The sequence below is a fragment of the Micromonospora sp. H33 genome (genome assembly GCF_052068455.1).
Classification (GTDB): Bacteria; Actinomycetota; Actinomycetes; order Mycobacteriales; family Micromonosporaceae; genus Micromonospora.
The window spans coordinates 1,016,416-1,074,086 of sequence record NZ_JBQHDE010000001.1 but is presented as its reverse complement, the minus strand read 5'-3'; the positions used below and the strand labels follow the sequence as shown (position 1 = coordinate 1,074,086).

Genomic DNA, 57,671 nt, shown 5'->3' with positions numbered 1-57,671 from the left:
CCGAGTCTCCCTGACCGACAAGTGCAACCTGCGCTGCACGTACTGCATGCCGGCCGAGGGGCTGCCCTGGCTCGCCGGGCCGCAGCTGCTCGACGACGACGAGGTGATCCGGCTGATCCGGGTCGCGGTGACCCGGCTCGGGGTGACCGAGGTGCGGTTCACCGGCGGCGAGCCGCTGATCCGGCCCGGGTTGGTCGGCATCGTCACGGCGGTGGCGGCGATGAGCCCCCGCCCGCGGATCTCGCTCACCACCAACGGCATCGGACTGGACCGGCTGGCGCCCACCCTGCGCGCCGCCGGCCTCGACCGGGTGAACGTCTCGCTGGACACGCTGGACCGGGAGCGGTTCACCCGGCTGACCCGACGGGACCGGCTCGACGCCGTGCTCGCCGGGATGGCCGGCGCGGCGGCGGCCGGGCTCACGCCGGTCAAGGTCAACGCGGTGCTGATGCGGGGCGTCAACGACGACGAGGCTCCGGCGCTGCTCCGGTTCGCCCTCGACCACGGCTACGAGCTGCGGTTCATCGAGCAGATGCCACTCGACGCCCAGCACGGCTGGGACCGGGCGAGCATGGTCACCGCCGACGAGATCCTGGCCACGCTGCGGTCCGCGTACGACCTGATCCCTGACCCGGCCGAGCGCGGCGCGGCACCGGCCGAGACCTGGCTGGTCGACGGCGGCCCGGCGCGCGTCGGCGTGATCGCCAGCGTCACCCGGCCCTTCTGCGGCGACTGCGACCGCACCCGGCTCACCGCCGACGGGCAGGTCCGCAACTGCCTCTTCGCCACGGAGGAGTCCGACCTGCGCGGGGCGCTGCGCTCCGGCGCGGACGACGACGAGCTGGCCCGGCGCTGGCGCGCCGCCATGTGGGGCAAGCGGGCCGGCCACGGCATCGACGACCCGACCTTCCTGCAACCCACCCGGCCGATGTCGGCGATCGGAGGTTGACCGTGCCGACCGTCACCGTCCGTTACTTCGCCGGGGCGCGGGCTGCCGCCGGCCGGGCCGAGGAGACCGCATCCGCCGGCCGGTCGCTGGACGAACTCCTGACCGAGCTCACGGACCGGCACGGCGAGCGGCTCGCCGCCGTGCTGCGCGCAGCGAGTTTCCTGGTCGACGGCGTGACCTGTCATGATCGTCGGGCACCGCTGCCGGCGGGGGTCACGATCGACGTCCTACCGCCCTTCGCGGGCGGCTGAGGGAGGCTCAACCTTGTTGGCGGTTCTCGGGTTCGTCGCCACCCTGGCGCTGATCACCGGTCTGATCCACCTCTACCTGTGGAAGCGGCTGGTGCGCGACACCACCACGCCGGGCCGCTGGCGACGGATCGGCTCCATCACCGTGCTGGTGCTCGCGCTGCTCGTACCGGCCACCATGGTCGGCACCCGCGCCGGCGCGTACTGGCTCGCCTGGCCCGGGTACCTCTGGCTCGCGGTCATGTTCTACCTGCTGGTCCTGCTGGCGGCGCTGGAGATCCCGATGCTGGTGACCCGGCTGGTGCTGCGCCGCCGGGTCGTGGCCGCGGAACCCGCGGCCGCCGCGCCCGAGCCCGCCCTGGTCGGGGCCGCCGGCCCGGCCGACCCGCCGGCCGCCGCGGCGGTCGGGCAACCGGACCACGACCCCGCCCGCCGGTTGCTGCTCGCGCGCGGGGCGGCCATCTTCGCCGGGCTCACCGCAACCGGCCTGACCGGGTACGGCGTCCGCACCGCCCTCGGCCCGCCGCAGCTGGACCGGGTGCGGATCCCCCTGGCCAAGCTGCCCCGGAGCATGGACGGCCTGCGCATCGCCACGGTCTCCGACATCCATCTCGGCCCGCTGCGCGGGCGCGAGCACACCGAGCGGATCGTCGCCGCCATCAACCGGTTGGACGCCGACATCGTCGCGGTCGTCGGCGATCTGGTCGACGGCACGGTCGCCGAGCTGGGCGAGGCGGCGGCGCCCCTGCGCGGCCTGCGCTCCCGGTACGGCAGCTACTTCGTCACCGGCAACCACGAGTACTACTCCGGCGTCGAGGAGTGGGTGGCCGAGGTGGACCGGCTCGGTCTACGGGTCCTCCAGAACCGGCGGGTGGAGATCGCCGCCCGGGGCGGCGTGCTCGACCTGGCCGGGGTCAACGACGCCGGTCAGCTCGACGGGATCGGCGTGGCGGCACCGCCGGACTACGCCGCCGCGCTCGGCGACCGCGACCCGAGCCGCCCGGTGGTGCTCCTCGCGCACCAGCCCGTCGCGGCCTTCGAGGCGGCGAAGTACGGCGTCGACCTGCAACTGTCCGGCCACACCCACGGCGGCCAGATCGTGCCGTTCAACTACCTGGTCCGGCTCGAACAGCCGGTGGTCTCCGGCCTCGGCGAGGTCGACGGCACGAAGGTGTACGTGACCAACGGCGCCGGGTTCTGGGGTCCCCCCGTCCGGGTCGGCGCCGAGCCGCAGATCTCCCTCGTCGAGCTGCGCTCGGCATAGCGCAGCTCACCCCCGAGCGTGGCGGCGGGCGTACGGTGTGAGCGGCGTGGCAGGATGCGGCGTGCCTCCGATCAGCGCCGCACCCCCCGGTGGCCTCCCGCCCTTCGTCGCGGACCTGCACATCCACTCGAAGTACTCGCGCGCGTGCAGCCGTGACCTCACCCTGCCGAACCTCGGCTGGTGGGCCCGGCGCAAGGGCGTCGCCGTGCTCGGCACCGGTGACTTCACCCACCCGGCCTGGTACGACCACCTCCGCGAGACCCTGCACCCGGCCGAGCCCGGCCTCCACCGGCTGAGCCCGGAGGCCGAGCGGGACATCGCGCGCCGGCTGCCGCCGCGGCTCGCCAGCGAGGCGGAGACCGACCCGGTCCGGTTCATGCTCAGCGTCGAGATCTCCACGATCTACAAGCGCGACGACCGGACGCGCAAGGTGCACCACCTGATCTACCTGCCCGACCTGGACGCGGTGGCCCGCTTCAACACGGCGCTCGGGCGGATCGGCAACCTCGGCTCGGACGGCCGACCGATCCTCGGCCTCGACTCCCGGGACCTGCTGGAGATCACCCTCGAGGCGAGCCCGGACGGGTACCTGGTGCCCGCTCACATCTGGACGCCGTGGTTCTCCGCACTCGGCTCCAAGTCCGGCTTCGACGCCATCGCTGACTGCTACGCCGACCTCGCCGAGCACATCTTCGCGGTGGAGACCGGGCTCTCCTCCGACCCCGAGATGAACTGGCGGGTCGGCAGCCTCGACGGCTACCAGCTCGTGTCGAACTCCGACGCCCACTCCCCGCCGGCACTCGCCCGGGAGGCGACGGTGTTCAGCTCGGGCCGCGACTACTTCGCCATCCGCGAGGCACTGCGGACCGGCGACGGGCTGGCCGGGACGATCGAGTTCTTCCCGGAGGAGGGGAAGTACCACGCGGACGGCCACCGGCTCTGCGGCGTCAACTGGGCGCCGGAGCGGACCCGGGCCGCCGGCGGGCGCTGCCCGGAGTGCGGCAAGCCGCTGACCGTCGGCGTCCTCAGCCGGGTCGAGGACCTGGCCGACCGGCCCGAGGGGCACCGGCCGGCGCACGCCCGCGACGTCACCCACCTGGTGCCGCTCGCCGAGATCCTCGGCGAGATCAACAAGGTGGGCGCCCGGTCGAAGAGGGTCGAGGGCAAGCTCAACGACCTGGTCGCCGCGCTCGGCCCGGAGCTGGAGATCCTCACCCGTACGCCGCTGGACGAGATCGGCCGGGTCGGCGGCGAGCTGCTCGCCGAGGGGATCGGCCGGCTGCGCCGCGGCGAGGTCCACCGGGTGCCGGGCTACGACGGCGAGTACGGCGTCATCACGCTCTTCGACCCGGCCGAGCTGGGCGGCGGCGGTACGCCGGCCGCGCAGGAGACGCTGTTCGACGTACCCGTGCCGGCGCAGCGTCGGCCCGTGGAGCCGACGCCGAAGCCGAAGGCCCGGCGCCCGGCGGCGAAGCCGGAGCCGAAGCGCGCGGCGCCGCCCCCACCCCCGATCGCGCCGCCGCCCTCACCGCACGAACCGTTCGAGCCGATGCTGTCCGGCATGGAGGAGGTCGGCACCGGCCTGCTCGACCGGCTGGACGCGATGCAGCGGGTCGCCGCCTCCGCGCCGGGCGGGCCGCTGCTGATCGTGGCCGGCCCGGGCACCGGCAAGACCCGCACCCTGACCCACCGGATCGCGTACCTGTGCGCGGAGCTGAACGTCTTCCCGGAGCACTGCCTGGCGATCACGTTCACCCGCCGGGCCGCCGAGGAGCTGCGGCACCGCCTGGACGGGCTGCTCGGACCGGTCGCCGAGGACGTCACCGTCGGCACGTTCCACTCGGTGGGCCTCCAGATCCTGCGGGAGAACGCCGACGCCGCCGGGCTGCCGGCGGACTTCCGGATCGCCGACGACGCCGACCGGGCGGCGGCCCGGGTGGAGGCGGGCGACGACCGCGACGCGTACGTGGCGCTGCTGCGCAAGCAGGACCTGGTGGACCTGGACGAGCTGCTCACGCTCCCGCTGGCGCTGCTGCGGGCCGACCGGAAGTTGGCGCAGGCGTACCGGGACCGGTGGCGGTGGATCTTCGTCGACGAGTACCAGGACGTCGACGAGGTGCAGTACGAGTTGCTGCGGCTGCTCAGCCCCGCCGACGGCAACCTCTGCGCCATCGGCGACCCCGACCAGGCCATCTACTCCTTCCGGGGCGCCGACGTCGGGTACTTCCTGCGCTTCTCGCAGGACTTCACCGACGCCCGGCTGGTGCGGCTGAACCGCAACTACCGCTCGTCGGCCCCGATCCTGGCCGCCGCGGTGCAGGCGATCGCACCGTCGTCGCTGGTCCGGGGCCGCCGGCTGGACCCGGCCCGGCTGGACCCCGAGGCCCCGCTGGTCGGCCGGTACGCCGCCAGCTCCGTCGCCGACGAGGCCGACTTCGTCGTCCGTACGGTCGACGAACTGGTCGGCGGGCTCTCGCACCGCTCGCTGGACTCGGGGCGGATCGACGGGCGGACGACCACGCTGTCGTTCTCCGACATCGCGGTGCTCTACCGCACCGACTCCCAGGCGGCACCGATCGTGGACGCGCTGTCCCGGGCGAACATCCCGGTGCAGAAGCGCTCGCACGACCGGCTGCGGGACCGGCCCGGGGTGGCCGCCATCGCGCGCGAGCTGCGGCACGCCGGGGGCCTCGGTGGTGGCCTGCCGGCCCGGGTACGCCTCGCCGGCCAGGTGGTCGCCGAGCGGTTCGCCACGCCGACCCTCGACGGCTCGGGCACGGTCCGGCCGGAGGACGTACGGGTGGCGGTCGACCTGCTCACCCCGCTGGCCCGGCGCTGCGGCGAGGACCTGGAGCTGTTCCTGTCCCAGCTCGCCACCGGCGCGGAGGTGGACGCGCTCGACCCGCGCGCCGAGGCGGTCACGCTGCTCACCCTGCACGCCGCCAAGGGGCTGGAGTTCCCGGTGGTCTTCCTGGTCGGCGCCGAGGACGGGCTGCTGCCGCTGCGCTGGCCCGGAACGGAGACCGACGACGAGGCGGTCGCCGAGGAGCGGCGGCTCTTCTTCGTCGGCCTGACCCGGGCCCAGGACCGCCTCTACGTCAGCCACGCCGCCCGGCGGATCCGGCAGGGCGCGGAGCGGGACTGCCGCCCGTCCCCGTTCCTCGACACGATCGACCCGGGCCTCTTCGAACGCCTCGGCGAGACGGAACCCCGCCGCCCGAGGGACCGCCAGCTCCGCCTGATCTGACACCAGGCCCCCGCGATCTTGCACTTTCGGCCCTCGGAACGCACCTTGTGTGGCCTTTGCCCGGGCACCAAGTGCAAGATCGCGGGGTGGCTCAGCGGCGGGGCGGGCGTTCCGTCGTGACCACCAGGGCGACGCCCGCGACGATCACGGCACCGCCCAGCAGCACCTGGGGGGTGACCGGTTCCGCCACCAGCAGCGCGCCGAGCGCCACCGCGACCACCGGATTGACGTACGCGTACGTGCTGACCAGCGAGATCGGGGCGTGGTGCAGCAGCCAGACGTACGCGGTGAAGGCCACCAGTGAGCCGAACACCATCAGGTACGCCAGCGCCCACCACGACCGCGCGGTGACCGCGCCCGGATCGAAGCCGCGCAGCTCACCACGCCCCACCGCGAGCACGGCCAGCACCGCCGCACCGGCGAACATCTCGTACACCGTGGCGACGAACGGGTCCGCCGGCATCGGCAGCCGCCCGGCAAGGAACGAACCGACCGACCAGCTCGTGGCCGCAGCGACCACGGTCAGCGCGCCGACCAGTGGCACCGCGTCCACCCCGCCGGCCGGCAGCACCAGCAGGACCAGGCCGGCGAAGCCCAGCGTCACCCCGCCGATCGTGGCGAGCCCCGGCCGGTCGCCGGTGGCGGAGCGCAGCAGCACCACCAGCAGGGGCACGGTGGCCACGAACAGCGCGGCGATCCCGGACGGCACGGCCACGCCCGGCGGGCCGGACTCGGCGAGCACCACGAGCCCGTTGCCCCCGGCCAGCAGGAGCACCCCGACCAGCGCGGCGGAGCGGAGCTGGCGCCGGTCGACCCGCAGGGCACCGGGACCGCGGCGCAGCCGCAGCACGGCCGCGAGGACCAGGCCGGCAGCGGCGAAGCGGAGCGCCGCCGAGCCCAGCGGCGGCAGCGACTCCACGGCGATCCGGATGCCCAGGTAGGTCGAGCCCCAGAGGACGTACACCAGCAGCAGCGCCGTCCAGACGAGCGCGGGCGTCGCGCCGGGCCCACCGGAGACGGCGGCCGGGCCGGTGGTCGCTGTCGCACTCGGCGGAGGTGAGCTCATCGCACCGTCACGCTACGGTGGCGGGGATGTTGGCGTCCCGCAGAGGTGGCCGGCCTCTCACTCGTGCAGGAGGCGCGCATGGCGAACTACGGACCACCGGACGGCACCGCCGGCGAGCCGTGGCGGGGCCGGCGCGCCGAGGACGCGTACGGGCCGCCGGAGCGCGGGTGGCGGGACGCGTATCCGCCGGGCCCGAACCCCGGCACCTACCCCCCGGGGTACGACAGCCCGCCGCGCCACGACACACCGCACGCCGGCTCGACCGGGTACGGCCCGCAGCAGGGGTACGGCCCGCAGCAGGGGTACGGCGCGGAGCCGTACCGCCCGGCGTACTCGCCCTGGTCGGCGCCCGCCGACGGACCGGCCGGGGACTCGGGCGGCCCGGGCGGGCACTCGGGCGGCCCAAGCGGCTACGTCGGTGACCCGGCTCCCCCCTCCCGGCCGTCCCGTGGCAGGGGCCGGCTGGTCGCGGTGCTCGCCGCCGTCCTGCTGCTGGTGCTCGGCGGCGGGGCGGCGATCCTCTACCTGCTCGGCCAGGACGACACCGCACCACCGTCGGCGTCGCCGACGGCTGCGGCGGCCGCCGGGTCGTCCGGACCGGCCGGCCCGGGCAGCCCGGCGCCCAGCGTCGCGGCCCCCGAGTCGTCGGCCGACCCCCGTTTCGTCAAGGTCGGTCAGTGCGTCCGCAACGACGGGCCGGCCGGCGGGAAGCCCAAGCTGCTGATCAGCGAGTGCGCCACGAAGACGTACGAGGTGCTGCACCGCGTCGACGGTCCCACCAGCGGTGAGAAGGACGCGGCGGCGAAGTGCGCGAAGGTCGACGACTACACCAACTGGTACTTCTTCGACAGCGAACTGGACACCCTCGACTTCGTGCTCTGCCTGAAGCAGCGCTGAGCCACCGCACCCCTTGGGAAGAGAGATGACCACGTACGGATCAGCCGGCCCGCCGGACGACGAGACCCAGCGCCAGCCCGCCCCTCCGGACGGGTCGCCGCCGCCGGCCGGCACGCCGGAACCACCGACCGTTCCCCAGTGGGACGCGCCGCGGTCCGACGCCGACCCGACCGTTGCGCAGTGGGCGCGACCGCCGGCCGGCGACGACCCGACGGTCCAGCAGCCGGGCCAGCCGGATGAGCCCACTGTTCGGCAGCCCGGCCGGCCGGCCGGCGAGCCCACCGTTCAGCAATGGAGCCAACCGCAGCCGGGCACCGACCCGACGCTGCCGCAGTGGGGTCGACCGCCGGCCGGCGGCCACCCGCAGCCTCCCGCGTCCGGCTCGGGCTTCCCGCCACCTCCCGCGTCCGGCTCGGGCTTCCCGCCACCTCCCGCGTCCGGCTCGGGCTTCCCGCCACCTCCCGCGTCCGGCTCGGGCTTCCCGCCACCTCCCGCGTCCGGCTCGGGCTTCCCGCCACCTCCCGCGTCCGGCTCGGGCTTCCCGCCACCTCCCGCGTCGGGCGCCGGCTATCCGCCGCCGGTCTCCGGCTCCGGGTTTCCGCCGCCCGGGCCGTACCCGCCGGCCGGTCCGACGCCCGGCGGGTTCCCCTCGGCCGGCTCCCCACCCGGCCCGGTCCCGCCGGGTCCGGCACCGGCCGGCGGGCCCTGGGCCGCACCCGCGGGGTACCCCGTGGCCCCGGCACCCGCGAAGAAGCGCGGCGGTCGGATCGCACTGATCATCGGGCTGGTCGTGCTGCTCCTTCTCTGCCCCTGTCTCGGCCTGGTCGGCTGGGGGGTGTGGCAGGTCGCCGACGACGAGACGTCGGTCGCGCCCCCCGCCCCGACCGCTCCGGCGGAGCCGACCGGGGACCCGCTGCCGACCGTCGAGCCGACCCCGACCGAGGACGAGGGCGACGACTTCGCCAAGGGCGACTGCGTGGTCAACGACGGGACCGACGACGACGCCGAACTGCGCAAGGTGCCCTGTGGTCCGAACACGTACGAGGTGCTGCTGCGCATCCCCGCCACGGCCGACGGGGACCGCTGCGAGGTCCTCGCGCCGCAGGCCACCGCCAACTACGTCCACGACAACTCGGTGAACCTGCTCGACTACGTGCTCTGCCTGAAGGAGCGCTGATTGCCGAAACTAGGGCTGTCTAGCGTGGACGCTAGACAGCCCTAGTTTTGTGTCGACAGCCAGAGAGATCGCCGGACGACTCCCCGACACGCCGGTAGCCCCATCTACGGATGTCTAGCCTCGCCGCTAGACGGCCCGATACTCTCCGATGCGTGGATCCGGTCCGCAACCCGTACGCCCCGGGCGCCGGCCAGCGTCCGCCCGAACTGGCCGGGCGGGGGCGCGAGCTGGACGTCTTCGACATCGTGCTGGAACGGATCGCCCGGGGTCGGCCCGAGCGGAGCCTGATGCTCACCGGCCTGCGCGGAGTGGGCAAGACCGTGCTGCTCAACACGCTGCGCTCGCAGGCGATCAACCGGCTCTGGGGCAGCGGCAAGATCGAGGCCCGGCCCGACCAGTCGCTGCGCCGCCCGATCGCCGCCGCACTGCACATGGCGGTCCGCGAGCTGGCACCCCGGCACCGCGCCCCGGACCGGATCGACGCCTTCCTCGGCGTCCTGAAGGCCTTCGCGCAGCGCTCGGCCCCGAGCGGGCGCGGCGGCGCGGGGCCGAAGCTGCGCGACCGCTGGCAACCCGGCATCGACGTGCCCGCCGCCAGCGGCCGGGCCGACTCCGGCGACATCGAGATCGACCTGGTCGAGCTGCTCTCCGACGCCGCCGCGATCGCCGAGGACGTCGGCACCGGCATCGCCATCTTCATCGACGAGATGCAGGATCTCGGCCCCGAGGACGTCTCGGCGCTCTGCGCCGCCTGCCACGAGCTGTCCCAGCTCGGTTCACCGCTGATCGTGGTCGGCGCCGGCCTGCCGCACCTGCCGGCCGTCCTCAGTGCCGCCAAGTCGTACTCCGAGCGGCTCTTCCGCTACCAGCGCATCGACCGGCTGGACCGGATCGCCGCCGATCAGGCGCTGTGCGCGCCGGCCGAGCGCGAGGAGGTCGAGTACGAGCAGAAGGCGCTCGACCTGCTCTACGAGAAGTCCGGCGGCTACCCGTACTTCGTCCAGGCGTACGGGAAGGCGACCTGGGACCACGCGCCCCGCTCGCCGATCACCGCCGCCGACGTGCGGGTCGCGGCCCCCGAGGCGGAGGCGGAGCTGGCGGTCGGCTTCTTCGGCTCCCGCTTCGAGCGGGCCACCCCGGCCGAGCGCGAGTACATGCGGGCCATGGCGACGCTGTCCCTGGTCGAGGGCGAGACCGACGGCGGCGGTCGGGACGACATGGACGCCGCCGTCCCGACGGCCGAGATCGCCCGCGCCCTGGGCCGCAAGCCCGCGAGTCTCTCCCCGGCCCGGGACGCCCTGATCAAGAAGGGCCTCATCTACTCCGGTGAGCGCGGCACCGTCGCCTTCACGGTCCCCCACTTCGGCCGCTACCTGCGTACCCAACCGGCCTGACCCCCGCCTCGGGAGTTACACCTTGGACCACGGGGGCGGGAAGAGCACCTCGCCCTGCGGGGGCGGGCCCTCCCCGCTGGTGGAGGGGGGCAGCGCGAGCGCCTGCCACGGCTCCCCCAAGCCGGACCAGGGGCTGGTGAGGCCCATCTGGTCGGCGCGGCCGAAGCCGAACCGCCGGTAGTACGCGGGGTCGCCGAGCACCACCACCAGGCGCTCACCCAGCTCGGTCGCCGCGTCGAGGGCGGCCTGCACCACCGCCGCGCCCAGCCCGATGCGCTGCCGGTGCGGGGCGACCGCCACCGGGCCGAGGGCCAGCGCGGGCGCATCGCCCCCGTCGGAGCGCACCCGGACCCGGGTGAGCAGGGCGTAGCCGACGACCTCGCCCCCGTACTCGGCGACCATGGCCAGCTCCGGCAGCCAGGCGTCGCTCCCGCGCAGCTCGTCGACGAGGCCCACCTCGGGTGGCGTGGACACGTCCGGGCGGGCGAAGGCGGCGGCCAGCACGCGACGGACCGCGCCGGTGTCGGCCGGGTCCTCCGGGCGGAGCCGCAGTGTCGTCACGCCGGGGAGGTTACCCGTCAGCCGGGGTCCATCCGTGACGGTCGCTCGAATCGGCGTGGCGGAGGAGTCACTGTCGACCGATCCGGATCGGCCGTTGCCGGGGTAGCGGCGGGCACGACGGGGTATGACTGACCCATGAAACCCGTACGCTCCCTCGCCCGTGCCATGCTGAGCGGCATCTTCGTCGTCAGTGGGGTCCGGAACTTCGCCAACCCGGATCGGCTCGTCGCGGCCGCCAAGCCGGTGACCGAACGGGTGACCCCACTGCTGGAGCGGGCCCACCCCCGCATCCCCACCGACACCGAGACGCTGGTCCGGGCCAACGCGGCGGTGCAGCTCGGCGCCGGCCTGATGCTCGCCACCGGGAGGTTCACCCGGCCGGCGGCGCTGGTGTTGGCGGGCACCCTGGTCCCGGTCACGATCGCCGGTCATCCCTTCTGGAACAACGACGACCCGGCAACGAAGGTCAACAACCAGGTCCACTTCCTCAAGAACCTCGGCCTGTTCGGCGGGCTTCTGCTCGCCGCCGCCGACACCGAGGGGAAGCCGGGTCTGCGGTGGCGCACCGGCCACCGGATCGGCCACTCGCGACGTTCGGTGCAGCGAGCTGTCCGTACCGCCCGCCGAGAAGCCCGGATCGCCGTACGATCAGCAGCGACGGCTCGACGACTTCCTGGTTGACCTGCGTCGATCCTCCCCCTCCGTCGACCTCCACCCGGGTCAACGCCACGAAACTCGGCGAACCACCCGCTAGGCGTTAACGCGGTGGAAATGTCAAAAACTTGTGTGGGATCGGACACGGTCGCATAACGCGGGAGGCACTGACGTGAGGGGTCGTTCTAGGCTCCGTACCGGACCTGGACGGGTAGGACGACCTTGGTACGGGGGTGGCCACGCCATGCCGACGCCTGTCGGTGGACGTGTGGACCGCCTCGCCCAAGTCCGTCGCGTTACGCGTGGGATCGATCGCAGGACAGTCGTACGGACCGGCATCGTGGCCGCCGTCGCCTACGCCGCATGGCTCGCCATCGCCGCGTTCGGGCGGCCGTACAACTTCTTCGACATGAAGATCTACCACGGCGCGGTGGTGTGGTGGGCGAGCGGCCACGAGCTGTACGGGTTCATCGCGCCCGGCACGACCCTCGGGTTCACGTACCCGCCGTTCGCGGGGCTCGTCATGCTCCCGATGGCACACCTTCCGGTGGAGCTGGCCGGTCTGGTCAACGCCGCGGCGAGCATCGCCGCGCTGGCCGTCGTCCTGGCCGGGCTGCTCCGCCCGATCGTCGACCGGCTGGGCTGGCCCCTCTGGTACACGGTGGCGATCGCGACGCCGTGCGCCGCGGCCCTCGAACCGGCGCGCGAGACCCTCGGCTACGGCCAGGTCAACCTGCTTCTCTTCGCGCTGGTCATGGCCGACCTGATCGGTCTGCGCTGGCGCGCCCGCCGGGGCACGCATGTCGCCCCCACGGACGGTCTGCTGCTGCGCTTCGTCTACAGCGGCGCCTGGGCCGGCGTCGGCATCGGCCTCGCCACCGCCGTCAAGCTGACCCCGGCCCTCTTCATCGTCTACCTAATGATCACGCGTCAGTGGCGCGCGGCGACGACGGCCGTCGCCACGGTGGTGGCCGTGACGGTCGGCTCCTTCGCTCTGGTCGGCCCGGAGTCGCGGGCCTACTTCGGCGGGGTGCTCTGGCAGACCGAGCGGGTCGGTGCCGCCGACATGACCCCCAACCAGTCGCTGGCCGGGCTGCTCGCCCGGCTGTACGACTCGATCGAGACGCCGGGGCTGCTCTGGTTCGCGTTCGCGATCCTGATGCTCGCGCTCGGCCTGTCCCGCGCCGCCAACGCGCGCGCGGACGGCGACGAGCTGACCGCGTTCACCCTGGTCGGGCTCACCACGAGCGTGATCAGCCCGATCTCCTGGACGCACCACCTCGTGTGGGTGATCCCGGCGATCATCGTGCTGGCCGACGCCGCGCTCCGCCGGCGCGATGCCAGCCGGGGTCTCGCCGCCCGGGCCGGACTGGGTGGGCTGCCGGGGGTGAACGGCCTCCGCTCCCCGATCTGGTACCCGACGTTGACGGGGCTCCGGCACGGGGTCGCCGCCGTGGTCCTCTACCTGCTCTTCCTGGTCTCGCCGATCTGGCCGTACGAGCACCAACTCCCCGAGGTGTCCCACTACCAGGACGGCCTCTTCGGCGCCCTGATGGAAAACTCGCTGGCGCTGGCGCTGATCGTGCTGGTGGCCGCGCTGCCGTGGCGGCCCGGGGCGGAGCCGGTCTTCTACGGCGACCGGGCCGGCCGCCCGGGCGCGCTGGTCACCCGCCGCTGACGCCCCCGCCCACCGCGCGTCGCCGGTCGCCCGGGCGTCGCCGGTCGCCCGCGGTGCCAGGACACGTCGTGCCGGGAGACGCCGCTACCGGGCGCGGCGGGCCGGTCGGCCGTCAGGGGCAGTTGACCCACTCCTCGGTGCCGTCGGCGAATACCTGGCGCTTCCAGATCGGCAGGCGCGCCTTCACCTCGTCGACCAGGCGGGCGCACGCGGCGAACGCGGCGGCCCGGTGCGCCGTGCTGACCGCCGCCACCAGCGCCACGTCGCCGATCTCCAGCGGGCCGATCCGGTGCGACACCGCCACCGCGAACACGTCGGGGTCGGCCGCGATCTCGGCGGCGACCTCGCGCAGCACCCGCTCGGCGCTCGGGTGCCCCTCGTACTCCAGGCTGGTCACGGCGCGGCCGTGGTCGTGGTCGCGCACCACACCCTGGAACGACACGACCGCACCGGCCCGGCGGTCGGCGACCGCCGCCTCGTGCGCGGCCAGATCGAGCGGGCGTTCGGTCACCTCGCCGAACGCGACGACGGGCGCGGTCACCACGCACGCTCCCCGGGCAGCAGCGGCAGCGGCACGACCGGCACCCGGTCCCCGGGCTCCCCGGACGTGCCCGGGCGGATCACCGCGAATCCGTCGGCGCCGGCCAGCCCCCGCAGCATCGCCGACCCGACGTGCCGGACCGGATGGGCGGTGCCGGCCGTACGGTCCAGCCGCACCAGCGCGAGGTGCATGTAGCCGCCCCGGCCGCGGATCGGCTCGGCGAGCGTCGCCGATGGCAGCGCCGGCATCGGCCGGCCGGTGAGACCGGCCAGCAGCGGGGCGACCAGCGACACCAGGGCGACGACGGCGGATTGCGGGTTGCCGGGGAGCCCGGCGACGAACCGCACCCGGCCGTCGGCGCCGACCAGCCGGGCCAGCAGCATCGGGAAACCGGGCCGCACTGCGACGGTGTTGACCACGTAGTCCGCGCCCAACGCCTCCAGCGCGGGGTGCAGGTGGTCGACCGGGCCGTGCATCGTGCCACCCGTGGTGCACACTAGGTCGGCGTCGGCCAGCGCGCCCCGCAGCGCGGCCACGTGCGCGGGCAGCGTGTCCGCCACCGGCCCCACCACGTCGGAGGGGCGCACCACGCACCCGTAGCGGCGCAGCCAGGCCGGCACCGACGGCCCCAGCGCGTCCCGGACCCGGCCGGCGGCGGGCGGGCCCGCCGTCAGCAACTCGTCACCGAAGACCAGCAGCGCGGCGCGCGGCTGCCGCCGGACCGGCAGCGTGTCGTGCCCGCAGGAGGCGGCCAGGCCGATCACCGCCGGGTCCGCGGGGGTGCCGGCGGGAAGAAGTTCCTCCCCGTCGTACGCCTCCTCGCCGGGCTCGCGCCACTCCGGCGCCGGCCGCGGCGTGCCGGCCACCCGGCCGTCCGGCGTACGGCTCGACTCCTCGACCCGCAGCACCGCCGTAGTCCCCTCCGGGACCATCGCCCCGGTCGCGATCTCGACGGTCGTCCCGTCCTCCGCCAGCGGCGCCGGGGTGCTGCCGGCCAGCACCCGCCCGACCACCCGCCACGGGCCGGCACCGCGCACCGCCCAGCCGTCCACGCTGGAGGTGGGGAACGCCGGCAGCGCCGTCCGGGTGGTCAACGGCTCGGCCAGGGTGTGCCCGTCGATCTCGGCGAGTGGCCGGCCGACAGCGGGCAGCGCGGCGGCGAGGCCCACCGCGTACACCCGCGAGCGCGCCTCCTCCCACCCGGCGGGCGGGGGCGCGGCGACCCGATCGGCGGCCGATGCGGTTTCCGTGCTCACCGGACGAGCGTATCCGGGTGGCCTCCCCGCCGCCGGTCCAGTGGGTCGGGCGGACCATCCAGTGGTCGCCGGTTGGGCCGGTCGACGGCCACCCGGCCCGGACCGCGGGCGCCCCGGCCGGTGGTGGGCCCGGTCGACGGCCACCCGGCCCGGAGCGGCGGGCGGTCCGGTCAGTGGTCGCCGCCGCGGATCTGGTCGACGGCGTGGGCCAGGATCGGGCCGAGCACGGCGAGCCCGTCGCGGGCGCCGCCGGTCGAGCCGGGCAGGTTGACCACCAGTGTCCGGCCCAGCACGCCGGCCACCCCCCGCGACAGCACCGAGGTGGGCATCCGGTCTCGGCTGTACGCGCGGATCGCCTCGGCGATGCCGGGGATCTCGTGGTCGAGCAGCGCCCGGGTCACCTCGGGAGTGCGATCGGACGGGTTGATGCCGGTGCCGCCGCTGGTCACCACGACGTCCACCCCGTCAGCGGCGGCGGCGCGCAGCGCCGCCCCGACCGGATCGCCGTCCGGCACCACCACCGGCTCGCCCACCTCGCAGCCCAGCTCCCGCAGACCGGCGGCGAGCAGGGGGCCGCTGGTGTCCGCGTACACACCGGCGGAGGCGCGGTTGGAGGCCACGATGACGCGCGCCCGGATCACGGCCGGTCCTCCGGACGGACCCACTCACCGGTCTTGCCACCCTCCTTGCGCAGCACCCGAACGGCGTCCACGGAGGCCGCCGGGTCGACGGCCTTCACCATGTCCACCAGCGCCAGGCCGGCGACCGCGACGGCGGTGAGCGCCTCCATCTCGACGCCGGTACGGTCCGCCGTACGCGCCGTCGCGGTGATCTCGACGGTGTCCTCGGTGAGGGTCAGGTCGACGGTGACGCCGTGCAGGGCGATGGGGTGGCAGAGCGGGATCAGGTCGGGGGTCCGCTTCGCGCCCATGATGCCGGCCAGCCGGCCGACGGCGAGCGCGTCGCCCTTCGGCAGCCCGTCCCGCCGCAGCAGGTCGACGACCTCGGTCGTGGTGCGGAGCCGGCCGGCGGCGACCGCGAGCCGCCCGGTGACCGACTTGGCGGAGACGTCGACCATGCGGGCCGCACCGGCCGCGTCGACGTGGGTGAGCTGCGCAGGATCCGTCACGCCGGCGAGCCTATCCGCCCCGGGGGCGACAAGGATGGGTCGGCGGCGGCTCACCCCGCGGGCGGGAGTTCCGGAAGGCCGCCGAGCTTCGCGGCCCGGCGGGGCGGCACCGACGCCCCTGTCGCCTCGTTCGACCCGCCGCCGAGGTCGCTGGGGGATGACCCCGACGGCGGGCGCTCCGGCGATCCAGGTTCTGCCCCGAGTCAGAACCTCCCCCGTTCGCCGACGCGGCCGAGGCTAGCGGCGACGGCGATAAGAAATCGATAAGCCAGGGTTTCAGCAGCTCAACGGGGTTGCGCCGGGTCGCCCGCGATCTCGGCGAGGCGGCGCTCGACCTCGAACCGCTCCGGTACGCCCATCCGCTGGAAGATCGCCGACGCCCGCTCCCAGTACCGCTTCGCCGCGTCGACATCCTGCGCCACGGCGAGGCCAGCCAGGCCCGCCAACGCCCGCCCCTGCTCGTACGGGTGCGAGATGCGGGTGGCCAGAGCAAGTGCGGCGGAGAATTTCTCGGTTGATCCGTCGGTGTCACCTAGCAGGTCGAGGGTACTTCCCAGTTCGTTGAGGGCCGCTGCCTGCACGTGCCGCTCCCCCGATTCGAGCGCCAGGCGCAACGCGAGTTCGTGCTGTCGCACCGAGGCCGAAAGCCGCCCCAGACCACGCAGAGCGACGCCGAGATCATTCTGCACCTCTGCCTCCGCATACCGATGGCCCGTGCGGTCCCTCAGCATCAGCGATGCCCGCAATATGCGAATGGCTGCGGCATGCTTGCCCATCCGTGCCTTGACGGATCCGATGTGACCGAGGGCGTTGGTGATGTGGAAGTAGTTGCCGTGGGCTCGTGCCCAGTACAAGTGCAGTCGGTGGACATGCAACGCGTCCTCGTACCGACCGAGCGTCGTCAGCGCAAGACCGAGGTTGGGCAGGTTGGCAGGAATCTCGTCCGGTCGGTAACCCCGGGGATCCCGGATCGAGGCGATTCCGACCGCGACGGCGGCCTCGAGATCGCCCCGCAGCCAGTACACGACCACCAGATTGGCCCGGAACCTGAACAGGTTCGGCCGATCGCGCTCGCGTTCGCTGATGGCAACAGCAGTGGTCAGGAGTTCCAACGCGTCCCGATAGTTGCCGGTCCGCACGTAGGCGGACGCGAGGTAGTTGCACATCAGGGCGGTGGCGGCCGGGTCGTCTGCTGATCGGGCGGCCGCCAGGCCGAGTCGGTGCGTGTGGATGATGTCGTCGAAGTAGGCGCGCATGTAGCAGAAACGCCAGATGGTCCGGGTCAGTCGCCACGTTTGGTTGTGAAAGCCAGCCTGGTGAGCCCGGCCCACAAGAGCAACGATTGTGGAACGCTCCTCTTCGAACCACTCGATGCCCCGTCTGCTCACCGTCAGGAGATCGGGGCGACGAGGCTCTCCCATGGAAACCTGCGCGCGAGCGAGCCCGTCCTCAAGCACATCAGCTGCCGACAGTGACGCGTGCAGAATAAAGTCCAACAGGTGGGCAAGCGCCATTTCGCGCCGTTTCGGGGTGTCACATTCCATCGACAGCTCGGCAGCGTAATGACGGATCAGGTCATGCATGCGATATCGCCCCCTCGCCACCTCCTCCACAAGATGACCGTCGATCAGTTCATCGAGCGCCTCTGCTGTGCGGACCAGCGACTCATCGCTGATCGCCGCTGCCAGGGGCAGCGTGAACTCGCGGCCGGGATGGACGCTGAGCAGCCGGAACATCTGCTTCGCCGAAGGGCTTGTCGGCTCGTACGACGTGGCGAAGGCGCCCGCCAGGTTGCGCTCCTCCACGGTCATTCGCAGCAGACCGCCGGTCCCGTCCGCGAGTAGACGCGCCAGGTCACTGAGCCGCCAGGCCGGACGATGAGCAAGTCGCGCTCCGGCGAGTCTGATCGCCAGCGGCAGTCGGCCGCAGTACCGGACCACCGCCGCCGCGGCGGCCCGTTCGGCCAGCACCCGAGGCCCTCCCGCCGCCGAGGCGAGCAGCGCGATCCCCTCCTCCTCCGTCATGGGTGGCAGCGACTCCGGCGGCCGGGCGTCGAGACCGGCAAGTCGCCGGCGCGAGGTAACGATCACCACGGCGCCGGCAGCGACCGGAAGGATCGGACGCACCTGTTCGGTGCTCGCGGCGTTGTCGAGGAGTACGACGACCCGTCGACTCGCCAACTCTCGTCGCCAGAGATCGATCCGATCGTCCAGGTCAACAGGTATCCGGCCGCCAGGCACCCCCAGTTGCCGAAGAAGGACGGCAAGCGCCGCCGCCGACTCGACTGGCGTCTCCTTCCCGTGGCCGCCAAGGTCGATGAACAGCTGCGCGTCCGGGTATCGAACGGCGAGGAGGCGAGCCAGATGCACCGCCAGCGTCGTCTTGCCGCTGCCGGCCATACCGTCGATGAGGTGGACCGCAGAACTTCGGTCCTCGATCTGTCCGGTTTCCAGAAGCAGGCGGTCGATTACGTCAGTCCGTCCGATGAAGTCCGGCACCGCTCGCGGAAGCCGGTCGACCTGCTCTCCGCGCCGCCCTCCCTCCGATACCGACGACCGCTCCTCGGGCTCCAACCTGGCGTGCGGGTTCATGACGGAGGTACCGGCGGTGCTCCCGGCGAGGATCGCCTTTCGAAGCATCCGCAGCTCCGTGCCGGGCTCGACACCCAGGTGGCGAGCCAGAATCTGCCGCGCCGACGCGTATGCCGAGAGGGCGCCGGAACGGTCACCGTGACGATGGAGGGCCTCCACGAGAAGGGCATGGGCCGACTCACGGAGCGGCTCACGAGCAAGCAGGTCCCGGAGCGCGAAGACAGCCCGCTCGGGTCGTCCGAGTCCGATCCACAGTCGGGCGAGAAGTTCGACCGCATCACACCGCTGTTCTTCGGCGGCCGCTACGCGGCCGGCGAGAACGGGGCCGAGCGGAAGTCCCGCGAGCATCCGTCCCTGCCACCGGCCGAGCGCCCGGTTGAGCAGTTTTTCGGCATGTTCCAGACTCCCCCTGTTGATCAGGGTCCGGGCCTGCGCGCAGTCAGCGGTGAACTGGATGAGGTCGAGTTGGCACGCGCGGAGCTGCAGGCGGTAGGCGTTTCCCTGCCTGACGACCAGCGCGCCCTCGGAGCCGGCCGCCGCCTGGAATGCCCGGCGCAGGTTAGCGGCGTACGTCCGAACGTTCGGCACGGCGGACCGCGGTGGCCCATCGGGCCACAACTCATCGACGAGTTCGTCGACCGTCACCAGATGTTCAGGCTCGGTGGTCAGCATGGCCAGGACGGTTCGCTGCTTCGGCGTTCCGAGTGGGAGCTCGTCGGACGAGGCCCGCACCGACAGCCCGCCGAGAACGCGTATCTCCACTGGCCTCAACTCCGGCGGCGGATAAGCAAGACGCGGGATGTCGAGCTTAGTCCCCGGAACAAGGGCGCGATGGCCCGGTGGTTGTGGGTTGCCGCCAGCAGGGCCGTCAGTCATCCCACGTCAATACGGACCAAACTGTGGAGGAAAAACCAAAGCGGGATCGTCACACTGTCGATAGCGCCGCCAACACACAGATATGGCCCAAGGCGACTCCGCGATTGCGGAGCGAACGGAAGCATCGCGTCAGCAGTCAAGAACGGAACGTAGCGGCCTGTCGACATATTGGCTCATTTTGCATATAAAGACATTTATCGGTCGAAAGCTGGCGCTAAGCCACTTAAGCTGACCCCAACGTCAACTAAGACCAGCTGGGGGTCGAAATGAACTCGCACGAATGGGGCTGAGCCACCTACTTAAAGGGGCTCGATGACAGTAGTCTTGCGGAGCGTAGGCCCTCTCAGTGTCGACGCGAGGACGTTGGGTGGCTCCACAAGATCGACAGACCGGGACCGATCAGCGGCTACGGCTGCTAGTCGGTCTCGTCGTCGTCTTCGCTGCCGGGGCCGCAACAGTCTCGGTAGCCCTTCTGGTTCAGAATCCGGTACGGGACACGGCCATCGTCGGGGCGGCTCTCGTCTTCCTCATATCCCTGGGCTTCACAGTCAAGGTTCGCATCCGCATACGTGCCACACAGCACTACATCGCCTGGACCGAGACTGCGATCATGATCGGCCTTGCCTTGGCACCGACCCCGCTCGTGGTGGTGTCGACAGGCATCGGCGTCGCGATCGGCACCGCCCTGACGCGGATACCGCCCTTCAAAGCGGTATTCGGTGTCGGTAAGAACATGATCGTGGCCACAGCGGCAGGCCTGGTCCTGCACGGCACCGGCCAGAGCATCAGCGGCGACGGTCTTGTCGCGGTCATCGCACCACTCGCCATCGCCTACCTGGCGGCAGTGGTGATCGACGAACTGATCACCCTGCCGGTGATCGCCATAGCGACCGGCACTCGGCTCAGCTCGCTGTTCTACCAGGACTGGGATCTTCGGCTGACTGACTCCTTCGCGCGGCTCCTGGTCGTCGTGGGCACGGTTCTGACGCTCCGGATGGACAACCGACTTCTCCTGGCCGTGCCGCCACTGGTGCTCAGCCTGCACCTGCTCTACTCCAACCGGGTGAAGGCCCGCACCGAGCAGCAGGCGTGGCAGCGGCTCGCCCGCACCACCGACGCGCTCAACGTCGTCGATCTCGACCAGGTCCTCACCACCGCCGTCACGCAGGCCGCCGAGCTGTTCAGCGCCGACGAGGTGGAGATCGAGCTGCGCGAGGGCGACCGCACGGTACGCGGCGGGGCCGGCACGATCACCTACGACGGGCCGGCCGCCGAGCCGACCACGGTCGACGGCACCGTGCTGACCACCCCCCTGGAGGGTCACGACCGGGCCGTCGGCGTCGGGACGCTGCGGCTGCGGTTCCGCGGCCCGGTGCAGCTCTCCGAACGCGAGCAGTACACGCTGCGCACCTTCGCGTCGGCGCTCTGCACGGCGGTGCGCAACGCGCAGGCGTACGCGGAACTGGCCCGGATCGCCGACGAGCACGCGTACGCGGCCACGCACGACGCGCTGACCGGGCTGGCGAACCGCCGGCACCTGCTCGACCAGGGCACCGAGCAGCTCAGCACCCGGCACGCCGAAGGGGTGACCGCTCTCGTCCTGATCGACCTGAACCACTTCAAGGAGGTCAACGACACGCTCGGGCACGCCGCGGGGGACCAGGTGCTCGTGCAGGTCGCCGAGCGGCTGAGCGGTGCCGCCCAGCCCACCGACCTGGTGGCGAGGCTGGGTGGCGACGAGTTCGCCGTACTCCTGCGGGGGCTGCCGGCCCCGGCGGTGGCCGCGCACCGCGCGGAGACCCTGCTCAGCACGTTGCACGAGCCGTTCGACCTCGACGGCATGCGGATCAGCGTCGAGGCGAGCGGCGGCATCGCCGCCGCACCCGCGACCGGCGGCATGGCCGAGCTGCTGCGCCGCGCCGACGTCGCGATGTACCAGGCGAAGCGGGCCGGCCAGCGCATCTCCACGTACGCCCCGAACCGGGACACCGCCGACGTCGCCCGGCTCACCCTCGGCGGGGACCTGCCCCGGGCCGTGGCCGACCAGGAGTTCACCGTCAACTTCCAGCCGATCGTCGACCTCGGCACCGGCGCCGTGACCGGCGCGGAGGCGCTGGCCCGGTGGCACCACCCGACCCACGGCATGATCGACCCACTGCGCTTCCTCGAGGCCGTGGAGCGCTCCGGCCTGCTGCCCGCGTTCGCCGAGGCGATCCTCGACCAGGCGCTCGTCGCCGCGGCGACCTGGCGGGACGCCGGGTTCGACGTGCCGGTGGCGGTCAACGTGTCGCCCCGCAGCCTCCTCGACGCCCGCTTCCCCGGCTCGGTGGCGGCCCGCCTGCGGGCCCACGACCTGCCACCGGACAGCCTGGTGCTGGAACTGACCGAGACGCTCACCCTCAGCCAGCTCGACGTCGTCGACCGGGTGCTCAGCCGGCTCCGCGACGAAGGCGTCCGGCTGGCCCTCGACGACTTCGGCACCGGTTACTCGTCGCTCTCGCTGCTCTCCCGCATCCCCGTTCACGAGCTGAAGATCGACCGCAGCTTCGTGACCGAGATGGAGAGCTCCGCCGAAGCCGCCGCGGTCATCCGCTCCACGCTCGATCTCGGGCGCAGCCTCGACCTGACCGTGATCGCCGAAGGTGTGGAGAACGAACCGCAGCGCCGCGCCCTGTGGGAGCTGGGCTGCACGGGCGGCCAGGGCCACCTCTTCGCACGGCCGATGCCCGCCGGCACGCTGCTGGCGGCGCTGCGGCGCGGCTCCGGCGGCCGCCCCGGCCTACTCGCGGCGCCGCTGCACGACGCCGGTGCCGTCGTACGCCTCCCGGCCAGCCGCCGGTCCGCCACCCGCGGCCGCAACCAGCCGGCCTGATCCCCGACCGCGCGGTCTGCCAGACTGGCCCGCGTGACCGTCGCCGCCCCGACCGTCCGCCGCCGCGGCTGGCGCGCCCTCGACACCGCTGGCGCCGGTCTCGCCCTCGACCTGACCCTGTACGCCGTTTCGGCGGCGTTCGCCGCGGTCACCGCGCTGACCTCGACGCTGCTGCCGCACCGGGCCTGGGGCGCGGTCGCCGCCGCCGGCTACCTGCTCGCCAGCCTCGCTGTCGCCGCCCAGCTCCTGATCCGGCGCCGCCACCCGGCCTCGCCGCTGATCGATCTCCCCGCCCGCTGGGCGGTCACCACGTTCGCCTGGGCCACGACCGCCCTACTCCCGGTGGTTCTCCAGAGCGTCGAGCGGGCCGGCGGGCGGACCGACCGGGCACAGGAGGAGGTGATCGTCGTCGAGGAGTCCGGGCGCCGCCTGGTCGACACCGGAACCCCCTACCTCGGGCACGACGCGATCGCCGCACTGCCGCCCGGGGAACAGTTGCTCGGCTACACCCCGTACCAGCCGGGCATGGCCCTCTTCGGCCTGCCCCGGGCCGCCGTCGACGCGGCGTGGACCGACGCCCGGGTGTGGTTCGCGTTCGCCACCGCCGTGGCGCTCGCGCTCGCCGTGCGTACCCTCCGGCGAAGCGGCACCCCCGGCGAGCCGGGCGGACCCGACGCGGCCGTGCTGCGCGCGGTCCAGGCCGCCACCGTGCTGCCGGTCTGCGCGCTCACCCTCGCCACCGGCGGCGACGACCTTCCCGTTCTCGCGCTCTGCCTGCTCGCGCTCGCGTTCGCCGCCGCCGACCGGCCCGGCCGAGCCGGCGTGGCCGTCGGTCTGGCCGGCGCTCTCAAGCTGTTCGCCTGGCCCGTCGCCCTCGTACTGATCATCTGGGGTGCGACCCGACGGGCCGGTCGCCGCGTCGCCGCCAGCGCCGTCGGTCTGCCGGTCGCCGCGCTCCTGCCCGTGCTGCTCGTCGACCGTGACGCGCTGGTGGAGAACGTGCTCCGCTTCCCGCTCGGCCACGGTCTGGTCACCAGCCCCGCGCAGTCACCCTTCCCCGGCCACCTCGTCGCCACCACGCTGCCGGCCGGCCGCGCGATCGCCGTCGGGCTCCTGCTCGCCGCCGGGCTGGCGATCGCCGTCCGGCTCGCCCGCCGACCGCCCCGCACCGCCGCCGACACGGCGCTCGTCTGCGGGTACGGGCTGCTCGCCGCGATCCTGCTCATGCCCTCCACCCGGTTCGGCTACCTGCTCTACCCGCTGGCTTTCCTGGCCTGGGCGCCCGCGCTCGCCCGTTCCGACTCGGCCGACTCTGCCCACCCGGCGGGATCGGTCGGCTCGGTGGGCTCGGTCGGCTCGGCGGAACCGGTGGGCTCGGCCAGATCGGCCAACCACCGGGCGGAGGACGCCGACACGGCGTACACCTGAGGGATGACCACCTACCGAGACCGGGCCGAAGCGGGACGGATGCTCGCCGACCGGCTCACCGCCCTCGTCGGCGACCCGGACGTCATGGTCCTCGGCCTGGTACGCGGCGGCGTGCCCGTGGCCGAGGTGATCGCCCAGCGGCTCGGCGCTCCCCTCGACGTCCTCGTCGTCCGCAAGCTCGGCATGCCCTGGGCCCGGGAGGTCGCCTTCGGCGCCCTCGGCCCCGGTGGGGTGCAGGTGCTCAACGACATCGTCGCGAGCCGGCTCAGCCCCGAGGACATCGCCGAGGTTCGCCAGCGCGAGCAGGCCGAGCTGGAACGGCGCGAACGCCTCTACCGCGCCGGCCGGCCACCGCTGGGCCTCACCGACCGCACCGCTGTGATCGTCGACGACGGTCTCGCCACCGGGGCAACCGCCCGCGCCGCCGTCCAGGTCGCCCGCCACCTCGGCGCCCGCCGGGTCATCGTGGCCGTGCCGGTCGGCTCGCAGGAGGCGTACGAGATGCTCTCCGCCGAGGCCGACCAGGTCGTCTGCCCGCAGCATCCGGCCGAGTTCATGGCGGTCAGCGCGTACTACGACGACTTCCACGAGGTCTCCGACGACGAAGTCATCGACGCGCTGAAGACGACCGCGTGAGTCGACCAGGTACGGTCGGGTGATGAGCCTCACCTGTCCCAAGTGTCACGGAGAAATGCGCCAGTACGAGCGCAGCGGCGTCGTCATCGACCAGTGCGGCGAGTGCCGGGGGATCTTCCTCGACCGCGGCGAACTGGAGAAGCTGTTCGAGGCGGAGGCCAACTGGAACCGCCAGCAGGCCGCGCCCGCCCCCGCCCATCCCGGGCAGCCCGCCCACCAGCAGGGCGGCTATCCGCCGCCGCCACCGCCCGCCCCGGCTCCCCACCAGCCCGGCTACGGCGCGGTGCCGCCACCGCCCCCGCCCGCCCATGGCTACCCGCCGGCCCCCGCGTACGGCGGCCACGGGCAGCAGCACCACGGCTACCACGGCCACTACCGGCGCAAGAAGCACAAGAGCTTCCTCGACGAGATGTTCGGCTGAGCCGGACGAGCGGCTTCACACGGGTGTGAGGACGGGGAACCGCCCTTCCTCGCACCCGTGCGCGGTCGTGCGGCCCGTGCGACGCTGCGTCCCATGACGTCCCACCGGCAGCAGCACATCGCGCTGGCGCAGGCGTACGACGGGATCACCCGGATCGTCGCCGACCTCGACGACGCCGACCTGCAACGGCCCACCCGCTGCCGAGGTTGGCTCGTCGCCGACCTGCTCCTGCACCTCGTCGGCGACGCCCAGCGTGCCCTCGTCGCGCTCGCCAGCCCCGCCGACGGCCCGCCCGACGTGGACGACGTCACCTACTGGCACACGTTCCCGCCCGGCGACGGCTCCCGGCACGCCTGGTGGGTCCGCCGCTCCGCCGCCGCCTTCGAACGGCCCAGCGGCGTGGTCCGGCTCTGGACCGACACCGCCCCCGCCGCCGTCCGCGCGGCCGCCGCCGCGGAGCCCACCGGCTGCGTCACCACCCAGGGTCACGTGCTGCGCGTACCCGACCTGCTGGCGACGCTCGCCACCGAGGCCGTCGTCCACCACCTCGACCTGGTGGTGGACCTGCCCGCCGCACCCCCGCCCGGCCCGGAGGCGACCCGGGTCGCGGTGGCGACCATGGACGGGCTGCTCAGCGACGACGCCGTCCGCCCGGCGGGCTGGGACGATCACGAGTACCTGCTCAAGGCCACCGGGCGGCTCCCGCTCACCGACCGGGACCGCCTCGAACTCGGCGAGGTCGCCGGCTGGTTCCCCCTGCCCGGCTAACGGGTGGGCTGCTCGCCGAAGAGGGCTCAGGTGAGCTGCGCGGGCAGTCCGAAGGCTGTCAGCAGGTCGGCGCAGTGCACCCGCAACTCCCGCCGGTACCGCTCCACCAGGCCGCCGAACGCCACCTCGTCGCCGTCTCTCATCGCCGCATCCTCGCTGGTACGTACACCGCCCGTCGTCATGTCCCCACCCCGCTCCGGCTCGACACTGTCACCATGTGACGGCCGGAGCCGGGAAAGCCCCGAACCGCTTGTCGGGAAATTCCCATAGGACTGCGCGATGCTGCTGAGGGATTCCCCAGCCAAGGCCCGATCGAACGGCCGCAGTTCGCTCTGCCGCCGACAGCCGCGCGCCTGTCTGCCTCACACGATCGCCATGTCCACGAAGCGCGACAGGTGGAGCTGCGCCGCCACCGTCACTGTGTCGGTAGGACCATTCCGATGCTTGGCGATTATGAAGTCCGCCTCCCCGGCCCGCGGCGACTCCTTGTCGTAGTAGTCGTCGCGGTGGAGAAGGATGACAACGTCGGCATCCTGCTCAATCGAGCCACTTTCACGCAAATCGGACAGCTGGGGGCGCTTGTCGGTGCGTTGCTCCGGGCCACGGTTCAGCTGACTGACCGCGATGACCGGGCACTCGACCTCCTTGGCGAGCAGCTTGAGGCCACGCGACAGGTCGGCCACCTCCTGCTGCCGGCTCTCGGTGCGCTTCGGCGAGGTCATCAGCTGGAGGTAGTCGACGACGATGAGCTTCAGGTCGTGCTTCTGCTTGAGCCGCCGCGCCTTCGCCCGGATCTCCATCAGGTTCATGCTCGGCGTGTCGTCGACGAAGAGCGGTGCCTCGCTGATCTCACCCATGCACCGGGCGAGCTTCGTCCAGTCGTCGTCGGAGAGCTGACCACTGCGCAGCACGTGCAGCGGCACCCGGGCCTCGGCCGAGAGCAGTCGCATGACGATCTCGACCTTGCTCATTTCCAGCGAGAAGATCGCCGAGGCCTGGTTGGTCCGGATAGCCGCGTTGCGGGCGAAGTCCATGCTCGCCGTGCTGTTGTGCGTAGGGATCATGGCTCGGCCAGCCAGGTACAGGTGGTCCGGGTTGTCGACCGTCACGCAGCGCACCGGCACACTGGGGACCGGCCGGACATTCACGATGTAGCGCGATGCCGTCCGCACGTCCGACGCGGTCCGGCGGCGGGCCGCGTGCGCCGCCCGCTTGCGCTCCATGCGGAAGACCGGGTCCGGGGTGGAGAAATTCAGGGTGTACGCGGTCGAGCTTGCCGCCGTGCGACCCGGGACGGAGTTCGCCGTGACGGTGCAGCGGTAGCCGAGGCTGACCACCAGCTCGCGCACATTCTCGGCGAGGCGCTGGGAGGTGGACGTGTACTGCAGGTTGCCGGTCGGGGAGACGGTGCCGTCCGTGTCCATCAGGCCGGCCAGCAGCTCGCGCCGCTGCGCCTCAGACGCCCGCAGATAGTTCCGAGGGATGTGCTTGTCCGCCGTAGCGGCCTTGGCGTGGCCGTCGCTGAGGTGGACTCCGAGGGTGTATGGCGGAGTCGGCAGGTCCCGTTCCGGAAGTTGAAGTGGCCGGCAGTTCTCCACAGAGTGGTTCAATCGCCGATCCGCCGTGCCCAGTGTGGCCGCGATCTCGGCGGTGGTCACCGTGCCGTCAACGCGTACCGGTGTGGTGTCGGGCCGATCGAGCAACGCCAGAGCCTGCGCCCCTGTGACCAGACGGTCCGGTTCGGCGGCCATCGTGGTGTGCGCCGCCCGCACTATCGCCAACGACGACTCCGACCAGTACCGGCGGGGTCGCTGCTCGGGCTGTCGCCGGCTTGCCCGGGTGGTCTTCCACAGGTGGTCGGCGTCGGCGACGATCACCGAGCCGTCGGAGAACTCGACCTCGTAGCAGGGCCGGCCGTACATGACGTCGAAGGCGGCCGTGACGGTGGTCGGGCGGCCGTCGGCGGCGAGCAAACGGTCACCGACCTTGACCTCGCCCATGGTGGTCCAGCCGTCCGGCGTCGGCAGGGGGGTGTCGAGGGCGAGTGCCTTTCCGAGACCGGGCCTCCCCGCCACGATGATGAGCTGCCCGGGGTGCAGCCCGTTGAGGAGGCGGTCGAGATCGGTGAAGCCGGTGGGCACGCCGGTCATGACGCCGCCCTGGGCGCCGACCGCCTCGATCTCGTCGAGGGTCGGCTGGAGCATGTCGGCGAGGACGGCGAAGTCCTCGCTGACCCGCCGCTCGGTCACGTCGTACACGGCCTGCTGGGCGAGGTCGACGATGTCGTCGACGTCGCGGCTGCCGCCGGCGGCGGTGCCGTAGCCGAGCTGGACGATGCGGGTGCCGGCCTCGACGAGCCGGCGGAGCACGGCTCGCTCGCTGACGATGCGCGCGTAGTACGCGGCGTTTGCCGCGGTGGGCACGCTGGCGATCAGGGTGTGCAGGTAGGGCGCGCCGCCGATCCGGACCAGGTCGCCGGAGTCGGCCAGGGCCGCCGCCACGGTGATCGAGTCGGCGGGCTCGCCCCGGCCGTAGATCTCCAGGATCGTGTCGAAGATCGTGGCGTGGATCGGCCGGTAGAAGTCGTTGCTCTTCAGGATCTCGACGACGTCGGCGATGGCGTCCTTGGAGAGCAGCATGCCGCCCAGCACGCACTGCTCGGCGGCGATGTCCTGCGGTGGCGTCTTGTCGAACTGGCCGTCGCGCTGCGCCGGTGCGGGCGGCTGCCCTCCGGAGCGCGGGTCCGCCCGCATGTCGTCGGTGACCGACACGGTCCCCCCTCCACGCCGTCGGATCCTCGTCCCAGCTCTACCGCCGCGGTACGACAAAACTTGCCGACCTGCCGTGCGATCGGGGGTCATCGTGCGGTGGGCCGGGTGGTCACCATACGGAACCCGGGGTCAGCCGCTCAACAGCGCCGGTGGACGAGTCTCGGGACAACCTGTGGACACCGGTGGACGAGCATGTGCGCAGCGTGTGCACAGGCTGTGGACAACGGTTGGGGAATTCGGCCCGACACGGCTGTGAGCTGGGAAGATGTCATCCCCACCCTGTGGAGGACAAAATCTCGGCCAGACTCCGGCCTCATTTGTCCCGTACTATCTCCACCATCGGCTACACCTGGACAGCGGATATTGCGCTTTCGGTTGAGAAGGGTCACGCTCCGGCCGTGAGTTACCGGGACTGGGGACGCGGAGAGGATGGTCCGCGCGGGCGACGCTCGATCGCCCGCTGGGACGACCCCGCCGACCGGCCGGTCGACCCCTACGCGTCGGGCTCCGGTGACTACCGCACCCCGAGCCGCCGACGTGCGATCGAGCGCGGCCAGCAGGAGCCGGTCGACGCGTACCTGCCGCGCTGGGCCCTGGAGTCCGGCGTTCGGCGCGCCGACGGCGGCGGGCGGCACGCGGCCCCGGACGACGACGATGACGGGTACGAGCTGGACGCTCCCCGTTCAACGGGGGGTTGGCAGGCCACCGAGACGACGAGCGGTTGGCGCCGCGTCGCCGAGACGAGCTGGCGGGAGACGCCGGCGATCGGCGCCGCCCCGGATTCCGACCACACCCGGGAGTGGACCTTCGACCGTCCACAGGAGCAGGGGTACGTGGGGAGCCGGCGGGCGGACGACGAGCCGGTATCCGACGTGGGTCGGCAGACGCGGCCGAGGCGCGCGACGTCCCGCCGCCCTCAGGTGGTGTGGTCGGGCATCGAGGAGACGGAGGAGCCGGCCGAGCCGGGGCCGGCGTGGTCCGCGGAGCGGCCGGGCCGGCGGAGCCGCCGGTCGGCCACGCCACCGCCCGCGGTGGATCCCTGGGACCGGGAGGCGCGGCGCGCGGCGGAGCTGGAGGAGTCGTCGTACCGGCCCGCCGTCGACCCGTGGGACGCGTCCGGCGTGCACGCCTGGCAGCCGGTTGACGAGGTGGACCGCTGGGGGCGCGCCGACACCCCGGGCCGGTGGCAGCAGCCCGACGACACCGCCCAGTGGCAGCAGCCGGACAGCACCGGCCAGTGGGACCGGTACACCGAGCCGCGGTGGGACCGGACGGAGGTGCCCCGTTCGGACGGCGGCACCGGTGGTTGGTCGTGGTCGACGCGGGACGACCGGGAGGAGGGTTTCTGGTCGGGCACCCGGTTGGCCGGGGACGACCCCCGGTGGATGGACCCCCCGCCGTCGGCTCCACGCTCGCCGGTCGTCGCGTACACGGCTCCCCGGCCGCGCACGGCACCGCGGCGGCGGGTCGAGCCCCAGCCGGCCGCTCCCGCGGCCACGATTGCGTCGGTCCGGCGCCGGATCGAGACGGTGGGTACTGGCCCGTGGGCCCGTCGTATCGAGGACGACCTGCTCGATCCGGATCCGGGTGGGCCACTTCGGCCGCTGCTCTACACGGCGGCGTGCTATCTCCTGCCGGCGATAGTGATCTTCGTCTGGCTGTTGACGCTGGACGGGTCTGCGCCGCCGGGGTGTGTCACGGACATCAGTGGCGGGGGGTGCGACTCACCGCGGTCGCGGGCGCTCGGTTCGCTGGTGGAGGCTATGCCGCGGTTCGGGTTGGCGTTGGCCAGCAGCCTCGTCGTGGCGTTGCTGCTGCGCCGGGTCGGGACGACCTGGCGTGCGGCCACCGTGGCGCTGGCGGCGGCGGTCGTCGGCGGGGGCCTGTCGACGGTGATGATCAGCGCGGTCACCGGTCAGCCGATCGGCTGACGGCGGCCATCCGGCCCACGTAACGCCTTCCCGCGACGGAAACCGCTCCGGTGCTGGAGAAACGACAGGGCCCGCGCCGGTCGGCGCGGGCCCTGTCGTTGGTGCTGGTAGGTGTCAGCCCTGGACGACGGTGAGGTCGAACGTGGCGGTCACCTCGGGGTGCAGCTTGATCCGTACCGGGTAGGAGCCGGTCGACTTGATGTGACCGGGCAGCTCCAGCCGGCGGCGGTCGAGCGTCGGGCCACCGGCGGCCTTGACGGCGTCGACGACCTCGGTCGGGGTGACCGAGCCGAAGAGCCGACCGCCGTCGCCGGCGCGGGCCTTCAGGGTGACCTTCAGGCCCGCCAGCTGGCCCTTGACCTCGTTGGCGTGGCCGAGGTCGCGGATCTCACGGGCCGACCGGGCCCGCTTGATGAGCGTGACCTGCTTCTCCGCGCCCTTGGTCCAGGCGATCGCGAAGCCCTGCGGCAGCAGGTAGTTACGGCCGTAGCCGTCCTTGACCTCCACGATGTCGCCCGGGGTACCGAGGCCGGACACCTCCTGAGTCAGGATGATCTTCATGTCCGTGCCTCCTCTCAGCGGGCCGTCGCCGTGTACGGCAGGAGCGCCATCTCACGGGCGTTCTTGACCGCACGGGCGATCTGCCGCTGCTGCTGCGAGGTCACGCCGGTCACCCGCCGAGCGCGGATCTTGCCGCGGTCGGAGATGAACTTGCGCAGCAGCGCGGTGTCCTTGTAATCGATGTAGGTGATCCCGTCCTTGTCGAGCGGGTTCACCTTCTTCTTCGGCTTGCGCAGTGCCGCAGCCTTGGCCATTGCTCGTGCTCCTGGTTTGCGATCGCGGGCGCTCGGCGCCATTAGAACGGGGGCTCCTCGTCGAAGTTTCCGCCACCCGAACCACCGCGCGAGGGTGCCGGAGCGGCCGAGGCCCAGGGGTCGTCGAAGTTGCCTCCGCCGCCCTGGCCACCACCGCCACCGAAGCCGCCGCCACCGCCGCCGGAGCGGGACATCTTCTGCACCTTGGCCGTGGCGTAGCGCAGCGACGGGCCGATCTCGTCGACCTCCAGCTCGATGACGGTGCGCTTCTCACCCTCGCGGGTCTCGTAGGACCGCTGGCGCAGCCGGCCGGACACGATCACGCGGGCGCCGCGCTGCAGCGACTCCGCGACGTGCTCGGCTGCCTGCCGCCACACCGTGCACGAGAGGAACAACGGCTCGCCGTCCTTCCACTCGCCGGACGCCTTGTCCATGAACCGGGGCGTCGAAGCGACCCGGAACTTGGCGACCGCCGCACCGGAGGGGGTGAATCGCAACTCGGGGTCATCGGTCAGGTTGCCGATGACCGTGATGGTGGTGTCTCCTGCCATGACCATCTCCTCGCGCACTCATCGTCTCGCCGTACAGGCTCTCAGAGCCGTCCGACAATGCCGACGAGGCTGATCCGGGTGCCGGGTCGGGATGCGACTAGCGCATCTCCGGCCGGATGACCTTGGTGCGCAGCACCGACTCGTTGAGTCGCAGCTGACGGTCCAGCTCAGCCACCGCGGCAGGCGTCGCCTGCAGGTCGATGACGGCGTAGATGCCCTCGGCCTTCTTGTTGATCTCGTACGCGAGGCGCCGGCGGCCCCACACGTCGGTCTTCTCCACCGAGCCACCCGCGGTCCGGATCACGTTCAGGTACGTGTCGAGGGACGGGGCGACGGTGCGCTCCTCGAGGCTGGAGTCGAGGATCACCATGACTTCGTAATGACGCAAGACGTGCTCACCTCCTGTGGGCTAAGCGGCCACGGTCCTTCCGTGGCAGGAGGTCGTGCGTCGTGGCCGTGCCGGACCGGGGGGACCCGGCCGGACGCGGACAACCGGACCAGGATACCCGGTCCGGACGATCATGTCCGGGGTGGTGGAACGGCACGCCGGACATGCGCCAACGGGGGGCCGACCCTGACGTCGATGTCGAGGTCGGCCCCCCGTGACGGAGGCCGCGGGGCGTCCCGTCCGCATTCCTTGGGTGGGACCTGGGGAGGAACGACCACACCGATGAGGTTGGACCGGAGACGCCCCGCGGAGCTTCATCATGTTGTTACCCGACGTTATACCGAGTCGCGCGCCTTGTCGGAAAAATCGGCAAATCACAGACAATTTTCTTGTGTCGCGATTCGGTTTCCGGAGCGGTCCCCGCCGCGCCGGGCCGCACGGCGGGGTGCTCCTACTTCGCGGTGGCCGCACGGCCCGCGCTGCTCGGCGCTTCGCCGGGCCCGCGACGGACCGCCCGTCCCGCTCCCATCAACGACCGCTCACCCCGTCCGGTGACGCTCAGCGGCACCACCGCCCTCACCCCGGCTGTCAGCGACTCGACGTAGGCTCCCCTCCATGCGTATCGGAGCCCACGTCGATTCGACCGATCCACTGGCGGAGGCGACCGCCAGAACGGCCGAGGCCGTGCAGTTCTTCCTCTCTGACCCGCAGGGGTGGAAGGCGCCGAAACCCCGCGAGGACGCGGAGCGGCTCCGGAGCGCCGAGGTCGATCTCTACGTGCACGCGCCGTACGTCGTCAACGTCGCGACGCTGAACAACCGGATCCGCATCCCCAGCCGCAAGCTGCTGCTCGCGCACGCCCAGGCGGCCGCGGCCATCGGCGCCCGGGGGCTCATCGTCCACGGCGGCCACGTCAACGCGGGCGACGACGTCGCGGTCGGCTTCGACAACTGGCGCAAGACCTTCGCGTACGCGGCCGACTCGGGCGGTTTCGGCGTGCCGGTGCTGATCGAGAACACGGCCGGGGGCGAGAACGCCTGCGCCCGACGGCTCGACGCGCTCGCCCGGCTCTGGGACGCGATCGGCGACCACGAGGTGGGCTTCTGCCTGGACACCTGCCACGCCCACGCCGGCGGCGAGGAGCTGCTCGGGCTGGTCGACCGGGTCAAGGCCATCACGGGGCGGATCGACCTGGTGCACGCCAACAACTCCAAGGGCGCCTTCAACTCGGGCCAGGACCGGCACGACAACATCGACGGCGGCACGATCGACCCGGAACTGGTGGTGGCGGTGATCCGCGCGGCCGGCGCCCCGGTGGTCGTGGAGACGCCGGGTGGGGTCGACGGCCAGACCGCCGACATCACGTTCCTGCGTGAGCGGCTCGGCGCGGAGGCTCCGGCCGCATGACCACCGAGAAGTCCGGCGGCTCGCGCCCGCCGCGCCCCGACGCGGTCACCGAGGCCAACAGCCCGGACGCCGACGCCACGGTCCGTACCGGCACGGCCGGCGGGACGCCCGACACCGGTACGACAGCCAGGCCGGCGGGCACAACCCCCCTGCGGGGCGGAACGGCCGACGCCGGCGGAGTGGGCGGCGACAGACCAACGGGCGGCGCGGCCGACACGGACACGCCCACCGAGGACCCGGCCGGCGCGACGAAGTCGGCGAGCCGGGCGGCTGACGCCGACAGGCCCACGGCCGATCCGGCGCGCGGGAAGGCCGGCGCGGACAAGCCCACGGACAAGCCGGAGGGAACGGCCGGCACGGACACCGGGACGACCGGCACGGACGAGCGGGATCCGTTCGCCTCCTTCGCGCCCGCACCGGAGCCGATGCCGACCCGCGCCCGGCGCGTAGGCCGCGCCGTCGGCCGGGTGCTGGTGCACGAGTGGACGCTCGCCGTCCTCGGCTCGCTCGTCCTGGCCGTGCTGATGACCTGGCCCACCCTGCGGTACCCGCTCTACACGCTGCCGCAGGACCACTGGGACCCGAGCCTCCAGTCCTGGCAGATGGCGTGGTCCGGCCACGCCCTGCTGACCGACCCCGGCCGGCTGTGGCACTCCAACGCGTTCTTCCCGGAGCGGTGGAGCTTCGCCTTCTCCGACACCCTGCTGGGGTACGCGCCAGCGGGGATGATCGGCGCCGGCCCGGAGGTGGCCGTCCTCCGCTACAACCTCATGTTCGTGCTGGCGCACGCGCTCGCCACGTTCGGGGCGTACGCGCTGGCCCGGCAGTTGGGGGCAGGTCGGATCGGTTCGGCGGTGGCCGGCGTGAGCTACGCGTACGCGCCGTGGCTGCTGGCCCAAGCCGGGCACCTGCACGTCATCTCCAACGGCGGGATCCCGCTCGCGCTGGCCATGCTGGCGCGGGGGCACGGATGGTCGCTGCGCCACGGCTACCGCCCGGAGAAGCGCCGGGTGGGCTGGGTGTACGCGGGATGGCTGGTCGCCGCGTGGCAGTTGAGCCTGGGCTTCGGCATCGGGCTGCCGTTCGCGTACGTCCTCGGTGGGATCGTGTTGGTCGCGGCGGTGACCTGGTTCCTGCGGCGCTGGGTGGTCCGCCCGCTGAAGCGCCCGTTCGGGAACCGGCTGCTCACCGCCGACATGGTCGGCGGGTTGGTCTTCGCCGGTGTCGGCGTGCTGCTGGCCATCCCGTACTTCCAGGTGGCCGACCTGCACCCGCAGGCGGAACGGACCATCGGCGACATCGCGCTCTTCTCCCCGCCCGCGACCGGTTTCCTCACCGCGCCGGGTGAGTCCCGGATCTGGGGCGACCTGCACGAGGGGGCACGGGCGACGCTGCCGTGGCACCCGGAGATGACGCTGCTGCCGGGCTACGTGCTCTACGCGCTCGCTCTGGGCGGCCTCTTCTTCTCGGTCTGGCGGGTCCGGCACCGGCTCCTGCTGTTCGCGGGTGTGCTGGTCAGCATGGTGCTCGCGATGGGCACCGAGTTCTTCGGCGGCCGGTTCACGTACGTGCCGCTCTTCGAGCACCTGCCCGGGTGGAACGGGCTGCGTACGCCCGGGCGGCTGATGCTCTGGGCGACGCTGCTCCTCGGTCTGCTCGCCGCCGGCGCGGTGAGCGCCTTTGCCGCCCGCGTCCGCGACATCTCCGCCGAGCGGATCCCGTCCTGGCCGAGCCCGTGGCTGCGGATCGCGACGCTGCTCCCGCTGCTGCTGGTGACCGTCGAAGGGCTGAACCGCACCCCGCACCCCGTCGTGCCGGTGCAGCCGGCGGCGATGCGCACGGTCGACGGCCCGCTGCTGGTGCTGCCCAGCAGCCAGAACCACGACCAGCCGGTGATGCTCTGGTCCACCACGCACTTCCAGGACATCGTCAACGGCGGGAGCGGGTTCACCCCGACCCTGCTGGACGACGTCCGCCGGGTGACGCTCTCGTTCCCCGACCAGACCAGCATCGAGTACCTGCGTACGCTCGGCGTCCGCAACGTGCTGATCGTGCGCGACCAGGTGGCCGGAACGCCGTGGGAGGTCAGCATCGACGCGCCGGTCGACGGCCTCGGCATCACCCGCGACGAGATCGGGGACGTGGTCGTGTACCGCCTGTGAGCCGGCCCCGTCCCCGGGTCAGGTCGTGGCCGGCTCAGGGGTCGGGTGGACGGCCTGCGTGTGGCGTCTTGGGAGCCAGGGTGCGTCGGGTGCGCCGTCGATGACGCCGGCGTCCGGGTCGTCGGCGTACGTGCGGCGCACCGCGTCCTGCTCCGGCCGGAGGACCTCCCGCACGATCAGCAAGCACAGGATCACCACCGTGGTCAGGCGCAGCGTCGCGGCCAGCACGAACACGCCCTCCGGGAAGACCGGCCGCCCGGTCGACACGCCGAGCAGCTCGCCGTAGAAGGCCGCGAAGTAGGCGACCTCGGCGAGCTGCCAGGCGAGGAACGCACCCCACTTCGGCCGGGCGAGCACCGCGAGCGGCAGCAGCCACAGCACGAACTGCTGCGACCACACCTTGCTGAAGATGAGGAACGCGGCGACCACCAGGAACGCGAGCTGGGCGAGGCGCGGCCGGCGTGGTGCCGCCAGCGCCAGCACCGCCACGCCGACACAGGCCAGGATGAACAGCGCGTACGACAGGTTGTTGAGCACCGGGATGTTGGCGTTCAGCCACTCGAACGGCCCGGGCCCGCCGTCCCCGCCGACCTTCCCGTCGAGGTAGCGGCCGATGTACCAGAGGGTGCCCCAGTCGATCGGCCGTTCGGTGTTGAGTTCGAGGAACCGGCCCCAGTTCTTCGGGTAGAGCAGCGCGGTGGGCAGGTTCACCACCAGCAGCGCCAGGGCGCCCGCGCCGATCGCGGTGAACGCGGCCCGCAGGCGACTGCCGCGGATCGCGAGCAGCAGGATCGGCCAGAAGAGGAACAGTGGCCAGAGTTTCGCCGCGCCGCCCAGGCCGAGCAGCAGGCCGGCCAGGGCGGGCCGGCGGCGGGCCCAGGCGAGCAGCCCGAAGGCGGCGAAGCCGATGGCGAGGAGGTCCCAGTTGACGGTCGCGGTGAGCAGCAGCGCGGGTGCCAGCGCGAAGAGTGCCGCGTCCCAGGGGCGACGACGGCGCAGCGCGAGGAGTACGGCCACCGTGGCCACCGCCAGCGCGCCGAGTACCAGGGCGTTCGCGTTGTAGAACCACATGCCCTGATTGAGGCCGGGGTCGTCCGCGCCGAGGGCGTGCACGGGCAGGCCGAGGGCGCCCATGAAGTAGCCGGTGAGGACGGGGTACTCCACCGGGTGGTCCCGGTAGGGCACCTTGCCCTCGTTGAGCCCTTCCGCGTAGTAGAGCGCCAGCACGTCCGTGTAGCAGAAGCGGGTGTACTGGACGTTGTTCGTCCAGGCGCCGTCCTGACAGGGCGACTTCTGCACCCAGTGCAGGGCCAGCGTGAGGCACACCAGGGCCAGGACGATCCGCGCGGCGGTCCAGAAGTGACGGTCGCGCCCGACCGGCCGGTCCAGCGCGACGGCGTGGTCACCGAGTGGGCCGCCGATCAGGCCGGAGATACCCCGGACGAAGCCGTCGGAGCGGGACGGGTGGTCCGGGACACCGGCGTCGTCGATGCCGCGCGTCGACTTCGTGCTCATGAAGGTGCATCCTGCCGTACGTCGGGGGCCCGCGTCCCGCCCGGCGACGACATGTCGTGGCCCCGGTACGACGACGCCGCCGGTGAGCGGAGCGATGCTCCGGTCACCGGCGGCGTCGGTCGGTCAGTCCCGCCGTGGTGTCAGGGTCGGCAGGACGGCCTCCCGGTCACCGTCGTCCGGCGGCTCGGTCGGGTCCTGCGGACCGCCACCGCCGTTGTTCCCGCCGTTGTTGCCACCGTTGTTGCCGCCCGGCGGGCAGAACAGGTCGAGCGGCCCGCAGTTCGGCTGCTGCGGCGGGGTCGGCGGAGGCGCCGCCTCGCCGTTGCCGGAGTTCGGGTCACCGACGTTTGCCGCCGGCGGGAACTCCAGCTTCTCCTTGCCGTCCAGCGCCTTCTCCATGAAGTTCTCCCAGATCTCACCCGGGAGTCCGGAGCCGCTGATCTTGCTGCCGCCCTTGGTGCGGAGCGCCTTGCGGTCCTTGACGTTGCCGACCCAGACGGCGGTCGCGAGCTGGGGCGTGTAGCCGATCGTCCAGGCGTCGCCGTTCTCCAGGCTGTCCGGCTTGAGTTCCCAGGTTCCGGTCTTAGCGGCCGCCTGCCGGCCGCCCTCCAGGCTGTGGTCGATCTTGCGCGGATACTCCTTGAGGACGCTGGTTACGTCGGCCACGACGTCCTTCTCGATGACCTGCTTGCCCTTGACGCTGCCCTCGTCGGCGATCTTGTCCATCTTGCCGGTCTGCTGGTTCCGCTTGAACACGGAGTGGAGGAAGTGCGCCTTGACGTACTGGCCCCCGTTGGCGAAGGTCGCGACGCCGTTGGCGTGGTCCAGCACGGTGATCGGGTACTGGCCGTAGGCGACCACGTGGAAGAACGGCGCCGGGGCAACCTCCTTCGTGTCCTTCACCTTGGTCAGGTCGATGGCCGCGGCCGGGTTGGTGTTCCACATGGTGGTGATGCCGGCCCGCTTGGCCACGTCGACGATCTTGTCCGGGCCGATGTCCGTACTGACGTGGTAGAACGGCACGTTCAGCGACTTCAGGGTCGACTCGCGCAGTGTGCAGGAGTCGCCGCAGGACGGGTTGTCGGTGCCCGCGTTGCTGACCTTGAACTCGGTGCCCTCCGGGGTGAACGCCCGACCCTTCCAGCGCGACTCGAGGGCCTTGTTGTTCTCGAGCGCCGCCGCCAGGCTGTAGATCTTGAAGCTCGAACCCGGCGGGTGACCACCGATGAGGTTCCCCTTGCTGTCGACGTTCTTGCCGGCGTAGTCGGTGCCCGTCCCGTTGTCGCCGCCGTAGTAGGCGCGGACCCGGCCGGTGCTCGGCTCGATGGAGACCACCGCCGCCATTAGGTTCGACGGCTGGCCGTCGAGCTCCGAGCCCTTGGTCTTGCGCTGCGCCGTCTGGACCGCCGCCGCCTGGACCTTGGTGTCGATCGTCGTGCGGATCCGGTACCCACCGGACATCAGCGCCTCGGAGCAGGTCGGCTTGCTGGCGGTGACCTGGTCATCGCGGTCGACGCAGACGCCCTTTTCCCGCATCTCCGCCTTGACATAGTTGATCACGTTGCCGTACGGCGTGTTGATGCCGAAGTCCAGCCCGGCGCCGCCGTCCTTGGCGGGCTTCTTGAGGGTCTTGGTCGGGTACTCCGTGGGAGCCGCCTTCCGCCCGGGGGCGTTGAGCCAGCCCTCCTGGATCATGCCCTGGATGACGTAGTCCCACCGGGACTTCGCATCGGTCGGGTTGACCGCCGGGTCGTAGCCCTTGTGCGTCTCGCTGGCCACCGGCTGCTTGATGAGGGCGGCGAGCACCGCACCCTCGGCCACGTCCAGGTCCTTCGCCGACTTGCCGAAGTAGGTCTTCGCCGCCGCCTCGATGCCGTACGCACCCCGGCCGAAGTAGATCACGTTCAGGTAGTGCTGCATGATCGTCGGCTTGTCGTAGCGGTCGTTCAGCTTGGAGGCGAGGATCGCCTCCTTCACCTTCCGGGCGTACGTGTCGTCGTTCAGGTTGTCGTAGGCGTTGCGGGCGTACTGCTGCATGATCGTCGAGGCACCCTGCTTGTCGCCGCCGGTGAAGTTGTTCCACGCGGCGCGGGCGATGCCCTTGTAGTCGACACCCGAGTGCTTGTAGAAGTTGCGGTCCTCGGCGGCGGCGACCGCGTCCTGCACGTGCTGCGGGATGTCCTTGATGGTGACCAGCGTGCGGTTCTCGGTGCCGAGCTTCGCGATCAGCGTCTTGTTGTCGAACGCGTACAGCTCGGTCGCCTGCGGGGGCGTGGTGTCCTCGGGAAGCACCACGTTGGTGGAGTAGTAGGTGAAGCCCACCACGCCGAGACCGGCCAGCATGATGAAGACCGCGAACGCGGCGATCAGCATGTTCACCCGTTTGCGCTTCTTCGCCCGGGCGATGGCGTCCGGGTCACCCGGGCCTCGGCCACCGCGACCGGGACCGAACGGTCCACCCGGCCCGCCCGGACCGCCCGGACCCGCGGGACCGCCCGGCGCGCCGGAGACCGGCGAGACACTGGCCCGCGCCACCGAGGCGCGACCGCCGACCGCCGCCGACCCGACCCGCGCCCGACCCGCGGACGCGGCGCCCACTGCGGCGGCACCCGCCGCCGCGGCGCCGACGGTCGCCCGCCCGGCCGATCCGCCCGGCGCCGGGGACACCGGCACGGAAGCACGACCGGGCGCCGGGGACACCGGCACCGAGGCACGGCCGGCCCGGCCCACCGAGGCGGAACCGGCGGCACCCTGCCCGGGCACGGACGCCGACGCCCGGCCGCTGGAGGCGGCGCCGCGGGGGGACACCGAGGCGCGGCCCGGAGATGCCGTACCGTCCGGTGCGACCGACCGGCCGCGCGCCTCACCGCCTGAGGGACGGTACGCGTCGTCGGCCTGCCCGTGGTCGCCGTGCTGGCCCGGAATCCGGGCCCGCCCATGCGGGCTACTGGGATCGCCGTACGAATTCATTCCTCACACCCTGCCGGTCGCGGTGGAGCGCGGCTGCGCCACCACCGGTTTGCCGTGAGATGGGACACCCGCCACCTGGCCACGGTCGCGCCTGGCGGCCGGTGTCAGTTGTGAATCAATCGGGCCAATCAGACCAACGAGCCGTCGGTCGTCCCGGGCGTGCACGCGCTGGCCCGAGTCAGCCGATCGAGCTGGGATCACCGTTGCGCCTCTCGCCTCCGTCGCCCGGTCGGGGCGGCCGCGCCGCCCACCGCGCCCTGCTCCGGCCCTCCCTCGGCCAGCCCGTCCCGCCCGAGCAGGTACTGCTCGACGAGATGGTTCCAGTCACAGCCGAGGCACACCTCCACCACGAAGACCTGGAACTCACGCAGCGTCATCGCCAGCACCGGCAACTCCGCCAGGGTGCGGGCCTGGCCGGCGGACTGCTTGAGTTCGTCCCCGTAAATGTAGTGGACGTGGGTCAGATTCTCGCTCCGGCAGATCGGACACCGGTCGTCGGTCGGCTCGCCGTGGAACCGAGCGGCGTTCTTCAGGTACGGCGAGGCGTCGCAGACGTCGTACGTGCCGATCCGGCCGGCCAGGAGCTCACGCAGCACCGCCCGCTTCTGGAGCGAGTAGTCGACGACCTGGCGCTGCGTACGCATGCGGAGAAGGGTACGCGGTCTGGCGCAACGGGGCGACCATGGTGACGATGCGTGAACGCAGCACCCCGGAAACGGGGTTTGCCCTGGCCATGGTGATCCGCTAGCGTGCGATGTATCGGTCCGATACATCGCTGCGGATAGCACTTCGTGCACAGGGTAAAGGGAGGGTGGCTGATGCTCGAATTCGCCATCCTCGGCCTGCTGCAGGAAGCTCCGATGCACGGCTACGAGCTGCGCAAGGAGCTGACCGCGAAACTCGGTGCCATCCGGGCGGCGATCAGCTACGGCTCGCTCTACCCGACCCTGCGCAGGTTGCAGGCGGCGGGTTGGATCACGGAGGCCGCAGAGACACCCGCCACCGCCGAGGAGGTTCCCGCGCTGACCAGCCGACGAGGTCGGGTGGTCTACAAAATCACCGCGGAGGGCAAGGAACGTTTCGCCCAACTCATCGCGCAGGCCGGGCCCGAGACGTACGACGACACGGGCTTCGGCGTGCACTTCGCGTTCTTCGCCCGGACCGACCAGGCGACCCGACTGCGCATTCTGGAGGGTCGCCGACGCAAGATCGAGGAACGCCGCGAAGGGCTCCGCGACGTGCTCGGCCGCGCCGCCGAGCGTCTCGACGCGTACACGCTGGAGCTGCAACGCCACGGCCTGGAGGCCTGTGAGCGTGAGGTCCGCTGGCTGGAGGAGCTCATCGCCAACGAGCGCTCCGGCCGTGCCCCGACGGTCCCGGACACCGGGACGGCCGGCGGCCGACGAGAAGACAACAGCCCGCCTCCGCCTGGAGCGTCCAGGAAAGAGCGGCCGTGATGAAGAAGAAGGAGGCAGACGCTATGGGCTCCGTCCGCGTCGCCATCGTCGGTGTGGGTAACTGCGCCTCGTCCCTCGTACAGGGCGTGGAGTACTACCGGAACGCCGACCCGAACGACCGCGTCCCGGGTCTCATGCACGTCACCTTCGGCGACTACCACGTCTCCGACGTGAAGTTCGTCGCGGCGTTCGACGTGGACGCCAAGAAGGTGGGCATGGATCTCGCGGAGGCGATCGTCGCCAGCGAGAACAACACCATCAAGCTGTGCGACGTGCCGCCGACCGGCGTCACCGTGCAGCGCGGCCCGACCTTCGACGGTCTCGGGCAGTACTACCGCGAGATCATCGAGGAGTCCGACGTCGAGCCGGTCGACGTGGCCCAGGCGCTGCGGGACGCGCAGGTCGACGTGGTCGTGTCCTACCTGCCGGTGGGCTCCGAGCAGGCCGACAAGTTCTACGCCCAGGCCGCGATCGACGCCGGCTGCGCGTTCGTCAACGCCCTGCCGGTGTTCATCGCCTCCGACCCCGAGTGGGCGAAGAAGTTCGAGGACGCGGGCCTGCCGATCGTCGGCGACGACATCAAGAGCCAGGTCGGCGCCACGATCGTGCACCGCGCCCTCGCGAAGCTCTTCGAGGACCGCGGCGTCGAGCTGCTGCGCACGTACCAGCTCAACTTCGGCGGCAACATGGACTTCATGAACATGCTGGAGCGCAACCGCCTGGTCTCGAAGAAGATCTCGAAGACCCAGTCGGTTACCTCCCAGGTGCCGCACGAGATGGCCAAGAGCGACGTGCACATCGGCCCGTCGGACCACGTGCCGTGGCTGGACGACCGCAAGTGGGCGTACATCCGCCTGGAGGGCCGCTCCTTCGGTGACACCCCGCTCAACGCCGAGCTGAAGCTCGAGGTGTGGGACTCGCCGAACTCGGCCGGCGTCATCATCGACGCGGTCCGCGCCGCGAAGATCGCGCTGGACCGGAAGATCGGTGGCCCGATCCTGTCGGCGTCCTCGTACTTCATGAAGTCCCCGCCGGTGCAGTACGCCGACCACGACGCGCACGCCGCCGTCGAGGCGTTCATCGCCGGCGAGGTCGAGCGCTGACGCACTGACGCGCTGCAGACGGCGAGGGCCGGGTCCGTGCGGACCCGGCCCTCGCCGTTCGTCCAAGGCCCTCGAAGGGGCAGTGCGTCACCCGGCCGACCAGGCGTGGCGGAGCGCGACGCCCGCCTCCAGCTCGAGGAGCTTGGCCTTGCGGTCGAGCCCGCCGCCGAAGCCGACCAGCTTCCCGCCGGCCCCGACGATCCGGTGACAGGGCACGATGACCGGGACCGGGTTGCGGTTGCAGGCCACGCCGACCGCCCGCGCCGCCGAGGCGTCGCCGAGCCGCCGGGCCACCTCGCCGTACGTGAGCGTCCCCCCGTACGGAATGGTGGTCATCTCCCGCCACACCGCCCGCTCGAACTCCGAGCCCCGGGGCACCCGCACCGGCACGGTGAACGCGGTCAGCTCCCCGGCGAAATACGCCCGCATCTCCGCGACGGCCCGCTCGGCCGGCTCGTCGGCCGGCTCGTCGCCGGCTGCGGCGACCCGCCCGAAGTGCGTCCCGCACACGGCCGCCCCGTCGGTGGCCACGGAGAACTCGCCGATCGGCGAGTCGAGCACGGTCCAGCGCATCCACCCATTGTCCCCGCCGGTACGACACCCGGCCTCAGAGGAGGTTCACACCCAGCAGCAGGGTGCCCGCGACCAGGCTCGCGCCGCCCGCGACGGTGAGCCAGATCAGCCTGTTGGGCTTCGTGTCCTGCGGACGGACCACCGAGAGGAAGAAGCCGAGCGGCATCAGGATCGGCGCGGCGACGAAGAGCGTGCGGATCAGGGTACGCGTGCCGTCCGACGCCTCGGCCTGGTCGATGTACGGCAGCGCGACGAGGGCGAACAGCACCAGCACCCCGGCGTGTGCGTGCCCGGCGGTCCAGAGGCCCCGGCGGACCGGGTTGTCCAGGTAGCCGGCCTTGCGGCGGGCGAGATGCATGAGCAGGGTCAGGCCGCCGTACGCGATGGTCACGACGGTGAGCAGCAGGATGCCGGCGGTGGTCAGGGTCGCCGAGGACATGTGGGCACCTCCATCTAGTCACTGTAAAGATGCGGCCCCACTGGAATCTTGTCAACAGCTAGATTGCGGCGGCGGGCAAACTTCCGGTAGCCACCGGCGTCGGAGTATCGGAGGTGGCGGGTGTCCGAAGGCATCGACGGGGAGTTCACCGCGTTCGTCAACGAGCGGGGCAACGTGCTGCTGCGGGTCGCGTACGCCCTGGCCGGGAACCAGCACGGCGCCGAGGACCTGCTGCAGAACGCGCTGGCCAAGGCGTACGCCCGCTGGCCCCGGATCCGGGGTGACGCCGAGCCGTACGTGCGCCGGATCCTCTACCACGACCAGGTGTCCGGCTGGCGGCTCCGCTCCCGCCGCCCGGAGGTCCCGGTCGCCGTCCTGCCCGACCGGGCCGGCGAACACGACCGCGGGCACGACGTCGACCTGCGGCTGCTTCTGCGGGACGCGCTGCTGGCGCTGCCGCCCCGGCAGCGCGCGGTGTTGACACTGCGCTACCTCGAGGACCTGAGCGTCGAGCAGACGGCCGAACTGCTCGGCTGCCGCGTCGGCACGGTGGCCAGCCAGGCCTCGAAGGCGTTGTCCCGGCTGCGGCAACTGGTGCCCGCCCTCGACGGGCACGTCACCGAGGAGGTGCGATGAACGGACCGACCGAGCAGGCCCTGCGTACCGCCGTCCGGGAACTCGCGGACGAGGCCCAGACGCTGCCCGGCCTCGCCGACCGCGCGCGGGCCCGGGGCCGGCGGCTGCGGCGCCGGCGGCAGTTGGCCGCGACCGGCGGAGCACTGGCGGCGCTGGTCGCCCTGGCCGCTCCCTTCGTGTGGCTCCGGCCGTCCGCCCCCGCGGCCGGCCCGGCCGCCTGGGGCCCGCCGTCCGCCCCGGCGGAATCCGCCAACCCCGTCGCGCCGGCACCCACCGGCGACTGGACGCGGAGCCCCCTCACACTTCCCGGCGGCTGGCTGCTGGCCGGCGCCACCTCGACCGGTGGCCCGGCCGAACGGGGCTACGCGCTGGACCGCACGCGGGGCCGGTACGTCGGCTCGGACCGGTACGACGAGGTCTGGGCCGCGCCCCGCGGTGACACCGCTGCCGTGGTGGACTACGACCGGCGGACCGAGCTGGGGCTGCTCGACCTGGCCAGCGGCGAGGTCCGCTGGGTGCGTACCGGCGGCCACATCATGACTCCGCACTGGTCACCCGACGGGCGCCGGCTGGCCCTGACCCTCATGGACAAGGACAGCGGGGACTTCTCCCTCGGCGTGCTGAGTGCCACCGGCACGTGGCGGACCTTCCCGGTGGACGACCAGGAGTACCTCTGCACCGACCAGTGCTTCTTCACCTGGAATCGGGACGGCGGGGAGGTGGCGCTGCAGCAGACCGATCCGACCGCACCCCGCTCCGAGTCGGAGCCGCACGCGCGGCGGGGCGTGCAGTTCTTCTCCCCCGACGACGGCCGGCCGACCCGGCTCGTGCCCGTCAAGGGTGACCCCGCCGGTGCGTGGTCATGGTCGCCGGACGGCGGGCGGGTCGTGGTCAACGGCCGGCAGGGTCCGGAGGTCGTCGAGGTGGCCACCGGACGGGTGATCGGGCCGGCGCCGAGCGCGGACGCTGCCTGGGGGTCCGACGACCGGTTGCTGTACCGGGACCGGCGGACGGGAGAGATGGTGCTGGCCGACCTGGACGGGCGGGAACTCGTCCGGCAGGCCCTGCCCGACGCGCTCGGGCTCAACATGGTCCTTCTGGTGGCGCCCCGCTGACCACCGGAAGGAGGTCGACGTTGCGGGGCGTCGATACCGTGCGGGACGTGGTCACGGGGACACTGATCTTCCTCATCGTCGGCGCCATCGGCGTCGCGGTGCTGGTGCTCGCGCTGCTCGGCGGCGAGCTGCTGCACTTCGGTCAGCCGGATTTCGACGGCCCGGTGTCGACCGAAACGGTCGCCGGGTTCGCCGGTGCGTTCGGCTTCGGCGGCGCCATCGTCAACGAGCTGCTCGGCGCGCGTACCCCCGGCATGGTGGCCCTGGCCGTGGCCGGCGGCGTCCTCGCGGCCGTGCCCACCGCGTGGGTCACGTCCCGCCTCGGGCGGGCGGCCCGCGACATGCCCACCGATCCCACGCCCACCCGCGCCGACGTGGTCGGCGCGCTCGGCCTGGTCGTCACGCCCGTGCCCAGCGACGGGTACGGCGAGGTCCGGGTCCGCGTGGCCGGCACGCCGGTGAAGTTCAACGCCCGTGCCGACCGGCCGATCCCGGTGGGCTCCCAGATCTTCGTGGTCGAGGCACTCAGCGACACCAGCGTGCACGTCGAGACCTACTGACGCGTCGAACCCCACCGGCGCGTCGAGCCCCATCGACGCGCCGGGATCCACCCACGCCAGAAAGGCCCACCCATGCCTCTCGTCATCGCCATAGCCGGCGCCGCGGTCCTCTTCCTCGTCCTCGTGCTCTTCGTGCTCTCCCGGATCAAGGTCGCCGGGCCCAACGAGGCCTTCATCGTCACCGGCCGCAAGGGCCGCACCACACAGACCGCCGACGGGGGCCGGTCGACCGACATGTCCGGGCAGAAGGTCGTGCTCGGCGCCTCGGTGTTCGTGCTGCCCGTGGTGCAGAAGCTCCAGTCGCTCGACCTGTCCAGCCGCCGGATCGACGTCGGCATCCGGGGCGCGGTCAGCAAGCAGGGCATCCGCGCCGACCTGCACGGCGTGGCGATCGTCAAGGTCGGCGGCACCGAGGACTCGATCCGGGCGGCCGCCCAGCGCTTCCTGCACCAGCAGGACGAGATCGACAACTTCACCCGGGAGGTGCTGGCCGGCGCGCTGCGCTCGATCGTCGGCCGGCTCACCATCGAGGAGGTCATCCGGGACCGGGCGGCGTTCGCCAGCGCGGTGGCCGAGGAGGCCGAGCACTCGATGACCAACCAGGGGCTGGTGCTCGACACGTTCCAGCTCCAGGACATCCTGGCCGAAGGGTCCTACCTCCAGGACCTGGGCCGGCCCGAGGCGGCCCGGGTGCTCAAGGACGCGGCGATCGCCGAGGCCCGCGCCCGGCAGCAGGCCGAGCAGGAGCGGCTGCTGGCCGAGGAGGCGATCGCCGAGGCAAACCGGAACCTGGCCCTCAAGCAGGCCGCCATCCAGGCCGAGATCGACGCTGCGAAGGCGAAGTCGGCGGCGGCCGGCCCCCTCGCGCAGGCCGAGCGGGACCAGGCGATCCTCTCCGAGCAGCAGAAGGTGGCCGAGCGCAACGCCGAGCTCAAGCAGCGCCAGCTCGACACCGAGGTGCGCAAGCCGGCCGACGCGGCCCGTTACAAGGTCGAGCAGGAGGCCGAGGCCGCCCGCAACGCCGCCGTACTCCAGGCCGACGCCCAGCGCCAGGCGGTCATCGCCGCCGCCCAGGCCGCCGCCGAGCAGTCGCGGCTCACCGGTGAGGGCGAGCGGGCCCGACGCGCCGCGCTCGCCGAGGCGAACGCGGTCGAGGGCGCCAAGGAGGGTGAGGCCGAGCAGCGCCGGCGTTCGGCGATCGCCGAGGCGGTCGAGCGGGAGGGTCAGGCCGAGGCCGCGGCCATCCTGGCCCGCGGGCAGGCCGAGGCCGACGCGATGGCCCGCAAGGCGGAGGCGTTCGCCGCGTACGGGGAGGCGGCCGTCCTGGACCTGCTGGTCAAGGTGCTGCCGCAGGTCGTCGAGGCGGCCAGCGCGCCGATCGGCGCGATCGACAGGATGACCGTCATCTCCACCGACGGTGCCTCGTCGCTGACGAAGTCGGTGGCCGGCAACGTCGCGCAGGGACTCCAGCTCGGCAGCGACCTGACCGGCATCGACCTGGCCGGTCTGCTCGCCCGGCTGACCGCGTCGAACGGCTCCGCGGTCAGCAGCAAGCCGGCTGTCGAGGGCGTGGCGGGCCATCAGTGACGCCACAGGGCGTAAGGCAATTACCCAGTCCATCCGGGCTCGGGCTTCCCGAATCAGCAATGTGAGTTGTTTCTCAGATTCAACATCTCCTTTCACACGTAGTGCGGGTTGCAGCGCAGACCGTCATAAAGGTAGATTCCTCAATGCCGGTAGCTACACGGGGGATCCCAGCAATGTTCAAGTCATGCGCCATGATCATTCGAGAGGATTAGCAACTTGCGACTCAAGAACATGCGACGAAGCGCGCTTGGCCAGAAAGCGGCACTCGTATTTGCTGCCGCAACCTTTGTCTCCTTCGGCCTCTCGTCTGGAGCTTCCGCCGCACCCGTTCCGCTTGATCCCGGCGGCTGTAGCTTCAACGTGAGCTCCACCGGCACCTCCTCGTCGACGATCAACGGGACGTCGTACGGCATCCGCGTGAAGTTGGTCGAGAACGGCTGCCGTTCAACCATCCGCGCCTACGTCCACTGCAACGGCTTCCCCCTCGGCACGTACTACATCTACGGAAAGTCGATCTCCTCGACCGGTTCCTCCAGCGCTGCGCAGTGCTCCCCGGGCGATCCGCGTTACGGCAAGTCCGGATACGAGATCAAGACCAGCTCGGGTTGGTCCAAGGTTCCGACGCTCACTAACTAGAGGATTGTCAGGGAGCACCCTTTGAAATAGAGGGGATGGCATTCCGATCAGCTGGGAGAAAAATGCCGGCGAAAAGATCGGAATGCCATCCCTAGCGGCGCAACGGCGACCTCTTTCCTTAGGCGGCGCGCGCCCCACAGTCGAACCCGACGATGTAGTTACCTGGCACCGGCCAGGCGCGCTTGGTCGAACAGCAGCGACGACGCCGGGCGCTTCCATCGACAGAGCAATGCGTTGGGGCAGGCTAAGCGAAGGGGCCGAGGCGAGTCGCCGCACTCAAGAGACCGGCCTACTCGAGAACGCCCTGTTCGCGGGCCCAGCGCAGCAACTCCGCCTCGGCCTCGTCCCGCTCCAGCGGGCCGCGCTCCAGCCGCAGGTCCTTGAGGTGCTTCCAGGCGCGCCCGACGACCGGCCCCGGCGGGACGCCGAGCAGCTCCATGATCGCGTTCCCGTCGAGGTCCGGGCGGACCCGGGCCAGGTCCTCCTCGGCCGCGATCCGGGCGATCCGCTCCTCCAGCGCGTCGTAGTCGGCGGCGAGCTGCGCGGCCTTGCGGCGGTTGCGGGTGGTGCAGTCGGAGCGGGTCAACTTGTGCAGCCGGGGCAGCAGGTCCCCGGCGTCGGCGACGTACCGGCGCACCGCCGAGTCGGTCCACTCGCCCCGCCCGTACCCGTAGAAGCGCAGGTGCAGCGCGACCAGCGCGGTGACCTTGGCGGTCACGTCCTTGGGGTAGCGCAGGGCCTTCATCCGGGCCTTCGTCAGCCGGGCGCCGACGACCTCGTGGTGGTGGAAGCTGACCCGGCCGTCCGGGCCGACCGACTTCGTACCCGGCTTGCCGATGTCGTGCATGAGCGCGGCCATCCGGAGGACGAAGTCGCAGCCGTCGTCCTCGTGCGAGACGGCGTTGCTCACCACGGTCAACGTGTGCTCGTAGACGTCCTTGTGCTGGGCGTGCTCGTCGATCTCCAGCTTGAGCCCGGTCAGCTCGGGCAGGAAGCGCTCGGCCAGGCCGGTGTCCACCAGCAGCCGCAGGCCGGTGACCGGGTCGGCGCCGCAGAGCAGCTTGGTGAACTCGTCCCGGATCCGCTCGGCGGTGATCCGGTCCAGGTCGGCGGCCATCCGGGTCATCGCCGCGCGCACGTCCGGGTGCACCGCGAACCGCAGCTGCGCGGCGAACCGGGCCGCCCGCAGCATCCGCAGCGGGTCGTCGCGGAACGACTCCTCGGGCAACGCGGGGGTACGGATGATCTTCGCGGCGAGATCGTCCAGCCCGCCGTGCGGGTCGGTGAACCGGTGGTCGGGCAGGCTCACCGCCATCGCGTTGACGGTGAAGTCCCGGCGCTTCAGATCCTCGGTGAGGCTGGTGCCGTACTGCACCACCGGGTTGCGGCTGACCTGGTCGTACACCTCCGCCCGGTAGGTCGTGATCTCCAGCAGCAGGCCGTCGCGCTGCACACCGATGGTGCCGAACTCGCGACCGGTCTCCCAGATCGACTCGGCCCAGCCCCGCACGATCCGGAGCGTCTCGTCGGGGAACGCGTCGGTGCAGAAGTCGAGGTCGTTGCCGAGCCGGCCGAGCAGGGCGTCCCGGACCGAACCACCCACCAGGTGCAGCTCGTGACCGGCCTTCGCGAACCGGCGGCCCAGCTCGTCGGCGACCGGGGAGACCCGGAGCAGTTCGGCGACGGCGTTGCGCTGCGCGACAGTGAGCTCGCGGCGGTCGGCGGCGTACGGTGCGGAGGCGGCGTCGGACATGGGATGGCCAGCCTATCGGGCCGGGTCGGCATCCCATCCGCCGGGCGCGGGTAACGACGGGCGGTTGACTAGGGTCTGTGGCGAAGCCTCGGCGCGAGCCGACGTACCCCTGGAGGCGACAACGATGAGCGGCCGGCTCTACCGCAGCGCGAACGCCGCTCAGGGTGGCGGCGGCCGGCCGCCGGGCGACGACGCCACCTTCATCTCCGCCGAGCCGCTGAACCAGCCCGGCGTCGAGGCCGCCGCTCCGCCACAGGAGGTGATCGCGGAGACCAGCGCCGTGGCGAACAGCGCGGTCATGGCCATCGGCAGCCTGGTCAGCCGGGGTACCGGCTTCCTTCGCACCTTGATGATCGGTGCCGCACTCGGCAGCGTGGTGGGCGACATCTACACGACTGCCCAGTTCCTGCCGAACCAGGTCTACGAGTTCCTGCTCGGCGGCGTGCTCACCAGCGTGCTGATCCCGGTGCTGGTGCGGCGGCGCAAGACCGACCACGACCAGGGTGACGCGTACGCGCAGCGGCTGCTCACGTTCGCGGTGCTCGCGCTCGCCGCTGCCGCACTGATTGCGGTGATCACCGCGCCGATACTGACGGCAATCTATGCTAGCGGCAAGGATGACAACTACCGGGGCCTGGTCACCAACCTGTCGTACCTGATGCTGCCGATGCTGTTCTTCACGGGCGTCAGCGCGCTGATCGCCGCCGTGCTGAACACGCGGGGCCACTTCGCGGCGCCGATGTGGGCGCCAATCCTGAACAACCTGGTGGTCATCGGCACATTTGGCCTCTACATCGCCGTCTACGGAGCCAAGCCCCTTCGGCCGGAGGACATGACGCCTGGGCGAATCCTGCTCATCGGCGGGGGCACCCTGCTCGGCGTGGCGGTGCAGGCCGCCGGCCTGCTACCCGCGCTGCGCAAGGTCGGCTTCCGGTGGAAGTTGCGCTTCGACTTCCGTGAGCTGGGGCTGCGCGAGCTGGCCCGGCTCGGCACCTGGATGTTCTGCTACGTCGCGGTCAGCCAGCTCGGCGTGTTCGTGGTGGTCAACCTGCTCACCCGCGCCGCCGGGGAGGACAGGGCCGGCCTTCTCATCTACAACAACGTCTTCCTGCTGCTGATGATGGCGCACGGCATCATCGCGGTCTCGATCATCACCGCGCTGATGCCGCGGATGAGCGCCGCCGCGGCGGACGGCCGGTTCGCCGACCTCACCGCCGACCTGTCCCGGGGCACGCGGATGGTGACCGCCGTGCTCGCCCCGGTCGCCGTCTGCTACGCCGTGCTGGCCGCGCCGATCTCCGTCGTGGTCTTCCGGTACGGCGCGTTCACCGGCAAGAACGCGGTGGCGACCGCCACCGTGCTGCTGGTCGCGGCGGTCGGTCTGGTCCCGTTCGCGATCAGCCAGCTGTTCACCTTCGCCTTCTACGCGCTGCCAGACACGCGCACTCCCGCGCTGGTCAACATCCCGGTGGTGGTGCTGCGGGTGCTGCTCCAGGTGGGCCTCTTCGTCGCCTTCTCGGCCACCTTCGCGGCAGCCGGCATGATGCTCGGCAACGCGATCTCGTACGTGGCGGCGGCGGTCCTGTCGGCGATGCTGCTCCGGCCGCGGGTCGGCCGGATCGGGCTGGGCGGGATCATGCGCACGATGGGCAAGGTCATCCTCGCCGCGCTTGGGTCCGCGCTGGTCGGTCTTCTGGTGGTCAGCCTGCTCCCCGGCGATCCCGAGAACCTCGGCTGGTTCGCGGCGGCCGTCCAGTTGGTGATCGGCGGGGCGGTGATCGGGGGGACTTACCTCGGGCTCGCGATGCTGCTCCGGATCGGCGAGATCACCGAGGTGGTCGGCATGGTCCGTCGGCGGCTCGGTCGCTGAGCGTCTCCGCCCGGCGGTCTCCGCGGGCTTCCGTGCGTCGCGAGCGGATGGACCGCACGCTGAGTGAACGAGGATCACCAGCCTGGGGATGCGGCTGTGGATAACTCTGTGATTCACCGCTCAGTGACCGGATCGGCCTGTGGATAACCAACCGGACGGCTGAGCATGGCCGTGGGTGACGCGGGAACTCCGGCCAGCGTCGGCACGGCCCGCCACTCCAGGTCCGGCCCCTCCGGCGACTACTTGCGGTCAACCTCTAGATTGGTTAGTACATGTGCCAGCAACGTGGCTGACATCGGTCGTAACCGGACGAGTCCCCCGACCACCGGCAGTCTCGATCGGTGCGGCGGGAAGATGACATGTCGGGGAGCGGGCCATCACGGGTAAGGTCGCTCTCGACGGGTACGGCAGGCGACGGCGATCACGCCGACGCCGGTCGACCGGTCCTCAGAAAGCAGAGCGGAAGCCACAATGCCCAGCAGCACGGGTCCATCGATCGACACGATCACCGAGGGAGGACGGGTGACCCAGGTCGGCGAGGGTCAGGAGGCGGACGAGAGCGCTCCGTCGGTCATGACCTTCGGTGCTCCGACGGCCGGTGAGGTCCTCGCCGAGCGGTACGAACTCGTCGAGCACATCAACAACGACAGCGCAGGCCGTCTGGTCTGGCGCGGGGTCGACGTCGTGCTGCGCCGTCCCGTCGCGGTGGTGCTGCGCTACCCGGGCGGCGACTCCGCCACCGAGATGCTCCAGGCCGCCGTCGCGGCCAGCCGGGTGATCCACCCCAACCTCGTCGGCGTCTACGACGCGATCGACGAGAGCGAGCGGGCGTACGTGGTCCGCGAGTGGGTCGACGGACAGTCCCTGCGCGAGCTGGTCGCCGAGGAGCCGCTGGATCCCGCCCGCGCCACCGCCGTCGGCAACGCCGTGGCCAGCGCCCTCGCCGCCGTGCACGCCACCGGGATGGTGCACGGCAACGTCCACCCCGGCACTGTCATGATCAGCGACGACGGCCGGGTGGTCCTCGCCGACGCGCGCACGGACGGGGCCGACAGCCAGGAGATCGACGTCCGCGCGGTCGGCGGTCTCCTCTACTTCGCCCTGACCGGCCACTGGCCGCACACCGAGGTCCCGCTGCGGGGGGCCACCGCCGGCCACGGTCGCGCCGCGATCCCGGATGCCGTCCGCGACGCGGGTGGCGCCATCGCCGCTCCGCGCCAGGTCCGGGCCGGCGTCCCGGCGTACCTGGACGACCTGACGATGGACCTGCTGGACGCCGAGATCGCGCCCCCGCCGTCGGACGTGCTCGCGGCGGAGCTGGCCCGGCTGGACGTCCCGGCCGACGAGCACTTCCTGGACAACACCGGCCCGCTGCGCTTCGCCGCCGAGACCGGGGAGGAGCCGTCCCCGCTGGCCGCGGCGGGCGGGCGCAAGGTCGCCATCGGGATCGCCGGCCTGCTCGCGGTCGCCCTGGTGGGCCTGCTGGTGGGCATCAGCGCGCTTGGCGGTGACGACCGGGACCGGCGACCCGACGCGGCCACCGCCCCGACCGCCAGCGCTCCGGGTGGGGAGGCGACCCCAGCCGCCGTGGCCGCCGGCCCGCTCAAGATCAGCGGCGCGCGGATCATCGACCCGGACAGCCGCGACCGCGCGGAGGTCCGCGACGCCGACAAGGTCTTCGACGGCAAAGAGGAAGAGGGCTGGGAGACCCAGACCTACCGGGGGCACCCCAACTTCGGCAACTTCAAGCGCGGCATGGGCATCTGGCTCGACCTGGGCGAGCCCCGCACCGTGAAGTCGTTGCAGGTCCAGCTCTCGGCGCGGGGCGCGTCCGCCCAACTGTTCGCCGGCAGCAACGACCACCCCTCCTCGAAGACGGGCGACGACGCGCTCTTCAAGGAGTACGCCAAGACCCCGGTCGGCGAGCCGTTGGAGGACGGCGGGACGACCATGACGTTCAACGCCTTCAACGCCGACACGAAGTACCGCTACCTGCTGTTCTGGCTCACCGAGCTGCCGCCGAGCGACGGCGGTTACAAGATCGGTGTCCAGGAGATCACGGTCCAGGGGTCGTGAGCCCGAGGGCGCGCACCGGGCACCGCCTCCGCCGGACGTGGTGATGGAGGCACGCGGGGCGGCCGGACCGCCGGCGGGCGACGGAGGCGCGGCGTCCGCCCCGACACCGTCCGACCTCGACCTGCTGCACGCGCACGTCGCCGGTGACCGGCACGCCTTCGCCGAGCTGTTCCATCGGCACCGGGACCGCCTCTGGGCGGTCGCGCTGCGTACGCTCGGCGACCGCGAGGAGGCGGCCGACGCCCTGCAAGACGCGCTGCTCTCCGCGCACCGCGCCGCCGACCGGTTCCGTGGTGACTCGGCGGTGACCACCTGGCTCCACCGGATCGTCGTCAACGCCTGCCTCGACCGCATCCGGCGCCGGCAGGCGCACCCGACGGTGCCGCTGCCCGACGGTGTCCGCGACACCGAGGGGGCGACCGGAGGCGTCGAGCCGGCCGCCCCCGCACCGGACCACGACACCGCCCTGGTGGTGCGGCAGGCGCTGGCGACGTTGCCGGTCGAGCAGCGCGCCGCGCTGATCCTGGTCGACGTGCAGGGCTACCCGGTCGCCGAGGTCGCCCGCATCCTGGGGGTGGCCGAGGGGACGGTGAAGAGCCGGTGCGCCCGTGGGCGGGCCCGACTGGCGACGGTCCTCGGTCATCTCCGCCCCGCGTCGGCCACCGGTTCCGCCCCGGCCGGCGATCCGGTTCGGTCCGGCGGGAACGTGCCGACCGTCACCCGGGGGAACCCGGAGCCGGCCGGAGGCGTCCGATCGGGGTCGGGGCGGTCCCGGCGCGACACCAACCAGGAGGACTCGTGACGACCGGGGGGTTTCGGGAGGTCGACCACGACCTGCTCGCCGACTACCTCGGCGGGGCGCTGGACGGCACCCCGGACGAGGTGGCCGTGGCGCGGCGGGTCGAGGAGGACCCGGCCTGGGCCGAGGCGTACGCCCGGCTCGCCCCGGCGGTCGCGGAGGTGCGCGCCGACCTGCTGGCCTGGGGCGGTGCGGCCGAGGCGATGCCCGCCGACGTCACCGACCGGATCACCGCGGCGCTGGTCACCGAGGTCGGGCCGTCCGGTGCGGGACACGCCGCTCCGGTCGTGCCGACCCAGCCGCACGGCGGCTCGCGGCGCCCCGGCGGCGTACCCCCGTCGGGGATGCCCGCGACGACCGGGCCGGGCCGGCGGCGCCGGCGCTGGGCACGGATCGGCGCTCCGGTCGCCCTCGCCGCGGTGGCGGTGACCGCCGCCGGGCTGTTCGGCCTCGACCAGCTCGGGAGCCGGAACGGTGACGACAGCGCGGTCACCGGTACGGCCCGCGACGAGGCGGCACCGGCCGCCGCTCAGCCGGTCCGTACGGCCGGCCCGCCCCTGCGCACCGGCGCGGACTACACGCCGGAGGCGCTGGCCGCTCTCACCGCCTCGGTGCGGGCGCAACAGTTCTCCAGCGGGGGCCCGGCTCCGGCGTCGCAGCCCGGAACGCACGCGGAGAGCGACCGGGTGGCCGGGCCGATCGGGCTCGACCGGCTCGAGGACCCCGCGGCGCTCACCGCCTGTCTCACCGAGATCGGCGCCGAGCACGGGAACGGCCCGCTCGTGGTCGACCTGGTCGACTACGCACGCTTCCAGGGCCGGCCGGCGCTGGTCGTCCGGTTCACCGACGCTTCCGGAGCCCGCTGGGCCTGGGTGAGCGGGCCGGAGTGCGGCGTGCCCGGGTCCGCCTCGGACACCCGTTACCGGGCGCGGGTAGGGTGAAACCACGGTCGTAGGGTTTCGCCCGCGACGTGATGTGACCCACCGGATGACCGGCTCGGGAATCCCCGGTTCGTACGATGACGTTCTGCACATCAGCTGCCGGTACTGAGGTCGCCGGCACCGGATCGGCATCGGTGCGCGCCGATGGCGAAGACACAATCGGGAGACGGCAGTGGACGAGGTCCGCAACCTGATCATCATCGGCTCCGGGCCGGCCGGCTACACGGCGGCGGTCTACGCCGCGCGCGCCAATCTCAACCCGCTGGTCATCGAAGGCGTGCAGTCGGGCGGTGCGCTGATGACGACCACCGAGGTGGAGAACTTCCCCGGTTTCGCCGACGGCATCCTCGGCCCCGAGCTGATGGACAACATGCGCAAGCAGGCCGAGCGGTTCGGCGCGGAGTTCCTGACCGACGACGTCACCCGCGTCGAGCTCAAGGACACCGGCGAGATCGGCTCGGACGCGGTCAGCACCGTCTGGGTGGGCGAGACGGCCTACCGGGCCAGGGCCGTCATCCTCGCCACCGGCTCCGCGTGGCGCCCGCTAGGCGTGCCCGGCGAGCAGGAGTATCTCGGCCACGGCGTCTCCTCCTGCGCCACCTGCGACGGCTTCTTCTTCCGCAACCAGCACATCGTCGTCGTGGGCGGCGGTGACTCGGCGATGGAGGAGGCCAGCTTCCTGACCCGGTTCGCCGAGTCGGTGACGATCATCCACCGCCGCGACACGTTCCGCGCCAGCAAGATCATGGCGCAGCGCGCGCTGGGCAACGACAAGATCAAGGTCGAGTGGAACACGGTCGTCGAGGAGATCCTCGGCGCCGACGGCAAGGTCTCCGGCGTCCGTCTCCGCAACGTGCACACCGGTGAGAGCAAGGTGCTCGACGTGACCGGCGTCTTCGTGGCCATCGGCCACGACCCCCGCAGCGAACTCTTCCGCGGCCAGGTGGACCTGGACGGCGAGGGGTACGTGAAGGTCGAGGCGCCCAGCACCCGGACCAGCATCCCGGGCGTGTTCGCCGCCGGTGACCTGGTCGACCACACCTACCGGCAGGCGATCACCGCCGCCGGCACGGGCTGCGCCGCCGCCCTGGACGCCGAGCGCTTCATCGCCACGATCCAGGGCTGAACAACCGAAACAATCCCCGAGGAGGGTCGTAGTGGGAGCAACCAAGTCGGTCACCGACGCCAGTTTCGCCACCGACGTGCTGAAGTCCGACAAGCCGGTTCTGGTCGACTTCTGGGCGGAGTGGTGCGGGCCGTGCCGGAAGGTGTCGCCGCTGCTCGAGGAGATCGCCGGCGAGATGGGTGACCAGGTCACCATCGTCAAGCTCAACATCGACGAGAACCCGGAGACCGCACGCACGTACCGGGTCATGTCGGTGCCGACCCTCACCGTGTTCAAGAACGGCGAGCCGGTGCAGTCCATCGCCGGCGCCAAGCCGAAGGGCGAGCTGGTCAAGCTCATCCAATCGGCGCTCTGACCTGCGCTGACGCCTCCGACCCCGCACCCGGCCGCACGGGTGCGGGGTCGGCGTCTTTTGCCGGCCCGCGCCCCCGGGGCCCGAGGAGCGCATAACCTCAACCCCAGGGCCGCCCGGCCAGCCAGCATCCGTGCAGAGGGGGTCGAGTGTGCGTCCGATCCGACCCGGCGACCGTGGACCAGCGGTCACGGAGATCCGTACCGTGCTTGCCACCCTCGACCTGCTCTCGCCCTCGGCGCCGGACGCCGACGAGTTCGACGCACACACCGAACGGGCCGTACGGGCGTTCCAGCAGTCCCGCGGCCTGAGCGTGGACGGGCGCGTCGGCGCCGAGACGTGGCGGGCCCTGGACGCCGCCCGCTGGCGGCTCGGCGCCCGCACGCTCTACCACGCGGTGCCCGAACCGCTCACCGGCGAGGACGTCCGGTCGCTCCAGGAGCGGCTGCTGGAGATGGGATACGACGTGGGTCGGGCGGACGCCA

General features: G+C 72.1%; 48 protein-coding genes and 1 pseudogene (2 of these 49 only partly in view). 31 read left to right on the top strand and 18 right to left on the bottom strand.

Annotation, left to right across the window (positions count from 1 at the left end):
* From moaA to ACTMS0_RS05055, 4 genes are all read left to right on the top strand, one after another.
* Positions 1–949: the 3' portion of a GTP 3',8-cyclase MoaA gene (gene moaA / locus ACTMS0_RS05070; RefSeq protein WP_441153875.1), read on the top strand. Its footprint begins 65 nt before the window's first position; 949 of the gene's 1,014 nt are visible here — the last part of the coding sequence; its start codon lies off the left edge, out of view; it ends in the stop codon at positions 947–949.
* Complete coding sequence (locus ACTMS0_RS05065) at positions 946–1,200, top strand: MoaD/ThiS family protein (protein WP_441153874.1); 255 nt, start codon at positions 946–948, stop codon at positions 1,198–1,200. The genes moaA and ACTMS0_RS05065 overlap by 4 nt, the downstream gene beginning before the upstream one ends.
* 13 nt (positions 1,201–1,213) lie before the next feature.
* On the top strand, positions 1,214–2,461 hold the full coding sequence (locus ACTMS0_RS05060) for a metallophosphoesterase (RefSeq protein WP_441153873.1): 1,248 nt from the start codon (positions 1,214–1,216) through the stop codon (positions 2,459–2,461).
* Between the two features lie 61 nt (positions 2,462–2,522).
* Complete coding sequence (locus ACTMS0_RS05055; RefSeq protein WP_441153872.1) at positions 2,523–5,708, top strand: UvrD-helicase domain-containing protein; 3,186 nt, start codon at positions 2,523–2,525, stop codon at positions 5,706–5,708.
* Positions 5,709–5,799: 91 nt separating this feature from the next.
* Here ACTMS0_RS05055 and ACTMS0_RS05050 read toward each other — a convergent pair whose 3' ends face one another.
* Entirely contained in the window at positions 5,800–6,774 is a 975-nt protein-coding gene (locus tag ACTMS0_RS05050) for an EamA family transporter (RefSeq protein WP_441153871.1), read from the bottom strand.
* Between the two features lie 612 nt (positions 6,775–7,386).
* On the opposite strand from ACTMS0_RS05050, the pseudogene ACTMS0_RS05045 reads away from it, so the two are divergent.
* From ACTMS0_RS05045 to ACTMS0_RS05035, 3 genes and pseudogenes are all read left to right on the top strand, one after another.
* Positions 7,387–7,671, top strand: a pseudogene (locus tag ACTMS0_RS05045) (LppU/SCO3897 family protein); the annotation flags it as partial.
* 772 nt (positions 7,672–8,443) lie between these two features.
* A complete protein-coding gene (locus ACTMS0_RS05040; protein WP_441154013.1) occupies positions 8,444–8,848 on the top strand; it encodes an LppU/SCO3897 family protein in 405 nt (134 codons plus the stop codon).
* A 152-nt stretch (positions 8,849–9,000) separates the two neighbouring features.
* Positions 9,001–10,242 carry an AAA family ATPase gene (locus ACTMS0_RS05035; RefSeq protein ID WP_441153870.1) on the top strand — a complete coding sequence of 414 codons (1,242 nt, stop codon included), beginning with the start codon at positions 9,001–9,003 and terminating at the stop codon, positions 10,240–10,242.
* A 15-nt stretch (positions 10,243–10,257) separates the two neighbouring features.
* Here ACTMS0_RS05035 and ACTMS0_RS05030 read toward each other — a convergent pair whose 3' ends face one another.
* Complete coding sequence (locus tag ACTMS0_RS05030; RefSeq protein ID WP_441153869.1) at positions 10,258–10,803, bottom strand: GNAT family N-acetyltransferase; 546 nt, start codon at positions 10,801–10,803, stop codon at positions 10,258–10,260.
* 135 nt (positions 10,804–10,938) lie between these two features.
* Between ACTMS0_RS05030 and ACTMS0_RS05025 the strand changes: the two genes are divergently transcribed.
* Together ACTMS0_RS05025 and ACTMS0_RS05020 are read left to right on the top strand one after the other, a co-directional pair.
* On the top strand, positions 10,939–11,484 hold the full coding sequence (locus ACTMS0_RS05025; RefSeq protein WP_441153868.1) for a DoxX family protein: 546 nt from the start codon (positions 10,939–10,941) through the stop codon (positions 11,482–11,484).
* A gap of 217 nt (positions 11,485–11,701) precedes the next feature.
* The gene (locus ACTMS0_RS05020; protein WP_441153867.1) at positions 11,702–13,135 is read left to right on the top strand and encodes a glycosyltransferase 87 family protein; all 1,434 of its coding nucleotides are present in this window, start codon (positions 11,702–11,704) and stop codon (positions 13,133–13,135) included.
* Positions 13,136–13,247: 112 nt separating this feature from the next.
* Here ACTMS0_RS05020 and ACTMS0_RS05015 read toward each other — a convergent pair whose 3' ends face one another.
* The 5 genes from ACTMS0_RS05015 to ACTMS0_RS04995 form a co-directional block, all read right to left on the bottom strand.
* Entirely contained in the window at positions 13,248–13,676 is a 429-nt protein-coding gene (locus ACTMS0_RS05015; RefSeq protein ID WP_441153866.1) for a molybdenum cofactor biosynthesis protein MoaE, read from the bottom strand.
* Positions 13,673–14,932: a molybdopterin molybdotransferase MoeA gene (locus ACTMS0_RS05010; RefSeq protein WP_441153865.1), complete on the bottom strand. Its 1,260-nt coding sequence runs from the start codon at positions 14,930–14,932 to the stop codon at positions 13,673–13,675. The genes ACTMS0_RS05015 and ACTMS0_RS05010 overlap by 4 nt, the downstream gene beginning before the upstream one ends.
* 170 nt (positions 14,933–15,102) lie before the next feature.
* Entirely contained in the window at positions 15,103–15,573 is a 471-nt protein-coding gene (locus ACTMS0_RS05005) for a MogA/MoaB family molybdenum cofactor biosynthesis protein (RefSeq protein ID WP_441153864.1), read from the bottom strand.
* A complete protein-coding gene (gene moaC / locus ACTMS0_RS05000; protein ID WP_441153863.1) occupies positions 15,570–16,061 on the bottom strand; it encodes a cyclic pyranopterin monophosphate synthase MoaC in 492 nt (163 codons plus the stop codon). Before moaC ends, ACTMS0_RS05005 begins: the two co-directional genes overlap by 4 nt.
* A gap of 284 nt (positions 16,062–16,345) precedes the next feature.
* Positions 16,346–19,324 carry a BTAD domain-containing putative transcriptional regulator gene (locus ACTMS0_RS04995; RefSeq protein WP_441153862.1) on the bottom strand — a complete coding sequence of 993 codons (2,979 nt, stop codon included), beginning with the start codon at positions 19,322–19,324 and terminating at the stop codon, positions 16,346–16,348.
* Positions 19,325–19,895: 571 nt separating this feature from the next.
* Here ACTMS0_RS04995 and ACTMS0_RS04990 point away from each other — a divergent pair.
* From ACTMS0_RS04990 to ACTMS0_RS04970, 5 genes are all read left to right on the top strand, one after another.
* On the top strand, positions 19,896–22,400 hold the full coding sequence (locus ACTMS0_RS04990; RefSeq protein ID WP_441153861.1) for a putative bifunctional diguanylate cyclase/phosphodiesterase: 2,505 nt from the start codon (positions 19,896–19,898) through the stop codon (positions 22,398–22,400).
* Positions 22,401–22,433: 33 nt separating this feature from the next.
* The gene (locus tag ACTMS0_RS04985; RefSeq protein ID WP_441153860.1) at positions 22,434–23,828 is read left to right on the top strand and encodes a glycosyltransferase 87 family protein; all 1,395 of its coding nucleotides are present in this window, start codon (positions 22,434–22,436) and stop codon (positions 23,826–23,828) included.
* Positions 23,829–23,831: 3 nt separating this feature from the next.
* Positions 23,832–24,464: a phosphoribosyltransferase gene (locus tag ACTMS0_RS04980; RefSeq protein ID WP_441153859.1), complete on the top strand. Its 633-nt coding sequence runs from the start codon at positions 23,832–23,834 to the stop codon at positions 24,462–24,464.
* Between the two features lie 19 nt (positions 24,465–24,483).
* Positions 24,484–24,885, top strand: coding sequence for a zf-TFIIB domain-containing protein (locus ACTMS0_RS04975; RefSeq protein WP_441153858.1), 402 nt, complete (start codon positions 24,484–24,486; stop codon positions 24,883–24,885).
* Between the two features lie 93 nt (positions 24,886–24,978).
* Positions 24,979–25,653 (top strand): maleylpyruvate isomerase N-terminal domain-containing protein, encoded by a 675-nt coding sequence (locus ACTMS0_RS04970; RefSeq protein WP_441153857.1) that lies wholly within the window; start codon positions 24,979–24,981, stop codon positions 25,651–25,653.
* A gap of 362 nt (positions 25,654–26,015) precedes the next feature.
* Here the strand turns inward: ACTMS0_RS04970 and dnaB are convergent, their stop codons facing one another.
* Positions 26,016–28,424, bottom strand: a complete 2,409-nt coding sequence (dnaB, locus tag ACTMS0_RS04965; RefSeq protein WP_441153856.1) for a replicative DNA helicase — start codon at positions 28,422–28,424, stop codon at positions 26,016–26,018.
* A gap of 398 nt (positions 28,425–28,822) precedes the next feature.
* Between dnaB and ACTMS0_RS04960 the strand changes: the two genes are divergently transcribed.
* Positions 28,823–30,355: a hypothetical protein gene (locus ACTMS0_RS04960; RefSeq protein WP_441153855.1), complete on the top strand. Its 1,533-nt coding sequence runs from the start codon at positions 28,823–28,825 to the stop codon at positions 30,353–30,355.
* A 114-nt stretch (positions 30,356–30,469) separates the two neighbouring features.
* Here the strand turns inward: ACTMS0_RS04960 and rplI are convergent, their stop codons facing one another.
* From rplI to rpsF, 4 genes are all read right to left on the bottom strand, one after another.
* The gene (rplI, locus tag ACTMS0_RS04955) at positions 30,470–30,916 is read right to left on the bottom strand and encodes a 50S ribosomal protein L9 (RefSeq protein ID WP_441153854.1); all 447 of its coding nucleotides are present in this window, start codon (positions 30,914–30,916) and stop codon (positions 30,470–30,472) included.
* Between the two features lie 14 nt (positions 30,917–30,930).
* Positions 30,931–31,170, bottom strand: coding sequence for a 30S ribosomal protein S18 (gene rpsR / locus ACTMS0_RS04950; RefSeq protein ID WP_007073789.1), 240 nt, complete (start codon positions 31,168–31,170; stop codon positions 30,931–30,933).
* A 41-nt stretch (positions 31,171–31,211) separates the two neighbouring features.
* Positions 31,212–31,739 (bottom strand): single-stranded DNA-binding protein, encoded by a 528-nt coding sequence (locus ACTMS0_RS04945; RefSeq protein ID WP_176731587.1) that lies wholly within the window; start codon positions 31,737–31,739, stop codon positions 31,212–31,214.
* A gap of 79 nt (positions 31,740–31,818) precedes the next feature.
* On the bottom strand, positions 31,819–32,109 hold the full coding sequence (rpsF, locus tag ACTMS0_RS04940) for a 30S ribosomal protein S6 (RefSeq protein ID WP_117668160.1): 291 nt from the start codon (positions 32,107–32,109) through the stop codon (positions 31,819–31,821).
* 615 nt (positions 32,110–32,724) lie between these two features.
* Here rpsF and ACTMS0_RS04935 point away from each other — a divergent pair.
* On the top strand, positions 32,725–33,516 hold the full coding sequence (locus tag ACTMS0_RS04935; protein ID WP_441153853.1) for a deoxyribonuclease IV: 792 nt from the start codon (positions 32,725–32,727) through the stop codon (positions 33,514–33,516).
* Entirely contained in the window at positions 33,513–35,678 is a 2,166-nt protein-coding gene (locus ACTMS0_RS04930; protein ID WP_441153852.1) for a hypothetical protein, read from the top strand. Before ACTMS0_RS04935 ends, ACTMS0_RS04930 begins: the two co-directional genes overlap by 4 nt.
* 18 nt (positions 35,679–35,696) lie before the next feature.
* Here the strand turns inward: ACTMS0_RS04930 and ACTMS0_RS04925 are convergent, their stop codons facing one another.
* The 3 genes from ACTMS0_RS04925 to ACTMS0_RS04915 form a co-directional block, all read right to left on the bottom strand.
* Entirely contained in the window at positions 35,697–37,193 is a 1,497-nt protein-coding gene (locus ACTMS0_RS04925) for a glycosyltransferase family 87 protein (RefSeq protein WP_441153851.1), read from the bottom strand.
* Positions 37,194–37,316: 123 nt separating this feature from the next.
* Positions 37,317–40,163 carry a transglycosylase domain-containing protein gene (locus tag ACTMS0_RS04920; RefSeq protein WP_441153850.1) on the bottom strand — a complete coding sequence of 949 codons (2,847 nt, stop codon included), beginning with the start codon at positions 40,161–40,163 and terminating at the stop codon, positions 37,317–37,319.
* Between the two features lie 197 nt (positions 40,164–40,360).
* Positions 40,361–40,807 (bottom strand): DUF5318 domain-containing protein, encoded by a 447-nt coding sequence (locus ACTMS0_RS04915; RefSeq protein ID WP_441153849.1) that lies wholly within the window; start codon positions 40,805–40,807, stop codon positions 40,361–40,363.
* Positions 40,808–40,981: 174 nt separating this feature from the next.
* Here ACTMS0_RS04915 and ACTMS0_RS04910 point away from each other — a divergent pair, with 174 nt between their 5' ends.
* Both ACTMS0_RS04910 and ACTMS0_RS04905 read left to right on the top strand, forming a co-directional pair.
* Entirely contained in the window at positions 40,982–41,620 is a 639-nt protein-coding gene (locus tag ACTMS0_RS04910) for a PadR family transcriptional regulator (protein ID WP_441153848.1), read from the top strand.
* 23 nt (positions 41,621–41,643) lie between these two features.
* Positions 41,644–42,723, top strand: coding sequence for an inositol-3-phosphate synthase (locus tag ACTMS0_RS04905; protein ID WP_167998980.1), 1,080 nt, complete (start codon positions 41,644–41,646; stop codon positions 42,721–42,723).
* Positions 42,724–42,810: 87 nt separating this feature from the next.
* Here ACTMS0_RS04905 and ACTMS0_RS04900 read toward each other — a convergent pair whose 3' ends face one another.
* Together ACTMS0_RS04900 and ACTMS0_RS04895 are read right to left on the bottom strand one after the other, a co-directional pair.
* On the bottom strand, positions 42,811–43,296 hold the full coding sequence (locus ACTMS0_RS04900; protein ID WP_441153847.1) for a methylated-DNA--[protein]-cysteine S-methyltransferase: 486 nt from the start codon (positions 43,294–43,296) through the stop codon (positions 42,811–42,813).
* A 34-nt stretch (positions 43,297–43,330) separates the two neighbouring features.
* Positions 43,331–43,735, bottom strand: coding sequence for a hypothetical protein (locus tag ACTMS0_RS04895; RefSeq protein WP_441153846.1), 405 nt, complete (start codon positions 43,733–43,735; stop codon positions 43,331–43,333).
* A 120-nt stretch (positions 43,736–43,855) separates the two neighbouring features.
* Between ACTMS0_RS04895 and ACTMS0_RS04890 the strand changes: the two genes are divergently transcribed.
* From ACTMS0_RS04890 to ACTMS0_RS04870, 5 genes are all read left to right on the top strand, one after another.
* A complete protein-coding gene (locus ACTMS0_RS04890; protein WP_441153845.1) occupies positions 43,856–44,371 on the top strand; it encodes a SigE family RNA polymerase sigma factor in 516 nt (171 codons plus the stop codon).
* Complete coding sequence (locus tag ACTMS0_RS04885) at positions 44,368–45,486, top strand: TolB family protein (protein ID WP_441153844.1); 1,119 nt, start codon at positions 44,368–44,370, stop codon at positions 45,484–45,486. Before ACTMS0_RS04890 ends, ACTMS0_RS04885 begins: the two co-directional genes overlap by 4 nt.
* Positions 45,483–46,046 (top strand): hypothetical protein, encoded by a 564-nt coding sequence (locus ACTMS0_RS04880; protein WP_441154012.1) that lies wholly within the window; start codon positions 45,483–45,485, stop codon positions 46,044–46,046. The genes ACTMS0_RS04885 and ACTMS0_RS04880 overlap by 4 nt, the downstream gene beginning before the upstream one ends.
* 72 nt (positions 46,047–46,118) lie before the next feature.
* Complete coding sequence (locus tag ACTMS0_RS04875; protein ID WP_441153843.1) at positions 46,119–47,633, top strand: flotillin family protein; 1,515 nt, start codon at positions 46,119–46,121, stop codon at positions 47,631–47,633.
* Between the two features lie 216 nt (positions 47,634–47,849).
* Positions 47,850–48,269: a hypothetical protein gene (locus tag ACTMS0_RS04870; protein ID WP_441153842.1), complete on the top strand. Its 420-nt coding sequence runs from the start codon at positions 47,850–47,852 to the stop codon at positions 48,267–48,269.
* Between the two features lie 289 nt (positions 48,270–48,558).
* Here ACTMS0_RS04870 and ACTMS0_RS04865 read toward each other — a convergent pair whose 3' ends face one another.
* The gene (locus tag ACTMS0_RS04865) at positions 48,559–50,022 is read right to left on the bottom strand and encodes a CCA tRNA nucleotidyltransferase (protein ID WP_441153841.1); all 1,464 of its coding nucleotides are present in this window, start codon (positions 50,020–50,022) and stop codon (positions 48,559–48,561) included.
* Positions 50,023–50,146: 124 nt separating this feature from the next.
* Here ACTMS0_RS04865 and murJ point away from each other — a divergent pair, with 124 nt between their 5' ends.
* The 7 genes from murJ to ACTMS0_RS04830 all read left to right on the top strand — a co-directional run.
* Entirely contained in the window at positions 50,147–51,892 is a 1,746-nt protein-coding gene (gene murJ / locus ACTMS0_RS04860; protein ID WP_441153840.1) for a murein biosynthesis integral membrane protein MurJ, read from the top strand.
* Between the two features lie 471 nt (positions 51,893–52,363).
* The gene (locus tag ACTMS0_RS04855) at positions 52,364–53,968 is read left to right on the top strand and encodes a protein kinase family protein (RefSeq protein ID WP_441153839.1); all 1,605 of its coding nucleotides are present in this window, start codon (positions 52,364–52,366) and stop codon (positions 53,966–53,968) included.
* A gap of 43 nt (positions 53,969–54,011) precedes the next feature.
* Positions 54,012–54,770 (top strand): RNA polymerase sigma factor SigM, encoded by a 759-nt coding sequence (sigM, locus tag ACTMS0_RS04850; RefSeq protein ID WP_441153838.1) that lies wholly within the window; start codon positions 54,012–54,014, stop codon positions 54,768–54,770.
* Complete coding sequence (locus tag ACTMS0_RS04845; protein ID WP_441153837.1) at positions 54,767–55,708, top strand: hypothetical protein; 942 nt, start codon at positions 54,767–54,769, stop codon at positions 55,706–55,708. Before sigM ends, ACTMS0_RS04845 begins: the two co-directional genes overlap by 4 nt.
* Positions 55,709–55,880: 172 nt before the next feature.
* Positions 55,881–56,834, top strand: coding sequence for a thioredoxin-disulfide reductase (gene trxB, locus ACTMS0_RS04840; RefSeq protein WP_441153836.1), 954 nt, complete (start codon positions 55,881–55,883; stop codon positions 56,832–56,834).
* 31 nt (positions 56,835–56,865) lie between these two features.
* A complete protein-coding gene (trxA, locus tag ACTMS0_RS04835) occupies positions 56,866–57,189 on the top strand; it encodes a thioredoxin (protein ID WP_155329613.1) in 324 nt (107 codons plus the stop codon).
* A 148-nt stretch (positions 57,190–57,337) separates the two neighbouring features.
* Positions 57,338–57,671, top strand: partial view of an N-acetylmuramoyl-L-alanine amidase gene (locus tag ACTMS0_RS04830; RefSeq protein ID WP_441153835.1) — the 5' portion only. Its footprint extends 830 nt past the window's final position; only the first 334 of its 1,164 coding nucleotides appear in the window; its start codon is at positions 57,338–57,340; its stop codon lies beyond the right edge, outside the window.

What these genes read in the sequence shown, in the direction of transcription:
- ACTMS0_RS04900 (WP_441153847.1), bottom strand. Translation starts at nt 43,296, where the DNA reads ATGCGCTGGACCGTGCTCGACTCGCCGATCGGCGAGTTCTCCGTGGCC.
- ACTMS0_RS04925 (WP_441153851.1), bottom strand. Translation starts at nt 37,193, where the DNA reads ATGAGCACGAAGTCGACGCGCGGCATCGACGACGCCGGTGTCCCGGAC.
- ACTMS0_RS04895 (WP_441153846.1), bottom strand. Translation starts at nt 43,735, where the DNA reads ATGTCCTCGGCGACCCTGACCACCGCCGGCATCCTGCTGCTCACCGTC.
- rplI (WP_441153854.1), bottom strand. Translation starts at nt 30,916, where the DNA reads ATGAAGATCATCCTGACTCAGGAGGTGTCCGGCCTCGGTACCCCGGGC.
- ACTMS0_RS04905 (WP_167998980.1), top strand. Translation starts at nt 41,644, where the DNA reads ATGGGCTCCGTCCGCGTCGCCATCGTCGGTGTGGGTAACTGCGCCTCG.
- ACTMS0_RS04885 (WP_441153844.1), top strand. Translation starts at nt 44,368, where the DNA reads ATGAACGGACCGACCGAGCAGGCCCTGCGTACCGCCGTCCGGGAACTC.
- ACTMS0_RS04915 (WP_441153849.1), bottom strand. Translation starts at nt 40,807, where the DNA reads ATGCGTACGCAGCGCCAGGTCGTCGACTACTCGCTCCAGAAGCGGGCG.
- ACTMS0_RS05020 (WP_441153867.1), top strand. Translation starts at nt 11,702, where the DNA reads ATGCCGACGCCTGTCGGTGGACGTGTGGACCGCCTCGCCCAAGTCCGT.
- ACTMS0_RS04855 (WP_441153839.1), top strand. Translation starts at nt 52,364, where the DNA reads ATGCCCAGCAGCACGGGTCCATCGATCGACACGATCACCGAGGGAGGA.
- ACTMS0_RS04995 (WP_441153862.1), bottom strand. Translation starts at nt 19,324, where the DNA reads ATGCTGACCACCGAGCCTGAACATCTGGTGACGGTCGACGAACTCGTC.
- ACTMS0_RS04930 (WP_441153852.1), top strand. Translation starts at nt 33,513, where the DNA reads ATGACCACCGAGAAGTCCGGCGGCTCGCGCCCGCCGCGCCCCGACGCG.
- murJ (WP_441153840.1), top strand. Translation starts at nt 50,147, where the DNA reads ATGAGCGGCCGGCTCTACCGCAGCGCGAACGCCGCTCAGGGTGGCGGC.
- ACTMS0_RS05050 (WP_441153871.1), bottom strand. Translation starts at nt 6,774, where the DNA reads ATGAGCTCACCTCCGCCGAGTGCGACAGCGACCACCGGCCCGGCCGCC.
- ACTMS0_RS04970 (WP_441153857.1), top strand. Translation starts at nt 24,979, where the DNA reads ATGACGTCCCACCGGCAGCAGCACATCGCGCTGGCGCAGGCGTACGAC.
- ACTMS0_RS04935 (WP_441153853.1), top strand. Translation starts at nt 32,725, where the DNA reads ATGCGTATCGGAGCCCACGTCGATTCGACCGATCCACTGGCGGAGGCG.
- ACTMS0_RS04865 (WP_441153841.1), bottom strand. Translation starts at nt 50,022, where the DNA reads ATGTCCGACGCCGCCTCCGCACCGTACGCCGCCGACCGCCGCGAGCTC.
- sigM (WP_441153838.1), top strand. Translation starts at nt 54,012, where the DNA reads ATGGAGGCACGCGGGGCGGCCGGACCGCCGGCGGGCGACGGAGGCGCG.
- ACTMS0_RS05025 (WP_441153868.1), top strand. Translation starts at nt 10,939, where the DNA reads ATGAAACCCGTACGCTCCCTCGCCCGTGCCATGCTGAGCGGCATCTTC.
- ACTMS0_RS04920 (WP_441153850.1), bottom strand. Translation starts at nt 40,163, where the DNA reads ATGAATTCGTACGGCGATCCCAGTAGCCCGCATGGGCGGGCCCGGATT.
- ACTMS0_RS04910 (WP_441153848.1), top strand. Translation starts at nt 40,982, where the DNA reads ATGCTCGAATTCGCCATCCTCGGCCTGCTGCAGGAAGCTCCGATGCAC.
- ACTMS0_RS04875 (WP_441153843.1), top strand. Translation starts at nt 46,119, where the DNA reads ATGCCTCTCGTCATCGCCATAGCCGGCGCCGCGGTCCTCTTCCTCGTC.
- rpsR (WP_007073789.1), bottom strand. Translation starts at nt 31,170, where the DNA reads ATGGCCAAGGCTGCGGCACTGCGCAAGCCGAAGAAGAAGGTGAACCCG.
- ACTMS0_RS04980 (WP_441153859.1), top strand. Translation starts at nt 23,832, where the DNA reads ATGACCACCTACCGAGACCGGGCCGAAGCGGGACGGATGCTCGCCGAC.